This is a genomic window from Clostridium amazonense, from assembly GCF_056431285.1.
The window spans coordinates 1-57,671 of the sequence record NZ_JBWKMH010000025.1 but is presented as its reverse complement, the minus strand read 5'-3'; the positions used below and the strand labels follow the sequence as shown (position 1 = coordinate 57,671).

Annotated in this window: 44 protein-coding genes and 3 CRISPR repeat arrays (1 of these 47 running past the window's edge); of the genes, 36 read left to right on the top strand and 8 right to left on the bottom strand. The window is 26.7% G+C overall.

Going from position 1 to position 57,671, the window contains the following annotated elements; translation table 11 throughout:
* The 15 genes from AC07E4_RS11305 to AC07E4_RS11235 form a co-directional block, all read left to right on the top strand.
* On the top strand, positions 1 to 1,502 hold the 3' portion of the coding sequence (locus AC07E4_RS11305) for a Cas10/Cmr2 second palm domain-containing protein (protein WP_478216439.1). The gene continues 265 nt to the left of window position 1, outside the view; 1,502 of the gene's 1,767 nt are visible here — the last part of the coding sequence; its start codon lies beyond the left edge, outside the window; it ends in the stop codon at positions 1,500 to 1,502.
* Positions 1,502 to 3,271 carry an RAMP superfamily CRISPR-associated protein gene (locus tag AC07E4_RS11300; RefSeq protein ID WP_478216438.1) on the top strand — a complete coding sequence of 590 codons (1,770 nt, stop codon included), beginning with the start codon at positions 1,502 to 1,504 and terminating at the stop codon, positions 3,269 to 3,271. Before AC07E4_RS11305 ends, AC07E4_RS11300 begins: the two co-directional genes overlap by 1 nt.
* Before the next feature lie 2 nt (positions 3,272 to 3,273).
* Positions 3,274 to 3,717, top strand: a complete 444-nt coding sequence (locus AC07E4_RS11295; RefSeq protein WP_478216437.1) for a hypothetical protein — start codon at positions 3,274 to 3,276, stop codon at positions 3,715 to 3,717.
* On the top strand, positions 3,718 to 4,527 hold the full coding sequence (csx7, locus tag AC07E4_RS11290; RefSeq protein ID WP_478216436.1) for a type III CRISPR-associated RAMP protein Csx7: 810 nt from the start codon (positions 3,718 to 3,720) through the stop codon (positions 4,525 to 4,527).
* Positions 4,520 to 5,317, top strand: coding sequence for a type III CRISPR-associated RAMP protein Csx7 (gene csx7 / locus AC07E4_RS11285; protein WP_478216435.1), 798 nt, complete (start codon positions 4,520 to 4,522; stop codon positions 5,315 to 5,317). The genes csx7 (AC07E4_RS11290) and csx7 (AC07E4_RS11285) overlap by 8 nt, the downstream gene beginning before the upstream one ends.
* Positions 5,304 to 6,182 (top strand): RAMP superfamily CRISPR-associated protein, encoded by an 879-nt coding sequence (locus AC07E4_RS11280; protein WP_478216434.1) that lies wholly within the window; start codon positions 5,304 to 5,306, stop codon positions 6,180 to 6,182. The genes csx7 (AC07E4_RS11285) and AC07E4_RS11280 overlap by 14 nt, the downstream gene beginning before the upstream one ends.
* Positions 6,183 to 6,196: 14 nt before the next feature.
* Positions 6,197 to 6,664, top strand: coding sequence for a hypothetical protein (locus AC07E4_RS11275; RefSeq protein ID WP_478216433.1), 468 nt, complete (start codon positions 6,197 to 6,199; stop codon positions 6,662 to 6,664).
* 109 nt (positions 6,665 to 6,773) lie between these two features.
* Positions 6,774 to 7,580, top strand: a complete 807-nt coding sequence (locus AC07E4_RS11270; RefSeq protein WP_478216432.1) for an NARF domain-containing protein — start codon at positions 6,774 to 6,776, stop codon at positions 7,578 to 7,580.
* Between the two features lie 215 nt (positions 7,581 to 7,795).
* Positions 7,796 to 8,350: a CRISPR direct-repeat array (repeat unit 30 nt).
* A 2,066-nt stretch (positions 8,351 to 10,416) separates the two neighbouring features.
* A CRISPR array of direct repeats spans positions 10,417 to 10,776; the repeat unit is 30 nt.
* Between the two features lie 422 nt (positions 10,777 to 11,198).
* Positions 11,199 to 11,488: direct repeats of the CRISPR family, unit length 30 nt; unit sequence GTTTAACAACAACATAAGATGTATTGAAAT.
* A 180-nt stretch (positions 11,489 to 11,668) separates the two neighbouring features.
* A complete protein-coding gene (locus AC07E4_RS11265) occupies positions 11,669 to 12,619 on the top strand; it encodes a phosphotransferase (protein ID WP_478216431.1) in 951 nt (316 codons plus the stop codon).
* A 293-nt stretch (positions 12,620 to 12,912) separates the two neighbouring features.
* Positions 12,913 to 13,182, top strand: coding sequence for a hypothetical protein (locus tag AC07E4_RS11260; RefSeq protein ID WP_478216430.1), 270 nt, complete (start codon positions 12,913 to 12,915; stop codon positions 13,180 to 13,182).
* 101 nt (positions 13,183 to 13,283) lie between these two features.
* Positions 13,284 to 14,246, top strand: coding sequence for an alpha/beta hydrolase (locus AC07E4_RS11255; RefSeq protein ID WP_478216429.1), 963 nt, complete (start codon positions 13,284 to 13,286; stop codon positions 14,244 to 14,246).
* Between the two features lie 974 nt (positions 14,247 to 15,220).
* Positions 15,221 to 15,868, top strand: a complete 648-nt coding sequence (locus AC07E4_RS11250) for a hypothetical protein (protein ID WP_478216428.1) — start codon at positions 15,221 to 15,223, stop codon at positions 15,866 to 15,868.
* Positions 15,869 to 16,432: 564 nt separating this feature from the next.
* On the top strand, positions 16,433 to 16,927 hold the full coding sequence (locus AC07E4_RS11245; RefSeq protein WP_430829532.1) for an NADH-quinone oxidoreductase subunit NuoE family protein: 495 nt from the start codon (positions 16,433 to 16,435) through the stop codon (positions 16,925 to 16,927).
* A complete protein-coding gene (locus AC07E4_RS11240; RefSeq protein ID WP_478216427.1) occupies positions 16,917 to 18,797 on the top strand; it encodes an NADH-ubiquinone oxidoreductase-F iron-sulfur binding region domain-containing protein in 1,881 nt (626 codons plus the stop codon). The genes AC07E4_RS11245 and AC07E4_RS11240 overlap by 11 nt, the downstream gene beginning before the upstream one ends.
* Positions 18,798 to 18,819: 22 nt before the next feature.
* On the top strand, positions 18,820 to 20,523 hold the full coding sequence (locus AC07E4_RS11235) for a [FeFe] hydrogenase, group A (RefSeq protein ID WP_034438936.1): 1,704 nt from the start codon (positions 18,820 to 18,822) through the stop codon (positions 20,521 to 20,523).
* 814 nt (positions 20,524 to 21,337) lie between these two features.
* Here AC07E4_RS11235 and AC07E4_RS11230 read toward each other — a convergent pair.
* Together AC07E4_RS11230 and AC07E4_RS11225 are read right to left on the bottom strand one after the other, a co-directional pair.
* Positions 21,338 to 21,679 (bottom strand): DUF5412 family protein, encoded by a 342-nt coding sequence (locus AC07E4_RS11230; RefSeq protein WP_430829424.1) that lies wholly within the window; start codon positions 21,677 to 21,679, stop codon positions 21,338 to 21,340.
* Between the two features lie 463 nt (positions 21,680 to 22,142).
* Positions 22,143 to 22,313 (bottom strand): DUF6019 family protein, encoded by a 171-nt coding sequence (locus tag AC07E4_RS11225; RefSeq protein ID WP_187372120.1) that lies wholly within the window; start codon positions 22,311 to 22,313, stop codon positions 22,143 to 22,145.
* A 1,215-nt stretch (positions 22,314 to 23,528) separates the two neighbouring features.
* Between AC07E4_RS11225 and AC07E4_RS11220 the strand changes: the two genes are divergently transcribed.
* From AC07E4_RS11220 to AC07E4_RS11190, 7 genes are all read left to right on the top strand, one after another.
* Positions 23,529 to 23,663, top strand: a complete 135-nt coding sequence (locus AC07E4_RS11220; protein WP_278245484.1) for a hypothetical protein — start codon at positions 23,529 to 23,531, stop codon at positions 23,661 to 23,663.
* Positions 23,664 to 24,372: 709 nt separating this feature from the next.
* Positions 24,373 to 26,067 carry a ribosomal protection-like ABC-F family protein gene (abc-f, locus tag AC07E4_RS11215; protein ID WP_478216426.1) on the top strand — a complete coding sequence of 565 codons (1,695 nt, stop codon included), beginning with the start codon at positions 24,373 to 24,375 and terminating at the stop codon, positions 26,065 to 26,067.
* A gap of 168 nt (positions 26,068 to 26,235) precedes the next feature.
* The gene (msrB, locus tag AC07E4_RS11210) at positions 26,236 to 27,192 is read left to right on the top strand and encodes a peptide-methionine (R)-S-oxide reductase MsrB (protein ID WP_478216425.1); all 957 of its coding nucleotides are present in this window, start codon (positions 26,236 to 26,238) and stop codon (positions 27,190 to 27,192) included.
* A gap of 365 nt (positions 27,193 to 27,557) precedes the next feature.
* Positions 27,558 to 29,474, top strand: coding sequence for an ABC-F family ATP-binding cassette domain-containing protein (locus tag AC07E4_RS11205; protein ID WP_034438928.1), 1,917 nt, complete (start codon positions 27,558 to 27,560; stop codon positions 29,472 to 29,474).
* 1,113 nt (positions 29,475 to 30,587) lie between these two features.
* Complete coding sequence (locus AC07E4_RS11200) at positions 30,588 to 30,929, top strand: DUF2500 domain-containing protein (RefSeq protein WP_478216424.1); 342 nt, start codon at positions 30,588 to 30,590, stop codon at positions 30,927 to 30,929.
* Between the two features lie 474 nt (positions 30,930 to 31,403).
* The gene (locus AC07E4_RS11195; protein WP_034438924.1) at positions 31,404 to 33,032 is read left to right on the top strand and encodes a Na/Pi cotransporter family protein; all 1,629 of its coding nucleotides are present in this window, start codon (positions 31,404 to 31,406) and stop codon (positions 33,030 to 33,032) included.
* 485 nt (positions 33,033 to 33,517) lie between these two features.
* Positions 33,518 to 33,997 (top strand): flavodoxin domain-containing protein, encoded by a 480-nt coding sequence (locus AC07E4_RS11190; RefSeq protein WP_430829418.1) that lies wholly within the window; start codon positions 33,518 to 33,520, stop codon positions 33,995 to 33,997.
* A gap of 64 nt (positions 33,998 to 34,061) precedes the next feature.
* Here AC07E4_RS11190 and AC07E4_RS11185 read toward each other — a convergent pair whose 3' ends face one another.
* Positions 34,062 to 35,858 (bottom strand): ABC transporter ATP-binding protein, encoded by a 1,797-nt coding sequence (locus AC07E4_RS11185; protein ID WP_478216423.1) that lies wholly within the window; start codon positions 35,856 to 35,858, stop codon positions 34,062 to 34,064.
* Positions 35,848 to 37,653, bottom strand: a complete 1,806-nt coding sequence (locus tag AC07E4_RS11180) for an ABC transporter ATP-binding protein (protein WP_478216422.1) — start codon at positions 37,651 to 37,653, stop codon at positions 35,848 to 35,850. The genes AC07E4_RS11185 and AC07E4_RS11180 overlap by 11 nt, the downstream gene beginning before the upstream one ends.
* A 334-nt stretch (positions 37,654 to 37,987) precedes the next feature.
* Between AC07E4_RS11180 and AC07E4_RS11175 the strand changes: the two genes are divergently transcribed.
* Positions 37,988 to 38,482, top strand: a complete 495-nt coding sequence (locus tag AC07E4_RS11175; RefSeq protein WP_430829417.1) for a hypothetical protein — start codon at positions 37,988 to 37,990, stop codon at positions 38,480 to 38,482.
* 109 nt (positions 38,483 to 38,591) lie between these two features.
* Here the strand turns inward: AC07E4_RS11175 and bsh are convergent, their stop codons facing one another.
* Positions 38,592 to 39,581, bottom strand: a complete 990-nt coding sequence (bsh, locus tag AC07E4_RS11170) for a choloylglycine hydrolase (protein ID WP_034438917.1) — start codon at positions 39,579 to 39,581, stop codon at positions 38,592 to 38,594.
* 118 nt (positions 39,582 to 39,699) lie between these two features.
* Between bsh and AC07E4_RS11165 the strand changes: the two genes are divergently transcribed.
* Both AC07E4_RS11165 and AC07E4_RS11160 read left to right on the top strand, forming a co-directional pair.
* Positions 39,700 to 40,602 carry a LysR family transcriptional regulator gene (locus AC07E4_RS11165; RefSeq protein ID WP_478216421.1) on the top strand — a complete coding sequence of 301 codons (903 nt, stop codon included), beginning with the start codon at positions 39,700 to 39,702 and terminating at the stop codon, positions 40,600 to 40,602.
* 665 nt (positions 40,603 to 41,267) lie between these two features.
* Positions 41,268 to 42,101, top strand: a complete 834-nt coding sequence (locus AC07E4_RS11160) for a deoxyribonuclease IV (protein WP_430829415.1) — start codon at positions 41,268 to 41,270, stop codon at positions 42,099 to 42,101.
* A 53-nt stretch (positions 42,102 to 42,154) separates the two neighbouring features.
* Here AC07E4_RS11160 and AC07E4_RS11155 read toward each other — a convergent pair whose 3' ends face one another.
* A complete protein-coding gene (locus AC07E4_RS11155) occupies positions 42,155 to 43,852 on the bottom strand; it encodes a methyl-accepting chemotaxis protein (protein ID WP_478216420.1) in 1,698 nt (565 codons plus the stop codon).
* 340 nt (positions 43,853 to 44,192) lie between these two features.
* Here AC07E4_RS11155 and AC07E4_RS11150 point away from each other — a divergent pair, with 340 nt between their 5' ends.
* Genes AC07E4_RS11150 through queC form a run of 3 tightly spaced genes read left to right on the top strand, consistent with a single transcriptional unit; the run spans position 44,193 to position 45,831 of the window.
* Positions 44,193 to 44,678, top strand: a complete 486-nt coding sequence (locus AC07E4_RS11150; RefSeq protein WP_478216419.1) for a QueT transporter family protein — start codon at positions 44,193 to 44,195, stop codon at positions 44,676 to 44,678.
* A gap of 2 nt (positions 44,679 to 44,680) precedes the next feature.
* A complete protein-coding gene (gene queF / locus AC07E4_RS11145) occupies positions 44,681 to 45,163 on the top strand; it encodes a preQ(1) synthase (protein WP_478216418.1) in 483 nt (160 codons plus the stop codon).
* A gap of 8 nt (positions 45,164 to 45,171) precedes the next feature.
* On the top strand, positions 45,172 to 45,831 hold the full coding sequence (queC, locus tag AC07E4_RS11140; protein ID WP_478216481.1) for a 7-cyano-7-deazaguanine synthase QueC: 660 nt from the start codon (positions 45,172 to 45,174) through the stop codon (positions 45,829 to 45,831).
* 58 nt (positions 45,832 to 45,889) lie between these two features.
* Here the strand turns inward: queC and AC07E4_RS11135 are convergent, their stop codons facing one another.
* On the bottom strand, positions 45,890 to 47,089 hold the full coding sequence (locus AC07E4_RS11135) for an AI-2E family transporter (RefSeq protein ID WP_034438905.1): 1,200 nt from the start codon (positions 47,087 to 47,089) through the stop codon (positions 45,890 to 45,892).
* A 271-nt stretch (positions 47,090 to 47,360) separates the two neighbouring features.
* Between AC07E4_RS11135 and AC07E4_RS11130 the strand changes: the two genes are divergently transcribed.
* The 8 genes from AC07E4_RS11130 to AC07E4_RS11095 all read left to right on the top strand — a co-directional run bounded on the left by AC07E4_RS11130 (position 47,361) and on the right by AC07E4_RS11095 (position 56,753).
* Complete coding sequence (locus AC07E4_RS11130; protein WP_478216417.1) at positions 47,361 to 47,885, top strand: ECF transporter S component; 525 nt, start codon at positions 47,361 to 47,363, stop codon at positions 47,883 to 47,885.
* A gap of 633 nt (positions 47,886 to 48,518) precedes the next feature.
* Complete coding sequence (locus AC07E4_RS11125) at positions 48,519 to 49,091, top strand: hypothetical protein (protein WP_478216416.1); 573 nt, start codon at positions 48,519 to 48,521, stop codon at positions 49,089 to 49,091.
* A 761-nt stretch (positions 49,092 to 49,852) separates the two neighbouring features.
* Positions 49,853 to 50,302 (top strand): GNAT family N-acetyltransferase, encoded by a 450-nt coding sequence (locus AC07E4_RS11120; protein ID WP_430829411.1) that lies wholly within the window; start codon positions 49,853 to 49,855, stop codon positions 50,300 to 50,302.
* 157 nt (positions 50,303 to 50,459) lie between these two features.
* On the top strand, positions 50,460 to 51,080 hold the full coding sequence (locus AC07E4_RS11115; protein ID WP_040330939.1) for an HD domain-containing protein: 621 nt from the start codon (positions 50,460 to 50,462) through the stop codon (positions 51,078 to 51,080).
* Positions 51,081 to 51,724: 644 nt separating this feature from the next.
* On the top strand, positions 51,725 to 52,888 hold the full coding sequence (locus AC07E4_RS11110; RefSeq protein ID WP_430829409.1) for an MFS transporter: 1,164 nt from the start codon (positions 51,725 to 51,727) through the stop codon (positions 52,886 to 52,888).
* 204 nt (positions 52,889 to 53,092) lie between these two features.
* Entirely contained in the window at positions 53,093 to 53,803 is a 711-nt protein-coding gene (locus tag AC07E4_RS11105) for an HAD-IA family hydrolase (protein ID WP_034439760.1), read from the top strand.
* A gap of 248 nt (positions 53,804 to 54,051) precedes the next feature.
* Positions 54,052 to 55,476 carry a TldD/PmbA family protein gene (locus AC07E4_RS11100; RefSeq protein ID WP_478216415.1) on the top strand — a complete coding sequence of 475 codons (1,425 nt, stop codon included), beginning with the start codon at positions 54,052 to 54,054 and terminating at the stop codon, positions 55,474 to 55,476.
* A complete protein-coding gene (locus tag AC07E4_RS11095; protein WP_478216414.1) occupies positions 55,476 to 56,753 on the top strand; it encodes a metallopeptidase TldD-related protein in 1,278 nt (425 codons plus the stop codon). The genes AC07E4_RS11100 and AC07E4_RS11095 overlap by 1 nt, the downstream gene beginning before the upstream one ends.
* Positions 56,754 to 57,400: 647 nt before the next feature.
* Here AC07E4_RS11095 and AC07E4_RS11090 read toward each other — a convergent pair.
* The coding region (locus AC07E4_RS11090) for an integrase core domain-containing protein (RefSeq protein ID WP_478216413.1) at positions 57,401 to 57,671 on the bottom strand (271 nt) is incomplete at its 5' end.

Sequence of the window (57,671 nt, the reverse complement as noted above, 5' to 3'; positions counted from 1 at the left end):
AAATTGATGTAGTTAAGGGTTCAATTTATAAGGTAAAAAAATATTTTTTGGAGAATAACAATCTAAAAGATATTAGAGGAGGAAGTATTTTAGTAGATTACTTAAATAAAGAACATATTTCAAATACTATGTCTGAAAATGGTTTTTCGGATGATAATATAATATATTGTGGTGGAGGTAATATATTTATTGTTGTACCTAGCGGTGAAGGAAATAGAGTTTGCGAAATTTTAGAAAATAGTATCACAAGAATTGGTTTAACAGTAATGAATGCATTTGAATATATTTCATGTAAATTTAACGAATTTGCTTTTGATTTTTCCAATATTATGAAAAATGTCAATGATAAATTAACAGAAAGAGCAAAGATGAAAATATATGAAATTAACCCATATCCTCAAAATAATTTATATAAATGTGAAAAAATAACCATTAAAGATAAAAATATAGATATAGAATTCAATCCAAATGAAGATAAAAACTTAAAAAATACTATATGTAAATTATGTGATATTAGAGATGCAAAATATGTAATTAAAGAAGGTAACGAAAAAGTTTATGTATGTCCATCATGTTTTAGAAAGCATGAAGTTGGAAGACATAAAAATATTTTTTATGAGAAATATAAAGATGTAGTAAATAAAAGGAAAGAAACAAGTAGCAATGTTACATGTTGTGAAGATAAAATAAAATCAATTGATGATATAGATAATGAAGTTGGGGTTATTTATGGTGATGGTAACAATATGGGAAATATAGTTCATCATATAAATAATGTTTTTGAAATGATGTATTTTAGTAGACATCTAGATGAAATAACTAATGAGTGTGTTTATAATGCGATATTTGATTCAATGGGACAAGAGGCTAAATTTGAAGTCATAGCTCTAGGTGGGGATGACATTTTTATTATTGTACCTGCAAAATATGCATTTAAAATAACTAGTAACATTATAACTAATTTCGATAGCAAATTTGATAATAAAATAACTATGTCAGTTGGATTAATTATTTCAAAAAGCAATACACCTATAGCCAGTTTATTTTCTTTAGCACAAAGCAAATTAAAAAGTGCTAAAAAGTTATTAAAAAGTAATGAAAAAATAAATGAAGGTAGTATAGATGTTTTAGAATTAATAGGAAGTATGAATATTAATATAGAAGATAAAGATAGATTATTTCCAATGACTAATTCAAATTTGAAAATATGTATGCAAGAAATTTCTAATTTGGAAGGGAGTAGTAGATTAAGAACTCAACTTTATAAAATGAAATTTGCAAAAGAAAAAATGGAAAAGGAAGAGTTTGAGTTATTTTACTATTATCAAAATAGTAAACAAAATAAAGATGAAATAAATATAGACAAGCTTTTAGACAATATTATTGTTAAATCAAAAGAGAAAAATAATGGAGATGTTATAAAAATTGATAGAGCTGAGCCTTATGAAATTAATTGGGATGAATTAATACTTTTATATGAAAGGGTATGTGATGGTAAATAATGAAAGCTAAAGTTTATAAAATTACAATACAAACATTGAGTTCATTTAATATATGTACAGGAGCTAAAAATAATGGATATATTAAAGAGTTATCTATTAGAAATTTTGATGGAAAACCATATATTCCAGGAAGCACTATTAAAGGGTTACTAAGAGATAATTATAGAAAATTTGAGGAAAATGATTCTATAGTAAATATAATATTTGGAAGTGAAGATAACCCTTCAAAAATAGTTGTAGAAGATATGATACTAAGTGAAAATGAATACAAAAGTTTAGTCAAATTTGGTAATGCAGTGGATAGGCATAGAAAAGTAGTTGTAGACAATGCATTATACTCTAAGGAAATTATAAGTGGGATATTTCAAGGCGAGATTAAAAGTTATATAGATGATGAGACTATAAATGACAACTTAGAGTTAGCTATAAAAATGATTAGAAGTTTAGGTTCAAGCAAAAGCAGTGGATTGGGGAAAATTGAAATTTGTGTAAGTAAAGAAGAGAAAGAAGAAAAAGAGTTTGAAATACAATCTAAAGGGAGATTTATGTTAGATTTTCAATCACCAGTTCTGATTGGTAAACACAGAAAAAATTCAAATTTTATAGAATGTGATGATGTAATAAAAGGTAGTGTAGTAAGAGCAGCTTTTGCAAAAAAAATTTTAGAAAATTGCCCTGAACGAGAAGAAAGCTATAAGGATGGTAAAAAAAATTGGGTTTTTTATAGGAATAAACCTAGTTGTGTTAAATGTAATTTGAAAAAGACATGTATGGATTTTTCAAAAATGAAATTTTCATATTTTTATCCAAAAGAAACGGAAGCTATACCACTTAGCCAAAAAATATGCAAAAAAAATGAAGAACATGGATATATAAATGATCTTATAGAGAATAGTAATGTGGGATGTAAAAAGTGTAGAGAAGAAAATCTAGAAAAACTTTCAAGAGTTGAATTTAAAAGTGGATTAAGATATAAAAATGATAAAAAACCTTATGATAGTGATTTGAAAAAATGTATATTAACAAAAAATTCTATTAATCCATATACAAAAACAGCTGAAGATGGAATGTTATATAGTGTTCAAGTAATATCATCAACACATATAGAAAATGGAGAAAATAAAATTCAATATGAAGGTAAAATTCATGGAATTCATGAAGATGAAATTAAATATTTTTCTAGTTTGAGAGTTGGAGGAGATACGACAGTTGGACTTGGAAAATGTTCTCTTGTAAGTTTAGAAGAAAATTCAAAAGAAATAGATATAACAGAGTCAATTGAAAAATTTTCTACAAGATTTAAAATGAAAAAATTTGGAAAGTCAAATGAAAAGAAAAATTATATAGCAATAAAGCTAACTAGTGATTGTAAATTAAATTTTGATTTTAAAGGTGAATATATAAAAACAGAAGATTTAAAAAAGCTTTGGAAAAAAACACTATTGGATAATATTAAATACAATAATAACTTAGAGGATTTGGAGATAGAGAAAATTTATACAGAGTTGAATATATATAGGGGATATGATAATTCATTAAGTACTAAAAATAAAAGAGAAGAGGCATTTGTATTAGCATCAAAAGGAACTGTAATTTTATTTTGTAGTGAAGAAAAAAGCATTACAGAATTAATTAAAGTTTTTAAAGAAATAGAGGGATTTGGAGAAGAACAAGAAAATGGATTTGGAGAAGAACAAGAAAATGGATTTGGAGAAGAACAAGAAAATGGATTTGGAGAATTTGAAATATTTTATGAAGGGATTGAGTAAACATGTCAGAAAACTATAAAAAAGAATTAATTTCTATGGTTGATGAATTAAGCTTAGACACAGAGTTTTGGGAAGAAATGAAGAATGCTAGAAATTCAGGAAAAGAAGGGAAATTAGGCTCTACAAATATAAGAAGTTTAGCAAGTATATGTACAAATGCTGATTGTTATGAAGAAGTTAAATTATATATTGAGTATAAAATAGGTAAAGGAAATGGATGGAATGAAATAATTAAAGTAAAGGGTGACTTTAAAAATAAAAAAATGTTTGGACGAGCTGTAATTGACCATTTAGAAAATATATATGAAATGTGTAATAAAGATGATAGTGAGACATTAAAACAAAGTGCATTGTATTTCGGATATATGTTTTGGAGAAAAGTTGCAATTGAAAAAGGTGATTATAGCTATAAGCAAAAACTACAAAATAGAAATGGGAGGGATTAGATGTACTTGTTAGATAAATTTGAAAATAAATATATTATAAAAGGTGTTTTAAGAGCAGAATCACCTATTCACATAGGGGCAGGAGATAATGATTTTACAGCACATTCAGTAGATAATGCAGTTATACGTGATGAAAATGGAAATCCATATATACCGGGAAGTTCATTAAAAGGTGTAATTAGAACTTTTATAGAGAGAATTATAAATGCGGAAATTTTTAATGAAAATGAGTGTAAATATACAGCTTGTGATATATTTAATGATCCATGCATTTCAAAAGTAACATATAATGAAGTTAAAAGTCAGAGTCTTGATAGAAGAGAATTAGCTTTAAAAGTTTATGAAAAAGAATGTGATGTTTGCAAGCTTTTTGGAAGTAATTATTTTGCATCTAAAATACATATTGATGACGCAAAATTAAAAATATCAGATAAAAAAGTACGTACAGAAATACGAGATGGAGTTGCTATTGATAGGGATACACTTACAGCGGCTAATACAGCAAAATATACATTTGAGTGTGTATGTTCTGGAACTGAATTTGAATTTGAAATGAGTATAGATAATTTAGATGAAAAAGATGAAAAAAATAAAGATTATGAAGAATTGTTACAAAGTATAATTACATTTCTTGAAAGTGGGGATATGTTAATAGGAGGAAAAACATCATCAGGCTTAGGAAGTATAAAATTAATAAATACATCAGTTTATAAAATAGAAAAGTCAACAGCAAAGGAATATTTTTTAAATGGATTAAATGAATTAAAGAAATCTTGGCTTTATGATTTGGAGGCGAAAAAATATGTTTAAGACATTAAAAAGTGAAGCTATTTTAACTTTTGATATAGTTACTGAAAGTCCTTTGTATATTCAATCAGGACAAGATGATTCATTAGATCCTTCTGCAGTTGATGGAAAGTATATAACTATTTTTAGAAATGAAAGATATGAACCATTTATACCAGGTACAAGTTTAAAAGGAGCTTTTAGATGTAGAGCAGAAAGACTTTTAAGACAGTATGGTGCATGTGATATTGTTAATAGAAAGGAATGTGTACCCAAAAATAAAGAAACACCTAAAACAGGAAAAGAGAGGTATGAAAAAAGTTGTCCAGTTTGTAGATTATTTGGATCTAAGGTTTTAAAGAGTAGGATTACATTTAGTGATGCATATGTTGAAGGAGAATATAAAGTTGGTCAAAGAACTTGTGTAGCTATAGATAGAATAACAGGTGCAAGCAAGCAAAGTGCTCTTTATGATATGGAATATATAGAAAAAGGAACTTTTAAGGAAAAGATAGTAATTCAAAATTTTGAATCATATCAAATTAATTTAATAATTTCTTTAATAAAGGAAATGAATGAGGGATTTTTAACATTGGGTGGACTTACATCTAAAGGATTTGGTTGTATAAAAGGTGAAAATTTAAAGTTGACATTAAAATATTATAATAAGGAAGACTTAACTAAAAAAGGTTATGAAAAGAAAAGTTATTATAATACTAAGACAATTGAAGGTGAAGATGCAATATTTGAGTTAGTTAAGGATAAACCTTTTAATAGCAATGGAAGTGTTGGTGATATGTATGAAACCATATAGTTTTATTCCATTTCTAAAAACAAATTGTTACAAAGGTGACAAAACTAAATCTATTCTAACTGGAAAAATTGAATTAACCATAGAAGTACTTAATGCAATTCATGTTTCAAAAGGAGTTTATTACATGAATGAATCTAATGTATTATATGATGAGTTTTTTAAAATAGAAGAAAAATATGCTATACCAGGTACTAGTATAAAAGGGATGGTTAGATTTATAGCTGAAGTTGTTTCAAATAGCTGTATATCAGTTAATAATAAAATACAAAAGAATTTGCCTCAATATAAGTTTAAATCTTGTAAAGTAAAAAATAGCAAGTCTGATTGTTGTATGGTATGTAATATTTTTGGAACTATGGGTAAGAGTGGTAAGATAAAGTTTTCTAATTTTATTTATGAAAGTGGTAGTGGAGAAATTAGTATAATTGGATTACCAGAACTAAAAGGTCCACATATAGATAAAGAACATATATATTTAAATAAAAACAATGAATTTAATGGATACAAAATTTATAATCATGGTATAACATCAATTTTAAAGAGTGGTGATTATCAATGCGAATGTTTAAAAGAAGGAGCAAAATTTAATGGTACAATTTTATATGAGAATTTAGATGAACAAGAATTGGAGTTACTGTGTTATGCTTTAGGTTTGGCTGGTGACTTTAATCATAAGGTAGGATATGGAAAGCCTGCCTATTATGGTTCAGTAAAAGTATCATCAAGTGATCAATTATATATAGATTATGCAAAAAACTATATGAAAAATTCTTCACAAGAAATAAAAAATAATATTTTATTATTAGAAAAAAATTATAGCTATGAAAATGCTAAAAAACATCCTGATTATGAAGAATCATACTAAAGGTGGTGTTAAATTTGGAATTAAATAGAAAGAAGTATCTTTTATCATTAGCAGATTCAATAGGAAAAGATATAAATTCACATAATTGTGGTAATTATGTTCCTAAGGTATTAAATGCAATAGAAATAGGAAAAAAATATAATGATAAGAAAAAATTTAAAGTAGCACTTGAAAACATGAAAAAAACAAGTTTTGGAGGAAATTCACAAAAAATAGGCTATTCAAATTTTGTAGACAATATAATCACTAAAAAAGAATATGATGTTGAAAATCTTTCGTTTGAAGAATTAGAATTTGTATTTTCATGGGTCAGAAGAATAGTATTTATAAAATCTAAAGATAGTAATAATAGAAAAGAATATAAAAAAAGCAACAAAAATAGAAATTTTTATAAAGATAAAGATAAATCTAATCATCAAATTGATAATAGAATTAATGATAATCCATTTGCTGTATTATCTAATTTGAAATTTGATGAATAAAATAAATATTTATAATGAATCTAGTACAGAAGTTATACACGGAAAGTACAATTTCTGTACTTGTATTTTAAAATTACAAAAATACATATAAAGAAAGGTTTATATTAAAATGAAAAAAAGATATAAAATTTTAATTTTTGTATCATTATTTTATATAATTGTAGGACAAAAGATTTATGCAGTTCAGAACAATAATGTTGCAACAATGTCAAAAGAAGAAATAATGGAAAAATATTATGAATTAAAAAAGGATAATCAAGAATTGATAGATAAGTATAATGAATTAAATGGTGAATGGTCTGAAAAAAAGGAAAGTGCATTTAGATTTATTACTATTGGAAGCTCACTATTACTATTATACTCTATGGGAATAACTATATATGTAAGAAAGCATATTAAAGATAAAATTGAGGATTTATCTAAAAATAAAATTGATAGTATTATTATAAAAGAAATTGATGAACGTATATCTAAACAATGTAAAAAAGATATGGGACACATAGAAAATATGATTAAGGATTGTAAAATAGAAGAAAAATTAATGAAAGAAAAAAATATATTAGTTATATCTGAAAATGATGAAAAAGAAAAATTGGCAAAAGAACTGTTGAAATGCTTTTTTAAAGTAAAGAATGTTAGATTGAGTAATCATACTTGTGGAATTGATAAATATGATGTGGTAATATTTAATGAAATTAATGGAGATGAAAAAAAGGATACTTTAAACAATATAATAACAGAAAATAAAAATAAAGACGCAGTGTATTTCTACTTCAATACAAATAGAAAGCAGTTGTTTGACAGTTCACAACCCACTCAAACTAATTTTGCTAATAGTGTGTCTACTTTTTATGGAAATTTAATTGATTTGATAAAATATCAGCACTATATTTTATTAAATGAAAAAAGCAATTAAATTTTATAAATGTATTATAACAAGAAAACAATTAAGTATTTTACCAGCAAAAAATAAAAATATAATTGCTATAGCCTTAGATAATACAATATTTAAGGCTATTTTTACACTCTAATAATTAAAAACTAAAAATCGCTGGTAAAAAATTAATGAGTCCTAGTAAAATCAACGCTTTAGAGGTATAATAGAAAAAGAAGAATGGCTATTTTGCTATGGTTTAACAACAACATAGGATGTATTGAAATTTAAATTCTAATGTTCTATCTTTTATTTTTTTATATTGTTTAACAACAACATAGGATGTATTGAAATTAAGTTAATAATACTGGTGCATTCAATGGTCTTGATGTTTAACAACAACATAGGATGTATTGAAATACTGATAGCATATGTTTAAAGTTGATTTCTTTAATGTTTAACAACAACATAGGATGTATTGAAATAAGTGTGAGCAAATTCATTTGTTTTATCTAAAATATAGTTTAACAACAACATAGGATGTATTGAAATGGTATGTTTATCTCCCTATTATTAAATACTTTACTTGTTTAATAACAACATAAGATGTATTGAAATAGCTTGTAGGAGTAAAAGGCAGAAGTGTTGTAATAGTTTAATAACAACATAAGATGTATTGAAATTTAGATATACCCCCTAATTTGTTTTTCATTTCTCTGTTTAATAACAACATGAGATGTATTGAAATATTCTAGGTGTTCTTGTAGAATTGACTATATATTGTTTAATAACAACATAAGATGTATTTAATTTTGAAAAATACGAGTGCCAATTTAAAATAAATAATGTCAAGCTTTGGTTATTAAGATTAATATCCTTTAAATGAGAGGAAACTAAAATAACTTAATTCAACTATGTGTAAAACTGCCCGTCCCTCTTGTTACGGATAATAAACATAGATATAACATATCTTTAATTTACCAGCGACAACTCAAAATAAAACTGTTATAACCTTAGAAATTAAAAGCTCTAAGGCTATTTTCTATGTATGTAAATAGAAAGAATAAAAATCGCTGGTAAAAAGTTAATGAATCCTAGCAATATGAATACTTTAGAGGTATAATAGAAAAAGAAGAATGGCTATTCTACTATGGTTTAATAACAACATAAGATGTATTGAAATAATAACAAGAAATTAAATGCATCAAACAATGTTGTTTGTTTAATAACAACATGAGATGTATTGAAATGTAATTTAATTGAACCATCTGGATTTTTAATAAACTCGTTTAATAACAACATGAGATGTATTGAAATTATTCTGATTTGATTAATTTTAATTCTATTTTATGTTTAATAACAACATGAGATGTATTGAAATAAAATATATCAAGACTTTGAAAGGGAAAAGGTTAGTTTAATAACAACATGAGATGTATTGAAATTTTGATTGCCTAACATTTTGAATTGTACCCTTTGAGTTTTTAATAGCAACATGAGATGTATTGAAATAGTGGTCTGCATTTCCCTTTTAAAAATACATGTGATGTTTAACAACAACATGGGATGTATTGAAATTCAAATAAATATGGTGCTAAATCTATAGATGTACAGTTTAATAACAACATAAGATGTATTGAAATAATTCCTTATAACTTACAATTTTCATTTCTACTTTAATTTAATAACAACATGAGATGTGTTTAATTTTTAGCTCATCATAAGAGGAGATTTAATTTTGGAAAATACCAGTGCCAATTTAAAATGCACAATGTCAGGGACTGGCTCTAGTTATTATGATTAATATCCTCTAAATAAGAGGAAACTAAAATAATTTAATTTAACCATATATAAAATTGCCTGTCCCTCTTGTTACGGATAATAAACATAGATATAAGATATCTTTAATTTACCAGCGACAACTAAAAATAAAACTGTAATAACCTTAGTAATTACAAGCTCTAAGGCTATTTTCTATGTATGTAAATAGAAAGAATAAAAATCGCTGGTAAAAAGTTAATGAATCCTAGCAATATGAATACTTTAGAGGTATAATAGAAAAAGAAGAATGGCTATTTTGCTATGGTTTAACAACAACATAGGATGTATTGAAATATAAATTTAGGATTTACATTTAATGGTGTATATTCGTTTAACAACAACATAGTATGTATTGAAATCCTAATCGCTCAGGATCAATAGCCTTACATGAAAGTTTAACAACAACATAGGATGTATTGAAATTCAGCTTTTAACATATCATAGCTTACTGTATGATCGTTTAACAACATAGGATGTATTGAAATGTACAAATATATAATTTTGCCAAATGACAAGGTGGAAGTTTAACAACAACATAAGGTGTATTGAAATAAAGTAACATGACTAGCAGAATCTATATCTGTAATAAATTTAACAACAGCATAAGATGTATTGAAATGCTAATAGAAACAGAAAGTCAAGTTATTAATTTAGTTTAATAACAACATAAGATGTGCTTAATTTTTAGCTCATCATAAGATAAGATTTAATTTTGAAAAATACCAGTGTCAATTTAAAATACACAATGTCAGGGACTGGCTCTGGTTATTTGCTTAATATCCTTTAAATAAGAGGAAACTAAAATAATTTAATTTAACCATATATAAAATTGCATGTCCCTCTTGTTACGGATAATAAACATAGATATAACATATTTTTACCTTACCAGCGACAACTAAAAATAAAACTGGTATAACCTTAGTAATTACAAGCTCTAAGGTTATTTTTTATATAGGTAAATAAAAAAACTAAAAATCGCTGGTAAAAAAGTAATGAATCCTAGCAATATGAATACTTTAGAGGTATAATAGAAAAAGAAAAATGGCTATTTTACTATGGTTTAATAACAACATGAGATGTATTGAAATAAGTCTTTTGGATAAACTATATATGCCTTACCATTAGTTTAATAACAACATGAGATGTATTGAAATGTTAATAATACACCAAATATAACTACACCAGTAAAGTTTAATAACAACATGAGATGTATTGAAATTTGAATGTTGCTGAAAAATCTGTTCTTTCCCACCATGTTTAATAACAACATGAGATGTATTGAAATATGAATAAAACTAAAAAGAAAAAAGAAACAACATATGTTTAATAACAACATAAGATGTATTGAAATGTTCATAAAATTAACTAAACTATTTATAGCCACTTTGTTTAACAACAACATAGGATGTATTGAAATTCTCTAGCATATACAATGCCACGTATGCTTGTTTCGTTTAACAACATGAAATATATTGATCCCTATAATAATATCTCATCAAAATACCTATGACAATTTAAAAGACACAATGTCAGGGACTGGCTCTGATTATTAGGCTTAATATCCTTTAAATAAGAGGAAACTAAAATAATTTAATTTAACCATATATAAAATTGCCTGTCCCTCTTGTTACGGATAATAAACATAGATATAATATATTTTTACTTTACCAGCGACAACTAAAAATAAAACTGGTATAACCTTAGAAATTACAAGCTCTAAGGCTATTTTCTATGTATGTAAATAGAAAAACTAAAAATCGCTGGTAAAAAATTAATACAATCTAGTAAAACCAACACTTTAGAGGTATAATAGAAAAAGAAGAATGGCTATATTACTGTGGTTTAACAACAACATAAGATGTATTGAAATCATCCTAATTGTAGGTCAACTACTATTCCCTATGTGTTTAACAACAACATAAGATGTATTGAAATGGTTCTAGTATAACTAATAGTGACATTAGTATTCGTTTAACAACAACATAAGATGTATTGAAATTTTGCGGGCTTATCCCAAAGGCACTTGCTATCTGGTTTAACAACAACATAAGATGTATTGAAATTCTGTTTTAAATTCGCTTATCTCTGTTTCTAATGCCGTTTAATAACAACATGGGATGTATTTAAATATATGAAAAGTTAAATATGATAATAATTTATAACCTTAAGAATTGCAAGCTCTAAGGTTATTTTTATTTTTAAATAATTAAAATAAAGATATTTTAAAAAGTAATAAAATTAATATATGGTATAAAAAGTAAAATAGTATATTATAAAATTGTAGAGATAATTTTATGGGGGGATAGTTTATGGATAAGTTGATTGAGGAGAAGGCAAGGAGATGTTTTGGAAAAGATGTGTCTTTAAGAAGTTTAAGTAGGCTTTTAGGTGGAGCACAGAAGCATGTTTATTTAGGGATTTTAGATGATGGATTTAAGTTTGTTGTTTATGTGTGGGATAAGAGCACTAGTTATTTTTCAGATTGTGAAAATGAAATTGATGATGTATTTTTGTCTAGCAGTGCTTTGATGTTTAAACTAAATAATAAGTTAATGGTTGAGCATGGGATAAAGACACCAAGGTTATATTATATGGATGAAGGTTTTGAAGAGCCAGTTTATGCATTGGTGGAGTATATTGATGGTGTTGATTTTGATTATGTGCTAGAGAAACAACCGGAGAGGGCAAATGTAGTTTTAAAATCTTTAAAGAGAAATCTTGATGCTTTACATGAAATTAAAAGTAGTAAAGTAGGGCAATTGAATAATTTTTTAGGAGAAGATTTTGATCCTATTGAATATTGTTATTGTGTGGCTTTGGAAAATGTGGATTATCTTGTAGAGGTTGATGAAGAAAATGCAAGTTCATATTTACAACTAAAAATAATATTAGAGAATTTAATGAAAAATATAGAAAGAAGATGTGATTTTAGGTTTATTCATTCAGAGTTAGGTCCTAATCATGTAATGATAGATGGTGAGGATAATGTATATATGATAGATATAGAGGGAGCAAGGTTTTTTGATTTGGAATATGAGGAAAGCTTTTTGAAGATTAGATTTACTGATAATTATAAATATTTAAAGAGTGATAATTTAGACGAAAATAGAATGAAGTTTTATCATATATTCCATTGTTTTGGAAATTTATCTGGGGCTTATGAACTTTTAGCTAAGAATTATTATGATAAAGATGATGTTTTAGGAATGATAAGTTATTTTAGGAATGCTATAAAAGAACTTTGCATACAAAATAAATAAGTATGCAGGAAGTTTCTATTTTAAATTCATTATGAAAAAATAAATAGTATTTCAGAAATTCCTAAAATAGTTAAAAGAATCTTATGATAGATAAAAAAGTAGCATAGGGAATATGTGAAAATATTATAGATAGGCTTTTAATGGTCTATCTATTGTTTTATAAAGAAATAAATTTTTATAGATTTTATGACAGAAAAAATTATGAATATTAAAATAAATTTCAATAAAGTATAATATTCACATAAAATAAAATTGTATGTGAAGAATTTATGGTTTGAATAGGGGGATGTGTTATGTCAGGTACTTCAATTGCAGTGACATTAGTTATAATGTTTTTGATAATTATGAAGCTTGCTAAGTGTTTGAATAAGTATAAGGACAAGAGCGAGTTAAGGTTTATATGTGTTTTTTGTTTTTTAACTGGTTTAGTTTTGAGGTCATTTATAATAAGAGAATTTGGTTGGTTAGATTTGGTTCTTTATATAGTTGCTTTGTGTTTTGATTTTTATGGAGTTGTTACAGGTGTTCAAGCTATAAAAAGAGCAAATATAAAAGAACCATAGTAATAGAAGGAATTTAATTATTTCATTTACTTGTACTAATGCATTGGTTATAATTTGATTAATGGTAATAAATTGAATAAATTTAAATTAAAGGAGAATTTATGAGTTATAAAAATTTTTATGAATTTGAAGAACAGTATTCAATGATTTTTTCTGAAAAGAAGTATGATGAAGGTTTAAATATGCTTCTTCATGCAAATGAACTTTTGCCAAAAGATGAGTATGAAGAAAATTTATTTGAACTTATGATTGATGAGTCTAGAATATATACTCGTACCAATAATACTGAGAGCTGCATTAATCTTATAAAAAAAGCTCTTGAAAAGGGTTATTCATTTCCACTACATTGGTCAAATTTTAATTTACTAAGAAAACATCCTGAATATGAGTATCTTAATAATTTAAATAAAAAAATACTTGGACAAGCTAAAGAAAATTCTAAGTTTAAATATGAAGTGTACCTTCCCAAATCTTATGATTCAACAAAAAAATATCCATTATTCTTTTGTTTACATGGTGATGGGTTTCATTGCAATATGAAAGAAGCTAGATGGTGGTGGAAACCTGATGTACTTTTAGAAAAAGGATACATAGTTGTATATCCGCAATCATCACAAATGTATTTTCATAATAGCTTTGGTTGGCTTAGTGATCCAGAGTTATCAAGAAAAGAATTAAAAAATTGCTATGAAGAGTTATTATTAGATTATTCTATTGATGAAACTTGTGTAATAATTGGAGGATTTTCTGGTGGGGCAACTACTTCTATTGATATTGCATTTGAAAATGCTATACCAGTGAAAGGAGTTATTGCATTATGTCCTGGTGATTATTTAGATAAAATAACACTTGAAGACACAAATAAATTAGAAGAAAGAAAAACAAAAATAGTTATATTTGAAGGAGAAAATTCAATTGATCCAGTTGTTAACCATGTTTTAAGATTATTTAATGAAGTTGGGATTTCATATGAGTACCATATTAATAAAGGAATTGGTCATGAATATCCTAGTGATTTAGATGAAAAAACATTAAAGGCTATGGAATTTATAGTTGGTAAATAGGTTTGAAGAAATCAATATAACACATTAATAATAAGTATATTTTTATATTTAAAGAAGACTTTTAGCTTTTATAGCTGGAGGTCTTTAATTTTGTGTTTAATTAGAAATTTTGTTGATTGGTATATCTAAAGATGAAACAAATAAAACTCATTAAGGATACATTCCTGTATCAAAGACCGCCAAGACTGAAGTCTCAGCTACGAGGAAAATAGAGGTTGAATTGAAAGTCCAAAACTTTGTAGGCGAGAATTCATTCTTGCAAAGCGTTATTTTAATATATTATTTTAAGAATGAGATGCCCAATCAAAGACCGCCAAGACTGAAGTCTCAGCTACGAGAAAAACAGAGAGTGGATTGAAAGCCCCAACCTTTGTAGGCGAGAATTCATTCTTGTGTAACGTCATTTAAATATATTATTCTAATTTTACATCCATATAAGAATCCGCCAAGGTTAAAACCTCAGCTACGAAGAAGAAAGGGTGAAGGAGAAATAATTGAATTAAATAATATATTTTATCATTTTCAATTTTCAATTAATAAGTAGGCGAGGTTTTAACCTTGCAAACAGTTATTTTAAGAATGAGATGCTATGTCAAAGACCGCCAAGACTAAAGTCTCAGCTACGAGGAAAACAGAGGTTGAATTGAAAGTCCTAAAGTTTGTAGGAGAAGTTTTAATGTTGCATGATGTTATTTTTTATTTTTGTAAGAATTTAATTGGATGTGGCAATAATTAATATAAATGAGTTATGTTTATAAAAATTTAGGTGAGTTTTAAGAGTATGTTTAGTTTTGTTATAAATATAGAATTTTGTAAAATTTTGAGTTATAGTTATGATATAGAATTATAGGTTATATAGTTTTTATTTATATTTTTAATGTGTGATTTTATTAATTGAGATAATTAAGTATATGGTTAAACATAATTTTACTTTGGAGATTTGACAATGTGATGTTTTTAAGGGAGAGATGTTTATGATAGGTAATAAGTTTGCTAGGGTTTTGGTTTGGTTGGTGAATATATTATTTGTAATAGTTATTTTTATTTTTTCGACTTATGGTATTTTGATAAAAATTTTAACATCTTTATTAGTAGTTGTAATTAATGATTATTTAATGGGTAATGTTATAAAATCTATCAATGCAGAACTTAAAAAGATGAAACTTAAGAATTTCCATTATTTAAGTATAAATCCTAAATTACAAATAGTTATAATTATAAGTAGTTTAATTACTGGTTGGATTATAGCAGGTATTCTTATATTAGGATTAGATTATGAAAGAATGAATTTGCCATTGTTTATATGTTTATCTATACTGGTTTTAGTTGTTTTTACAGATAGGCTTTATGGACCTAAACTTTCAATATATAAAAGTAAGAATGAAGTTAAATACACACTTGAGCATGGAGATAGAAGTGGTACGAGTGTTTTTGGACGAAGAGTTGGTAGTTACGAAGATGGTATTGTTTTAGATGAACTTATTATAAAAAGTGACGATATATTGACAACACAAGTTAATAATGAAGGTTTTTTAATAAAGCTTAGTGAGAATAAAAGTGTAATGATTATTGATAAAAAAGCACAAACATACTTGGAAAATTCAATAAATAGATTTAGATAAGAGAGCAGAAATGCTCTCATTTTTATTGTATATATTTAAGGCAACAAGTTTACACTTTAAAAAGTTTCAAAAATTTATTGGAGTGTAAAAAAATCGATAAATGTTGAAAGAAATGATACAAATAATAATTTAAATTTGATATATAAGTAATTTATGTATAAATTTATATATACAATAGAAAAAGAAACTAAATAAAAATGGATGTATTTAACATATATCTAATTGACTTTAAGTCTCATTTAAGTTTTAGAAGTATATGTTTTGAAAAATTCAATAAATATATATAAAGTTTTAATATTTTGTATATTTTATATTTCATTGTAATAAGAATAAATATAAAAAAACTATATCTTTTTAATAAAAGTTTATTTAAAAATTACCTTATATAATGGTATATAGGAACTCATACATTAAAATTTAACTATAAAATTTTACAATATAAGGTAGAAAATATGAAAAAATATTAATAAAAAGTTTCCTTTTTAGTAATAGTTTTTTTATTCAAATTGACTTTTGGGTGATATATAATTAAATTAAACCAAAAATACCATATAAAGGATGGGGATGGTCATGTTAAATGAGCAAGAAATAAAAGAAGTAGAGGATATACTAGAAGAATACAACTATAATAAAGCCTCTATTATTGCTATTATGCAAGATATTCAAAAGAAATATCGTTATTTACCAGAAGAAGTGTTATGTTATATTGCGAAAAAATTAAAAATTAGTGATGCAAAAGTTTATAGTGTGGCAACATTCTATGAAAATTTTTCATTACAACCTAAAGGAAAGTATATTATTAAAATTTGTGACGGAACTGCTTGTCACGTAAGAAAGTCAATTCCTATATTAGAGGAGTTTAGAAATATATTAGGACTTTCAGAAAGTAAAACTACAACAGATGATATGATTTTCACTATTGAGACTGTATCTTGTTTAGGTGCATGTGGACTAGCTCCAGTTTGTACTGTAAATGATGTTGTGCATCCAAGTATGACTAAAGACAAAGTAAGAACTTTAATAAATGAATTAAAGGAGGATGCAAAAAGTGAGAATTAATAGTAGAGAAGAGTTAAATGAGCTTAGTAAAAAATATAAAAAAGCTTTAGATATGCAGCATAAACAAATATTAATTTGTGCTGGAACTGGTTGTGTTGCTGGTGGTTCTTTAAATATTTATGCAAGACTTAAAGAACTTATAAAGGAAAGAGGACTTAAACTTGATGTTATATTAGAAGAAGAGCCACATGGCGAGAGTATAGGATTAAAGAAGAGTGGATGTCATGGATTTTGTGAAATGGGACCACTTCTTAGAATAGAACCAGAAGGATGGTTATATATAAAAGTTAAAGTAGAAGATTGTGAAGAGATTCTTGAAAAAAGTATAATTGGGGAAGAAGTAATAGAACGTTTAATTTATAAAGATGATGTAAAGAGTTATAGCAAACAAGAAGAGATTCCTTTTTATAAACAACAAAAACGTGTAGCATTAGAACATTGTGGTCATATTAATGCAGAATCAATTAAGGAATATATAGCAGTTGGTGGTTATAGTGCTGCAGCTAAGGCACTTTTTGATATGACTTCAGAAGAGATTGTAAAGGAAATTTCTGAGGCAGGACTTAGAGGTAGAGGAGGCGGTGGTTTCCCTACAGGTAAAAAATGGTCTCAAGTTTTAAGTCAAACTGAACCTGAGAAATATATTGTTTGTAATGGTGATGAAGGTGACCCAGGTGCATTTATGGATAGAAGTATGATGGAAGGTGATCCTCATAGAGTAATTGAAGGTATGATTATAGCTGGTGCTGCTACTAAAGCTAACAATGGTTATATATATGTTCGTGCAGAGTATCCACTTGCAGTTAAAAGACTTAGAATAGCTATAGATATGGCTAGAGAAAGAGGTCTTTTAGGAAAAAATATTTTAGGTTCTGGTTTTGATTTTGATATACATATAAATCAAGGCTCAGGAGCATTTGTATGTGGAGAGGGTAGTGCCCTTACAGCATCTATTGAAGGTAATAGAGGTATGCCAAGAGTTAAACCACCTAGAACAGTAGAACAGGGATTATTTTCAAAACCTACTGTATTAAATAACGTAGAAACATTTTGTAATGTTCCTTTCATTATTAATAGAGGTGCTGATTGGTATAAAACTTTTGGTGTTGAAAACAATTATGGAACCAAAGCTTTTGCACTTACAGGTAATGTAAAACATACAGGTCTTATAGAAGTTCCTATGGGAACACCTTTAAGAAAAGTAATTTTTGATATAGGTGGGGGAGTTAAAGAAGGAAACTTTAAAGCAGTTCAAATAGGTGGTCCATCTGGTGGATGTTTATGTGTAAATGAAGGACATCTAGATTTAGATTTAGATTTTGATTCTTTAAAGAAAGTTGGAGCAATGATTGGTAGTGGTGGACTAGTTGTTATGAATGACAGAAGTTGTATGGTTGAAGTTGCTCGTTTCTTTATGAACTTTACTCAAAATGAATCTTGTGGAAAATGTGTTCCATGTAGAGAAGGTACAAAGAGAATGCTTGAAATTTTAACTGATATAGTTGAAGGCAGGGGCACAATGGAGCATATTGAACTTTTAGAAGAATTATCTGAAACTATTTCAGCTACTGCTCTTTGTGGACTTGGAAAGAGTGCATCACTTCCAGTTAAGAGTACTTTAAAATATTTTAGAGATGAGTATATAGCTCACGTTGTAGATAAGAAGTGTCCAGGTGGTGTATGTAAGGCATTGATGTCTTATAAAATAGATGAAAATAAATGCAAGGGATGCTCTAAGTGTGCAAGATTATGTCCAGCAGGAGCAATAACTGGTGAGATAAAGAAACCTTATACCATCGATAATTCAAAGTGTATAAAATGTGGTGCTTGTATGGAAGGTTGTTCATTCAAGGCTATAGATTTAGTTTAATTTAGAAGGGATGGTAGAAAGTATGTCTAAGTATATGATTATTGACGGCAATAGAGTAGAGTTTGATAAAGAAAAGAATATTTTAGATGTAGTTAGAAAATCTGGCATAGATTTACCTACATTTTGTTATTATTCAGAATTGTCTATCTATGGTGCTTGTAGAATGTGTGTTGTTGAAGATGAGAGAGGCGGAATTATAGCTTCTTGCTCTACACCACCTAAGGATAAAATGTCTATTAAAACTAATACTCCAAAAATAAATCAACACAGAAAAATGATTTTGGAACTTTTATTAGCATCTCACTGTAGAGATTGTACAATATGTGAGAAGAATGGAAAATGTAAACTTCAAGAATTAGCGTTAAGATTTGGTGTTAAAAAGATTAGATTTAAAGATACACATAAATTACAAAAATTAGATACATCATCAAGAGCAATAATACGCGATCCAAACAAATGTATTTTATGTGGAGACTGCGTTAGAGTTTGTAATGAAGTGCAAAATGTTGGAGCTATAGATTTTGCATATCGTGGACCTAAGATGGAAGTAAGTCCTGCATTTGAAAGAAAACTTTCTGAAACTGATTGTGTAAGTTGCGGACAATGTGCAGCAGTTTGTCCAACTGGAGCGATTATTGTAAGAAGTGATGCTGCAAGTGTTTGGGAAGCTATTTATAATAAAAAACAAAGAGTAGTAGTACAAATTGCACCAGCAGTACGTGTTGCTTTAGGTGAAGAGTTTGGAATAAAGCATGGCGAAAATGTTATGAATAAGATAGTAGCTGCTATGAGAAGAATTGGTTTTGATGAAATTTATGATACATCTTTAACTGCTGACACAACTATTATAGAAGAAACAAAGGAATTTTTAGAAAAGTTAGAATCTGGTGACAATAGTTATCCATTATTTACATCTTGTTGTCCAGCTTGGGTAAGATATGTGGAAACAAAACATCCAGAGCTTATGAAGTATGTATCTTCTTGTAAATCACCTATGCAAATGTTTGGTAGCATAGTTAAAGAATATTTTAAAGAAAGAGATGAAAAAGAAGGAAAGGAAACTATTTCTGTTGCAGTTATGCCATGTACAGCTAAAAAATCAGAAGCTGCTAGAGAAGAATTTGTAAGAAATGGCATTAGAGATATAGATTATGTAATTACAACAACAGAATTATGTAGAATGATTACTGAACTTGGAATCAAATTTGATGAAATAGAAGCAGAAGCTCCAGATATGCCGTTTTCTGTACACTCAGGAGCTGGTGTTATATTTGGAACTACCGGTGGAGTTACAGAAGCAGTTATACGTGGAGTTGTTGAAGATAAGAGCATGAAAGCACTTAAAAATATAGAGTTTATAGGAGTTCGTGGAATGGATGGTATAAAAGCTCTAGAACTTCCTATGGGAGATAAAACACTTCGTATAGGTGTAGTTAGTGGTCTTAACAATGCAGAACAATTAATTGAAAGAATTGAAAGTGGAGAAGAACACTTTGATTTTGTTGAAGTTATGGCTTGCCCAGGAGGATGCATAGCTGGAGCAGGACAACCATTTAGCTTTAGTAAAGTTAAAGAAGAAAGAATGAAAGGACTTTACAAAGACGATAAAGTTACAGAAATAAAGAGAAGTCAAGAAAATCCAATGATTACTTCACTATACAATGGACTTTTAAAAGACAGAAGTCATGAACTACTACATGTTCATTATGGAAAATGCAATAAATAAATTCTTTTATCAATTTTCATTTTCTCTTCGTAGCCGAGGTTTCAACCTTGGCGAACTTTGATATGGACTTGAAATTAGAGGTAATATATGTAAAATGACGGTATGCAAGAATAAATTCTCTGCTATAAACATTGGGACTTTTAATTTTATTTCTAGTTTCTTCGTAGCTGAGACTTCAGTCTTGGCGGATTTATGATATGGATGTAAAATTAGAAGTAATACATTAAAATGACGTTAAGCAAGGTTAAAACCTCGCCTACGAAAGTTGGCTTTTGATTTGATATCCTTGGTAGCCGAGGTTTCAACCTTGGTGGTTTTTGATACGGGAAGATATCCTTGCTAATATTTATTGCTCTAGATTTAAAAATACCAATGAACAAGAGGGACAGACATATTATATGCTAATTGCCTTTTTATAATGAATATCCCTTTTAAAAGAGATATTTATCAAGACAAGTAGAGTCAGTCCCAAACAGATTGTAAATTGAAAAGTAATATGAATAACGTTATGTAAGAATAAATTCTCGCCTATAAACATTGGGTCTTTTAAGTTTATTTATAGTTTCTTTGTAGCCGAGACTTTAGTCTTGGCGGATTTATGATATGGATGTAAAATTAGAAGTAATACATTAAAATGACGGTAAGCAAGGTTAAAACCTCGCCTACGAAAGTTGGCTTTTGATTTGATATCCTTTGTAGCTGAGACTTCAGTCTTGGCGGACTTTGATGTGGATGTAAAATTAGAAATAAATATGTAAATTATAAAAAGCTAAGTCAAATTAAGATTGTTTTGACTTAGCTTTTTCATTGAGTTTTAATCTTCTAATGTAATTGTTTTGCTGTTTATTTTAACTTTAGATTCACTTAACCAATTGACAATTGCATCATCTTCGTTAGAAACATGATATATGTTTTTAGGTTCCATGGATTTATTAGTGTTGTCTGTTAAATCACAGCTTATGATAGGTGGATTAAAATTGTCTTCTATAATATAATTAATTATTGTATATTTTCCAGTAGGTGATGTAGACTCACTAATATAAGTAGTTCTAGGAATATTGGTCATATTACTATTTAAGTTTTTTACAAGTCCGTAAGTAATAATAGAAATTATAAAAACTATTAAAAACGGAACATATTTTTTTATATTTTTCATTAAGTTCTCTCCTTATAATTTATTTATCATAAAGTATGCTCTTTTTATCCTTAGATTTAATTACAATAAATAAAAATAGAATAATTAAAAAGGCAAGATTATTAAAAATATTACATATTGAAGAAACATAATTTCCTACTAAATTGTGTTCATCAATGTAAATACCATAATTAAAATCACTCAAATTCGAAATAAAAATAAAGAAAAATGAATTTAAAATGAATAAATAACTTGGAATTTTATTTGAACTTTTGGATTTTATCATATAAATTAAATGCAATAAAAAAATAAAAGAACATATATAAATATAAATTTCAAAGTTATAAAGCATAAATATCCTCCCAATACTTTATAAAAGTATACCATTTTCTAAAAATAGATATATATTAAACTGTTATTTTAAAACTTTATGGTTTATATTATTAAACATACATAGTGCTATTTTAGTTTATAATTAGGAATTTTAAATTTTATCTTCAGACTCTAGAGATTCTTCATTCTCAGAGAACTTGTTTTCAGCAATATCTTTATAGGCCTCTTTAATTCCATTTTTAACAGACCATTTAATAACAAAATACAATGCAATTAAAACAATAATGGCAGTACCACTACTAACACCTAATTCATCCCACATAAATATCCCCCTCTAAAATATATCCTATTTATTGTAAATTAATTATAACATACTTTATGAAAATGTATTATTCAATCCTTTAAATATATTATCTTAAATATTTAAAAAAGCATAAAAATAACGTTAAGCAAGAATGAATTCTCACCTACAAAAGTTGGGGTTTTTAATTAGATATCCAACGTAGCCGAGGTTTCAAACTTGGTGTTTTTTTATTTTCTCTTCGTAGCTGAGACTACATTCTTGGCGGACTTCGATATGGATGTAAATTTAGAAGTAATATATGTAAAATGACGTTAAGCAAGAATAAATTCTCGCCTACAAAAGTTGGGCTTTCAATTAAACTTGCTTTTATTCGTAGCTGAGACTTCAGTCTTGGCAGAGTTTGATATGGAGGTAAAATTAGGAGTAATATATGTAAAATAACGTTAAGTAAGAATAAATTCTCGATTATGATAGTTGGGGTTTTTGATTTGATATCCAACGTAGCCGAGGTTTTAACCTTGGTGTTTTTTTATTTTCTTTTCGTAGCTGAGACTTCAGTCTTGGCGGACTTCGATATGGATGTAATTTTAGAAGTAATATATGTAAAATGACGTTAAGCAAGAATAAGTTCTCGCCTACAAAAGTTGGGTTTTCAATTTGATCTCATTTGTAGCCAAGGTTTCAACCTTGGTGGACTATGATATGGAGGTAAAATTAGAAGCAATATATGTAAAATGACGTTAAGCAAGAATGAATTCTCGCCTACAGAAGTTTGGATTTCAATTAAACTTGCTTTTATTCGTAGTCGAGACTTCAGTCTTGGAGGACTTTGATATGGATGTAAAATTAGAAGTAATATATAAAAGACATTAAGCAAGAATGAATTCTCGCCTATAAGAGTTGGGTTTTCAATTTGATTTCCTTTGTAGCTGAGACTTCAGTCTTGGCGGACTTCGATATGGATTTGAATTTAGGAGTAATATATGTAAAATGACGTTAAGCAAGAATGAATTCTCGCCTACAAAAGTTTGGCTTTCAATTAAACTTGCTTTTATTCGTAGCTGAGACTTTAGTCTTGGCAGATTTTTATATGGATGTATTAAATTATAATATGGAAAGTGTAAGGCGTATAATGATTTTATTTTAAATTGAGGTTTAGGGATTTAAAAATGTATATAATTTTAATGTATATGGGAACAATATTATAAAATTAAATGAAAGGAGGAATAGGAAATGGAAGATTATAAAAAGAATTATAAAGTTGCAGATGTAGGTAGTGTAGAGCAAGAAGCAATTAACAAATGTGAAAAATTTGTAAAAGAAGAAACTGGCAAAGATTTTGTTATGATTGCATGGGAAAAGAAATAATTAGTAATATGTTTTAAAAATCCACACAAAGTTGTCATTAAAAGGGAATTAGCACTTAAATATGTGCTAATTTTCTTTATGTTATTAACTTTTAGACTTGAATGTGTTATAATAAAAGAAAAATATTTAATTTTAGAAAAGGAGAAAGTGATGCGTATTTTAGTTTTAGCTTAATTAATTTTAAAAATTTGTTTAAAAATTTAAGGGCAGTACCCTTTTATTTGTGTGCGAACAAATATAGCTAAAACATCAGATACAGTTGCTTTTATTTTTTATAATGATATATGAAACAAGTTATATATTTGTAGTTTTAAAATTTAAAATATATTTAAGTAAAGAAAGCCATATATTTTTTTAGCTAAAATTTTGGTTCTAAATTATAATATATTTTAAAGGTAATTTAAGACTTTAACCATTTATATAAGTCATTATAAATTAACACTTTTCATTGGATTTGCAATAAACAACTGTAAATGAAATTTTCATTTGCAGTTTTATTTTTTATATTTTTATTTTTAGATATTAAAAGCGAAGTGAGTAATATCCACAATCATTGTTAACTGTTGATTTATTACATATATAAATATAGTAATAAACTATAACATGGCTAGTATTTTTTTATCAAATAATACTGTTATGGTTAATATTATGAATAAAATTTAAAAGGTGTTTTTAGTTAAAGGTACTGCATAAAAGGAAAGGTGATTTTATGTCAGTCATATTAGAGTGTAGAAATATAAAAAAGAATTTTGGAGAATTTGATATATTAAAAAATATTAATTTAGATATATTTACTGGAGATAGGATAGGGATAGTTGGAGACAATGGAGTAGGAAAGACAACGTTAGTTAAAATAATAAAAGGAATTTATCCTTTAGATGGTGGAAATTTAAATTGGCATATGAAAAATATGAATATAGGCTATTTAAATCAATCAAGTTATGATGAAGAACTTTTTAATAAAAGTGTGGTTATTAAAAAAGAGTTTTTAAAAATATGTAGTGAGCTTGGAATTAGTAATGCAGAAAATTTACTAAATGAAGATAGAATAAGAAGTCTTAGTGGAGGGGAAAAAACTAAATTATCACTTGCATATTTGTTTTCAAAAAATTACGATATGTTAATTTTAGATGAACCAACTAATAATCTAGATTATGATGGAATAGAGTATTTAATAAAGAGAATAAGTTATTATAAAAATACTATTTTAATAATTTCACATGATAGGTATTTTTTAGATAAAACAACTAATAAAACAATTGAAATAGAAGATGGCATATGTAAAGAGTATAAAGGTAACTACTCTTTTTATAGGGATGAGAAGAAACGAATATATATAAATACATTGCATAGATATAGAGAACAAGAGAAATATAAAAAAAATATAGAAAATCAAATAGAAACTTTAAAATCTTGGTCAGAAAAAGCTCATAGAGACTCTACTAAAAAGGCAAGTACAATTGGAGGGAAAAAGGGCGTTAAAGAATATTTTAGAGTTAAAGCAAAGAAAAAAGATATACAAGTTAAGTCTAGAATAAAAAAACTTCAGAAAATAGAAGTAGAAGGAGTAAAGAAGCCAAAGAAAGAAAAGAGTATAAACTTTAATGTTAACAATGGAGAAAACAAGGGAACATTAATATTAAAAGCAAAAAATATTAGTAAATCTTTTAATGGCAAAGTCTTATTTAAAAATAGCTCTTTTTATATTAAAAGAGGAGAAAAAATAGCTTTGATTGGGAAAAATGGATGTGGTAAAACCACATTAATAAAAGCCATTTTAAGAGAAATTCAAGTGGATGGTGAAATAAATTTAAATCCTAATGCAAAAATTGGTTATATGAGTCAAGAAATCCCAGAACTTAAAGAAGCTAAGAAGATTATAGAATTATTTTCTTATAAATCTAGAGAGGAAGAAGGGATTTTAAGAAGAGAACTTTTCCAAATGGGTTTTACTACAGATGATTTAAGTAAAAATTTAAGTTCTTTAAGTCATGGTGAAAGGATGAAAATTAAACTCCTTCTTATGATTAAAAATAATTGTGAAGTTTTAATATTAGATGAACCTACTAATCATATAGACTTGCATGTTAGAGAAGAACTTGAAGATGCATTAGATAAATATAGTGGAACTATAATATTGGTAACACATGATAGATACATGCTTACAAAAATTTCATCAAAATTGTTAGTATTTGAAAATAATACAATAAATAGATACGAATATACTTTTGATGAATATATAAATAAAAAAAATCAAGATAAATCTAAAGAAAATGAAATGATTTTAAAAAATAGGTTAAGCTATGTATTAGGAAAGCTTTGTAATGTACAAAAAGAAAGTGAAGAATATATGACTTTAGATGAAGAATATAAAAATATACTTTGGGAGTTAAAAAAGATTTAAATTTTAATATTTAATTTAAAGTATTATTTTAATTGTTAATTTAAATTTGGTTCCAAATATGATAATGGATATAAAATGTAACTTAATCATTGTCATTTGATAAGCATGTTATTTTCAATTTGGAACCTTACACTTACAATGCTTAATAATAAATGTGAGGTGATATATATGGGTAAAGTGAAGAAAGCTATTTTTGCAGGTGGGTGTTTTTGGTGCATGGTAAAACCCTTTGATAAATGTCATGGAGTTTTAAAAGTTGAAGTTGGATATACTGGTGGACATAAGAAAAATCCAACATATGAAGAGGTTTTAAGAGAAAATACTGGTCATTATGAAGGGGTTAGAGTAACTTATGATGAAGATGAAATAAGCTACTATGATTTAGTTGATATATTTTTTAGAAATATAGATCCAACTGATGTAGGGGGACAGTTTAATGATAGAGGGGAAAGCTATAAAACAGCTATTTTCTATATTGATAATGAACAAAAAGAAATTGCAACCAAATACAAAGATGATTTAGAAAAAAGTAAAAAGTTCAAAACACCAATTGCAACAGAAATAAAAGAAGCTAATGATTTTTATGTTGGCGAGGAGTATCACCAAGATTATTATAAAAAACAACCATTAAAATATAAGTTGTATTATAAAGGCTCAGGAAGAGAGGCTTTTATAGAAGATACTTGGAATAATTGTAGCTGTAATAAAGAAGAACTTAAAGAGAAACTTACTAAAATGCAGTATTATGTAACACAAGAAAATGGTACAGAACCACCTCATGATAATGAGTATTTTGATAATTTTGAAGAAGGAATATATGTTGATATTATAAGTGGAAAACCATTATTCTCTTCAAAAGATAAATTTGACGCAGGATGTGGTTGGCCTTCTTTTTCACGTGCTATAAATGATGGGCATATTAGAGAAAAACATGATTTTTCACACGATATGTTTAGAATAGAAGTTAGAAGCACTCATAGCAATTCACATTTAGGTCATGTTTTTGAAGATGGACCAAAAGATAAAGGTGGTCTTAGATATTGTATTAACTCAGCAGCACTTAGGTTTGTGCCTAAACACAAAATGCAAGAAGAAGGATATAGTCTAGATTTATTAGAAAAATAATATAAAACTCCAATTAAAGATTAAACTCTTTTAATTGGAGTTTTTTTATTATTTTAAAAATATATTCCCGTATCAAGAACTTTTAAGACTAAAGTCTCAGCTACGAGAAAAACAGAGGTTGAATTGAAATTCCCAAAGTTTGTAGAGGTTTTAACCTTCCAAAGTGTTATTTTAATATATTATTTTGAAATGTTCAGCTAGGAAGGGGAGAAGAATTTTAAAATTCATTGTTGTTTGTGCAAAAATATTATATATACTATAATATAAGGATATGATGTATAATTTGATTTTAAAAATATATAAATAATCGCATGTAGAAAACGTGCTTTATTCTTAGATAAATATAAAATAAAGGATGGTAACATATGAATTTAATTACTTTAGATAATATAACGAAAAGCTATAGTGATAAGGTTTTATTAGATGATATAAAATTAACAATTTCTAGCGAAGATAAAATAGGTATTATAGGAGTTAATGGTGCTGGAAAATCAACACTTTTAAAAATTGTTGCAGGTATTGAGTCTTACGACAATGGAAATGTTGTAAAAATGAATGGACTTAGAATTGAATATTTAACTCAAGAAGTTTTTTATGATGATGAAGACAATGTTTTAGATTTAGTTTTTAAAGGATCTTCAGAAGTTATGAAGGTTTTAAGAGAGTATGAAGAGGTACTTTATAAATTAGAAAAAGATAGTATGAATGAAAATCTTCAAAAAAGGCTTACAACACTTCAAAGTAAAATGGATGCTTTAAATGGATGGCAAATAGAAAGTGATGCTAAGAGAATTCTTACAAAACTTAAAATAAATGATTTTAATGAAAAAGTTAAAAACTTATCTGGTGGTCAAAGAAAAAGAATTGCACTCGCTAGTAGTTTAATTGCAAAGTGTGACCTTTTAATCTTAGACGAGCCTACAAATCATATGGATAATGAAGCAATTGAATGGCTTGAAAATGAATTAAAGGTTCGTAAGTGTGCATTACTTATGATTACACACGATAGATACTTTTTAGATAGAGTTGTAAATAAAATATTTGAAATTGAAAAAGGAAATTTATATACATACGATGGAAACTATTCTATGTTCGTAGAAAAAAGAATAGAGCGTATGGAAATGCAACAAAGCTTAGAAAGAAAAAGACAAAACCTATATAGAAGAGAACTTGAATGGGTAAAAAGAGGGGCAAAGGCTAGAAGTACAAAACAAAAGGCAAGACTTGATAGATTTGAAGAAATTAAAAATGGAAAAATTGAAGTTAATGATGAAAAAGTTAATATAAGTACAGGAAGCAGTAGACTTGGTAAGAAAATTATAGAAGTAGATAATATAAGTAAAAGCTTTGGGGATAAACATTTAATAAAAGATTTTAGTTATATAGCTACTAAAGAAGATAGAGTGGGTATAATAGGAAATAACGGAATGGGAAAATCTACACTTTTAAATATGTTAAGTAACAAGTTAGAGGCAGATAGTGGAGAAATATCTTTTGGAGAAACAGTGAAACTTGGGTATTTTTCGCAAGAAAATGAGGAAATGGATTATGATTTAAGAGCTATAGACTACATAAAAGAAAGTGCAGAATTTGTAGTTACTAACGATGGAACAAGTATTTCTGCATCTCAAATGCTTGAAAGATTTTTGTTTGAAGGACCAAGTCAATATACACCTATAAATAAATTATCAGGTGGAGAAAGAAGAAGACTATATCTTTTAAAAATACTTATGGAAAGTCCCAATGTATTATTTCTAGATGAGCCTACAAACGATCTAGATATAGATACTTTAAATATATTAGAGGAATATTTAGAAGAATTTAATGGAGCAGTTATAACGGTTTCCCATGATAGATATTTCTTAGATAGAATAGCTAATAAAATATTCTCATTTAGAGGTAATGGTGAGATAGTAGAAATTACAGGAAATTATAGTGACTACAAAGACTATCAAGAAAAGTTTTTAAAAGAAGTAGAAGAAGCTAAAAAAGAAGAAAAGCCTAAGGATAATGATTATAAAAATAAAAAAAGAGAGAAGACACTTAAATTTTCTTATAAAGAAATGAAAGAATATGAAGAAATAGATGATAAAATTGCAGCGAAAGAAGAAGAAATAGAAAATGTTGAGATAGAAATAGGGAAGAATGGAAGTAATTTTGTAAAACTACAAGAGTTATTAAATAGTCAAGAAACATTAAAAAGTGAACTAGATGAACTTATGGAAAGATGGGTTTATTTAAATGAACTTGCAGATAAAATAGAAGAACAAAAAAATAGTTAAAAAAGAAGCAACATAAATCAAATATTTTAGATTTATGTTGCTTTTCTTATTGTATTTGTGCTATTTGATTTATGTACTGTAGCTGAGACTTCAGTCTTGGCAGACTTTGATATGGATGTGAAATTAGGAGTAATATATGTAAAATGATGTTATGCAAGGTTAAAACCTCGCCTACGAGAGTTGGCTTTTGATTTGATATCCTTTGTAGCTGAGGTTTCAACCTTGGCGGACTTTGATATGGATTTGAATTTAGAAGTAATATATAAAATGAGGTTATGCAAGAATAAATTTTCGCCTACAAAAGTTGGTGCTTTCAATTAAACTTGCTTTTATTCGTAGCCGAGACTTCAGTCTTGGCAGACTTTGATATGGGAATATATACTTGCTAAATTTTACTGGATTCATCCTTAAATATACCAATCAACAAGAGGGACGGACATATTATAGGCTAATTACCTTTTTATAATTAACTATCCTTTTAAATAATATACTTATCTAAGCAAGTAAAGTCAGTCCCTAACAGAATAGAAATTGAAAAATAATATGTAAAAAGACGTTATGCAAGGTTAAAACCTCGCCTACGAGAGTTGGCTTTTGATTTGATATCCTTTGTAGCCGAGGTTTCAACCTTGGCGGACTTTGATATGGATTTGAAATTAGAAGTAATATATGTAAAATGGCATTATGCAAGGTTAAAACCTCGCCTACAAAAGTTGGGACTTTTAATTAAACTTGCTTTTATCGGTAGCTGAGACTTTAGTCTTGGTGGACTTTGATATAGATATAAATTTAGAAGTAATATATGTAAAATGACGTTATGCAAGAATAAATTCTCGCCTACAATTTTTAATTGAAAATGATACAAGGGGTTATTCATAATAAATTGTTTCATTAACTTTAATTTTTTCTTCGTAGCCAAGGTTTCAACCTTGGAGTTTTTTGATGCCATAATAAATTATATATTCTATTATTAAATTAGTTTACATAATTATAATTAAGAACATTAAATTTATTGTAAACAAAATTAAATATAAAATACATGAAGGTAATCAATATACATTTTGAATATGCTAATATAAAGAACTATGCTGATTAGCAAATGGAGGTAAATATATGATTATAGTTTTTCAAATTTTATTTTTTATAATTTTAGCAATTGTAATTATAAATGGAATTAGACAATATGTAAAAAACGAAAATTCGCCAGTTATATCTATCAAAGCACAACTTATAAATAGAAAAAAAGATGTTAGTATGACTATGGATGCAAATAATGTTATGCATCATAATGAAACATTTAAACTTGAATTTAAGCTTGATACGGGTAGTGAAGTTAACTTTGTTGTTAATAGAAGAATATTTTATGAACTTGAAGAGTTTGAATGGGGCATTTTAACTTTTCAAGGAACTAGATTTTTAAGATTTCAGTGGAATGATAGAACTGTAGAAAAATAAAAAGAATATCAAAAAATATAAAAACTTTTCAATTAACTTTTTACCAGAATAACAATATATTTCAAATGTTTAATAAATAGAAAAAATTATAAGTAATACTACAAATTGTGAAAGATTTGAATTTTTTTAAATAATGAAAACCATTGACAGTATATAATTAGAATGATAAATTGTAAATTGGTATAGATTGAAAAAAAAGCTATTTATAAAATAAATTAATAAAGGGGGATGGTCTTTAAAAAAGATCTAAAAAATAATATATTATAGTAAAAAATGATGGAAACATCAAGTTTTATAGGGTACCAAAGTCGTATTAAATGAATATTTTGAGCATTGGTCGCCTAAAAAGATGAATACACCGTTAAAAGAATAAACTATATATGCAATTATTTTGTTAGTTAATGGTATTTAATGGTTGGTGATAAATAGTTATGGTGTATAAATAATATAAAGCGAGAGGATTAATAATTTTTTATGAGTAACTTTGAAATTTTTACAGGTATTTTTGGAGGATTAGGTTTATTTCTGTATGGAATGAAACTAATGGGTGATGGACTTGAGAATGTAGCAGGTGAAGGTCTAAAGGGTATTTTAGAAAAAATAACAAGTAATAGACTAATGGGAGTATTTGTAGGTACTATAGTAACTGCTATTATTCAAAGTTCTAGTGCGACTACTGTTATGGTTGTTAGTTTTGTTAATGCAGGACTTATGTCTTTAACTCAAGCTACAGGCGTAATATTAGGATCTAATATAGGTACAACTATAACTGCTCAAATGGTTAGTTTTAAACTAGAAGTTGTAGCACCTATATTTATTGGCGTAGGTGCTATACTTATGATGGCGGCTAAAAAGAAAAAAACAAAAGAATTAGCAGTAATTTCTGTAGGATTTGGTATATTATTTATGGGGATGGGAATGATGTCATCTTCAATGGAGCCAATTTCAGAATTACAATCTTTTAAAAATTTTATTTTGGTTGTAGGTACTAATCCATTATTAGGTGTATTTGTAGGAGTTGTAATGACAGCGGTACTGCAAAGTTCATCAGCAACAACAGCAATTTTAGTAGCACTTGCTACAGCGGGAACTATAGATATGAAAGTTGCATTCCCAATGGTTCTAGGCTGTAACATAGGAACATGTGTAACTGCAATAATAGCATCATTAACAGCTAATAGAACTGCAAAAAAAGCAGCATTAATACATTTATTATTCAAGATTTTTGGAACAATATTATTCTTACCATTTGTATCACAAGTTGTAAAAATAGTAGCACATATGACTCCTGATAATTTAGGAAGACAAGTAGCAAATGCACACACTATATTTAATATTGTTATAACAGTTGTAATGCTTCCAGTATCAACATATGTGGTTAAACTAGTAGATCGTATGTTGCCAGAAAAGGATGATGAAATAGAAATTCAAGGAGCAATCTATTTAGATAAAAATCTTCTAGAAACTCCAGTAGTTGCTAGTGCTCAAGTTGTTAAAGAAACTATAAGAATGGCGAAAAAAGCTAAGGAAAACTTTGAATTGGCCATGAATACTTTCTTTAATGATAAAGAAGAAAATATTGAAAAGATTTATGAAAATGAAAATACAATAAATATTTTAGAAAAAGATATAACAGAATATTTAGTAGAGCTTTCAGAACAGAATTTACCAGAAGAAAATGCTAAATTGGTAAGTCAAATATATCATACTATAAATGACTTAGAAAGAATAGGTGACCATTCAGAAAACATAGCAGAACTTGCTTTAGAGAAATGTAATAAGAAAATTGAAATGTCAGAAGATGCAATAGATGAAGTGAAGGAAATGTTTGAAACTACATTAAGAGCATTGGATTTAGCAATAGAAAATTATGAAAACCATGAAAGCATAAATGAGAATATAGCAGAAGAAATGGAAGAAAAAATAGATGAGCTAGAAGTTAAATTTAGAGAGAATAATATTAAAAGATTAAGCTCTAAAATGTGTTTAGCTGATTCAGGTGTTATGTTCTTTGATTTACTATCAAACATTGAAAGAATAGGAGATCATGCTAATAACATAGCAACAATAAAAGCTGGTAAGAAACATAAAGCATATGCATAATTTAATACATAAATGAAATAGAAAAACAGCTTTTAAATTTTAAAGCTGTTTTTTATTATAAACAAAGTTCAACATTGGAAAATCATATATGAATAAAACACGGACAAGATTAAAGTCCCAAATTTTGTAGGTGAGAATTCATTCTTGCATAACGTCATTTTCAATCTTTAATTTTCAATTAATAAGTAGGCGAGGTTTCAACCTTGCAAAGTGTTATTTTGAATTTTAATTTCGTATCAAAGACCACCAAGACTAAAGTCTCAGCTACGAAGGAGAAAAAATTGAATTAAATAATATTATAAATCATTTTCAATTCTCAACTTTCAATTAATAATTAGGCCAGATTTCAACCTTGCAAAGTGTTATAATAAATGTATAAGTAATAAACATAATCAGGTGTTTACAATATAGAATAATTAATATAATATGTATTTATATGTAAATTAGAAAAATTATAGAGAGTCTATATAGAGGAGTGGTTTTTTATGAAAACAGCTATAGTTTACGGAAGTAATTATGGAACTAGTGAAAAAGTAGCAAATATGATTAAAGATAAAATAAATGGCGAAGTAGAAGTTGTAAATGTAATGGAATGGAAATTACTTAATCTAAAAGAAATAGATAAAGTTGTAATTGGAACAGGTATAAAAGCAGGACAAGCACCTAAGACATTAAAGGATTGGATAGAAAAGAATTTGAGCTATTTAAAAGATAAGAAGTTATATTTTTATATGTGTGCAGGAATGGAAGACGAAAAGAAATTAGAACAGCAATGGAATGCTAATTTCCCTAAAGAATTATTAGATAAAGTCTTATATAAAAGTTACTGTGGTTATGAATATGATTTTGACAAGATGAACTTTTTTGAAAAAACTATAATAAAAATGCTAACTAAAAAGAAAGAAAGTGAATCTAAAATAAAAAAAGAAGAAATAGAAAAATTAGTTGTAGAAATAAATAAATAATAAATAAATAATAAAAAAATAAATGATAAAATCTTAAAAATATAAGATTTTACCATTTATTTTTTTATATATAATATTGTGCTTGTGATTCCCACATTTCTCTATACAGCTTACAATTAGATATTAACTCTTTATGAGTTCCAATATCTTCAATTTCACCATTATTCATAACAACAATTCTATTTGCAAACTTAACGGAGCCAAGTCTATGCGTTACAATTATAGCAGTTTTATCTTTAGATATTTTTGAAAAATCTGTATAAATTTTATTTTCTTCTATAGGATCAATACTAGCAGTAGGCTCATCTAAGATTATAACTTCATGAGATTTATAAAATCCACGAGCTATAGAAACCTTTTGCCATTGACCAATAGAAATATCAGTGCCATTAAATTCGGGTGAAAGTATAGTATTATATCCATAGGGAAATAATTTAGGATTTAAATTAATTCCAGCATCATTGAGCGCTAAATCTACTTTATCAAGAATTTTACAATTTGAATTTAAATCACTTATTGTAATATTTTCTTTTAAAGTAAGTTTATATTTTTGAAACTTTTGAAAAACACTAGATACTCCTTGAAATAGTGATTTTGAGTTAAAATCTGTTGTACATTTATTATTATGAGTTACAGTTCCAGTTTTAGGCAAATATAATCCTGCAATTAATCGAGTTAAAGTAGATTTGCCAGAGCCATTTTCACCAACAATAGCAATAGTTTCACCTTCTTTAATAGTAAGGTTAATATTATTTAAAGCATTTTTTTCAGCATTGGGATATGAAAAAGTTACATTTTTAAAAGTAATATCACCATGATGAATTCTTTTTTCTTCAGTATTTTTAGTGAATCTTTCTGGAAGTGCTAAAAATCTTAAGTAATTTTGAATTTTACCAAAGTTTTCAGCATAATATGAAAGTCTACCTAAGATAATATCCTCCATCATATTAAACATGTTATCTATAGAAGAGAATACAGCTACAAAAGCACCTATAGTAATTTCTTTTTTTATTAATGCAGAAAAAAGCATAAATAAGATGCCTAAATAACCACAAAGCGATAATAAATTCATTAAAAATTCTAATATATTAATTTTAAAGTTATATATCCATTTAAGTTTGTTTAAAGAAGAAATACTATCTTTAAGTAAATTCATAAAATAAGGACATGCCCCTAGTAGTCTTGTTTCTTTTAAGTACTCCCTTGATGTTAAACAATCTTCATAGTATTTTGCCTTTCTTCTAAGAGGAGCTGAATTATCTTCTAATTTTGCAAAAACTTTGATTCTAAATATTTGACTTATAAAAACTGGTACAAATACAAGAATTAAAGATAATGATAAAATAGGTTTTAAATTAAAAAGATATATTGCCATAAATAAAAAATATGGTAAATAAAAAAGTCCAACATCTAATATAGTATTGATAAAATTTATTGCATATCTTATTCCAGTATAAGATTTATTTATATCATCTAAAGTATAAGAATTTTCAAAACAAATAGGGTCTAATCTAGCAATTTTCAAATTAACAATACGGGATAGCTTTCCAAAACTTCTTGAATCATAAGACTCTGCAATGAAATTTGCAAAAGCACTAGCAAGTTCTTCAAAGATCTTTACAGAAAATAAAAGAAACAAAGCTAGGATAACAGTTTTTAAACTACATTTATTCAGTGTGAAATCTGTTATTTTATCAAAAAGTATTTGAAGACAAATAGTAAATGTAGCAAATAAAACACCATTTAGAGCAAATAAAACATAAGTTAATATAAATAATCTAGGTGAAACAAAAAAGGTTTGAGGAAGTATAGTACGTACCATTTTCCAAAGAGATATATTTTTACAATCTTTATTCATCATACCAACTCCTTTGTGCTTCAAACATTTTTGAGTAAATTCCTTCTTTTGAAATTAAATAATCATGGGAACCTTTTTCTATAATAGTTCCATTATTAAGAACTAATATTTCATCTGCAATTCGAGCAGCGCCTAATCTATGGGTAATTAACATTGTTAGTTTTTCTTTGCTAGCTTTATTATAGAGAGAATAAAGTTTACTTTCTGTAATTGGATCAAGAGAAGCAGTTGGCTCATCAAGTATACAAACAGGTGAAGAACTAATTAGTGAACGAGCAATTGCTATTCTTTGCCATTGGCCAGAAGATAAGTCAACATCGTCTTCAGTGAGTTTTCCAAGATTAGTATTAACTCCATTTGGTAAATTATCTATAAAATCAAGTAATTCTACATTTTTAAGCACAGTGTTTAATAAAGATTTCTCATCATATTCTTTCAAAGATTGTCCCATTTTACCTAAAATAATATTATCTTTAATAGAAAGAGCATATTTAGCAAAATCCTGATATACTACAGAAAAATAAGCATTTAATTCACTTTGAGAATAAAGTCTTAAATTTTTATTATTGATAAAAATTTCACCTTCATAATTATCATAAAGTCCAGTAAGTAATTTTGTTATGGTAGTTTTACCAGCACCATTTTTCCCTACAAAAGCATATTGTCTATTACTTTCTAATTTCATAGAGAGATTAGAAAGTATTTTATTATGACTTCCAGGATAGCTAAAAGATACATTTTTAAATTCTATGCTATCTAAAGCAGTATTTAAAATTTTATTATCTTTAAATTTATAAGAACTAGGTAATTCTTCTAAATATGAAAACTTAGTTAAATCTTTTAGATATAATTTATTTTTTGTATATTCTTGCATAACCATAGTTAGTTCCCAAGACATATGTTTCACTAGATTAAATGAAGCAGTTACTAAGCTCATATACATGCCAGCACTCATTTTATTATCTTTTATTGGTATTAACAGTACTAAAGCAATTAACATAGATAAAAGAGCAGTTGTCATACTTAAAATTTTAGTTTTAATAAAAATTTTTTTATCAGCATTAAATTCTATTTTTCTAGCAGTTTCATACTCTTCAAACCAAAATTTATCAATTTCTTCTGAATAGTTAAATAAAGCTCTTTCATTTTCACTTTCTCTTGATGAAAGTATATCTTTTAAATATTCTGCCTTTCTTTTATATTTTTGAACCTCTTCAAAAGCCTCATAAGTAACTTTACCGTTTTTAGAAGCAATCAAAAATAATGGCAGTATAATTAGTATAACAACTATTCCAATCCACCATATATGAAATGCTATAATTAACACAAGACTTACAATTTTAAGCAAATATTCCATTATATCAAATAAATTATTAAATCCATTTAAGATTTTTTCAGGAGAATCATTACAAACTCTAGAAATAAGTTCCCAAGTAGAATTACTTTCTACATGTTTATATGATAGAGAACTTCGTTTTTTTGTTAAAGATAAAGTAATTTTTTCGTTTACTTTTATACTCAATTTTAATTTCGATAATGAAATTAAAGTAGAGCATAGAAATGAAAGTGCAACTAACAAAGCTATTAATATAAGATTAGGATAAATTCTTTTAATGTTACCATTTTTAAAAATATCAATAGCTTTGTTAGTAAATTTTGATATAGCTAGCACTTGAAAACTAGGAATTAATGCACTTAAAACTTTGAAAAATATTATTGAAAGTGTCATTAGTGAATCAACTTTAAAAGGTATTTTTATGTAATCAATTACTTTATAAGTATTATTTTTAAATTCCATTGTGTCACCTCATTTTTGCAATATAAGACTTAATACATTATAGGGTTTTAAGCTCATTTAAAAAATTATTAATTCCAAGATTTTTGCATTCTTAAGAGTGAGACTAACTCGAAAGCTTCTTAAAACAGACATTTTTTTAAGTAATGTAGTTAAAGTTTAAAAATAGTTTTAAATTTGAGCTTGTTTACCCATAGAATATTAGAAAAAAATAAAAGAAAATGATATACTAAATATAGAAAATAATGTAATTACATAATTATACTATAAAGTAAAAAATATTAATATAAATTATTTTGTTTTATGGATTTTAATGTTAATTTAAGGGGGAGTAGTGGTGAATAGAGGAGGTAAAGTATTATTAATTGTTATAATACTTGTAATAACGATAAGTTTATTCATTAATTCATATAAAAGCAGTTCTGCATACATATGTTCTGATAAATATTTGAGTAGTAAAAATGAAGAAGAGAGAAGTGTTAAATCTACAAACAATAATAAAAATGACTATAATTATTGCAGTTTTGAGTTTGAAAAGTTTACTGGAAAGTGGACAATCATGGAGTTTAAATCAGGTAAAAATAATTATATTAGTATAGAGGATAATAGTAATATAGAAAATGGAACTTTCGGTATTGTAGTATTAGATTCTAATTATAATGTGATTAAGAAAAAAATAGATTTTAAAGAAAATAGCAATATAAGTTTTAAAACATCAAAAGATGAAAAGTATTCAATTAGACTTGTTGGGAAAAATGCTAGTGGAGTGGTAGATATAAAAGTAAATGCTAAAGATATAGTAGATATTGAACATAAAGAGTTTTTCTCATAATTAATAAAAAGGTATGCTACTTTAATTTGTAGTTCATACCTTTTTTAGTTTAAGTTTTATATAGGTTTCAATTTAACACTTTAGTTTATACAATTATTAATAAATAATCTTAATTTAAATTATTTATACATTGAGAATTGCAGTTTGGAAATACTTTTACTTTGTCTGAGTCTAAATTTTCATTAAATAGGTGAACAGCAGATATTTGGCGATTTTCATAATTGTGATAATAATAAGAACCAGATTCACTACACATTGCAGATGTATAAATTGTATAGTCTACAGAGTCATCTTGTTTTATTACTGCACCTTTTGGAATATTACATTCAGATAATATATGAAAGGCAGCTGTTACACCATCAGTTTCTGTTTTTACATTTAAGATATTGTTTTTTAAATAACTTGCTCTAACAAATCTAGATGGTGGAGTAAAATCACCAGGTAATCCAAAAGTACCAGAACCTTGACCAAATGGACTTAAGTCTAAATCTTGCCATTTAGTAGGTGAAAGTTGTTTAGGATTAAGTCCTATATATTGGCGTAAGTTATTTAAATGCCATTCTAAATTTGGGCTGTTTGTCATTACCCCAATAGGATTATCTATAATTTGCAAGCCATTAATTGTTTTTTCAATAACTATACACTTAGATGATTTATCACATAAAATCCAATGTAAAGGTGGAGTTACACCTAATACAGATATATTTTTAGATAATATTTCTACATTGGACATATTGGCTTTTACATCATTTATATCAGCAAATTGAGATAGTAAATATACAACTAAATCATAGGCTACAATATTTGTTTTATTTTCGCTAAGTCCATTTTCAAAGTCGGCAAATCCAGGAAAATACAGAGTTGCACATGTTAATCCTTTTTCATTTACACCATCTGCAAGTACAGGATGATTATCTACTAACATTCCCATACCAACTGAAGCATATTTGACTTTTAAAGGCTTTTTATCTATATCACTAATAAAATTATAGTTTCTAGGTATTAAATGAACTTCTTCATTTAGTTTTATTGCAAAATCCATTGTTCTAGCAAGAATGTTATATCCGTTTTCAGTTTTAAGAGTTAAACTAGTACACATTTATTTACACTTCCTTTGTTAATTTATTATATTTAAATTTTACAACTATGATATAATTAAGTAAAAATAAAGTTACTTAACATATAGTTAAGTACAACTTAATACAAAGAGGTAAGTTATGAATTTTGAACAACTTGAAATTATAACAACATTATCAGAAGAAAAAAGTTTTTCAAAAACTGCTAATAAACTTCATTTAACCACTTCAGCTATTAGTCAAGCAGTTTCTTCACTTGAAAATGAATTAAAAATAAAAATATTTGAAAGATCAAAGCAGGGAAGTTTTCCAACAATACAAGGACAGTATATAATTAGAAATGCATATATGATTTTAGAAAGAAAAAAAGATATATATGCATATTGTGATAAGAAATTTCAAAGTCCTAAAGTTAAGTTAAGAATTGGATGTATTCCAGGAATTAATTCTCCGCTTATTAAGTCACTTCAAAAGTTGAAAAATGAATATCCATTTATTGAAAGCACAATAATTGAGCAAAATACTGAAGAGTTATTAATTTTATTGCAACAAGAAAAATTAGATTTTGCATTGATTGCATTTTCTGATAATATTAAGAATCACAATTTAAATTATGAAATTACTAAGATTATAGATGGAAAATTTTATTTTTTAGTTAATCAAAACTCTCCAATTGCTAGTTTTGATATTTTAGATTATGAAAATATTATTAACCAACCGTTAGCTATTTATAATGATAAATTTTTACTAAATTATTTGAGTCATATTGAAAATGAAACTCAAAAGTCTGCTAATGTTTTGTTTCAAACAAATAATTTTAGTTCTATAATAAATTCAGTAGAACAAAATATGGCAATTTCGTTTGGTCCATCTTATGCAATTATGAATGATTCTTATGATAAAAGAAATAATATAAAAACTATGAAAGTAGTGAATGATAATAATACACTTAGTCCAGCACTTTGGTTTTTGAAAATTAAGAATAAATCGCTTAATGAAATGGGTGAAGAGTTATTTAAAAATTTTAATGAAGAAATAAAATAATAATAAAAGCTTTTAAATAATAAAAATTATCCATTGCAAAGTTTTATATAACTGTAGTATCATTTAGATATATAAGTTTGAACTATTGTACAAGAATTAATAATTAACAATAAAACTAAAGCCTCAGTTTTTTAAATCAATTTCTATAATAATTTGAAGAGCAATTTAGTTAAAACATATAAAGTAATAGTTATATAGGGTTCCAAGCTGAAAAATGAAATTATTGAAATAATAAATGAGAATAGTAGTATTCCAAGAAACAGTAATTATTTAAAACGTTATTCATAAAAATCTCAAAGAAACTTTAATGAATTTGCTATTTTATTTCCAAGACTAAACGGCTGAATCGACGTCCTGTCTAGGCAGTCGCTGAACCCGTCCTTGGGTTCAGGTCTTGAAAATAAAACACAAATTAATAAGAGTTTCTAAATCAATTTTTAAAGAAATACTAATTTAAATAATTCCTGTTTCTTGATGAAAGAAAAAAGCTTTTCAATTGATAAATTTGTTATTTTGAATTTGAACTTGTAACCCTATACTTACTATTAAAACTATGTTTATTAAGAATATTATAATGGGGAATTTATTCTCCAAGATGAATTTTTTATGGTTATATATTATTTTTAATTAGGCTTTTAGAATAAACAAGAGAGGAAGATAGATATATGTTAAATATAGGATGTCATTTGTCAACTAGTAAGGGTTTTAAAAATATGGGAAAGGAAGCAGTTCAAATTGGAGCTAATACTTTTCAATTTTTTACTCGTAATCCTAGAGGTGGAAAGGCAAAAGATATAGACGAGAAGGATGTTAAAGAGTTTTTAGAAATAGCAAAAGAAAATAATTTTGGAGTGATTCTTGCTCATGCACCATATACTTTAAATGCTTGTTCTAAAGAGGAAGATACTCGAAAATTTGCAATGGAAATGATGGCAGATGATTTGGTGAGAATGGAATATGTACCTAATAATCTATATAATTTTCATCCAGGTAGTCATGTTAAACAAGGTGTAGAAGTTGGAATTCAGTACATAGTAGATATGTTGAATTCTGTTTTAAAAGAAGAACAGACAACAACAGTTTTATTAGAAACAATGGCAGGAAAAGGAACGGAAATAGGAAGAAGTTTTGAAGAAATACAAGAGATAATAAGTAAAGTTGAATTAAAAGATCATATGGGTGTTTGTCTTGATACATGTCATGTATATGATGCTGGATATGATATAGTAAATAATTTAGATGGGGTTTTAGAAGAGTTTGATAGAATAATTGGACTTGATAAATTGAAAGCAATACATTTAAATGATAGTAAAAATCCTTTTGAAAGTCATAAAGATAGACATGAAAAAATAGGTGAAGGATCTTTAGGAATAGAAGCAATTAAAAATATAATTAATCATCCTAAATTACGCCATTTACCATTTTTCCTTGAAACGCCAAATGAACTTGATGGATACCAAAAAGAAATAGAATTATTAAGAGGATTATACAAGGAATAAAATTTAAATAAAAAACAGAGTATAAGGATTTTTATACTCTGTTTTTATGTACTTTATACTATAAAATTACTTACTGTATCATTAAGTGTATTACTACTAGTATTAACTTCATCAATAAGCTTTACTACAGAATGAGATTTTTCAGAAAGAAAATTCATTTTCTCAGCAATGCTATTAGTGCCATTAGCTGAAGAATTAGTAGAATCACTTATTTCATTTATAGATTGCACTATAGTTTCCATTGCAATCATTATGTTGTTAGACATTTCACTGAAATCTTTGGTCATGTTAAAAATCATAGTAGCATCATCATTATATTGTTCACCAGTTTTTACAATCATGTCATAATCGCTTATAACGTTAGCGTTTATAAAATCTATCATTTCTTTTGAAGTAGTTACTAAATTAGTAACGGTATCAACAATTAAATCATTAACAGCTCTAATTTCTGATACTGTATCTTTAGAGTCTATTGCAAGTTTTCTTATTTCTTCAGCAACTATGGAAAATCCTTTTCCAGCTTCACCAGCTCTTTGAGCTTCTATTGCTGCATTTAATGCCAATAAATTAGTTTGTGATGAAATTTTTAAGATAGCATCAGATAAAACATTTACTTTTTCAACTTGTTTAGCATTTTCAATAGCATTTAAAAGTTTGGTTTGAGTTTCTGTATTTATTTTTTCTACATTGATTTTAGAAGTAAGTGCTACATTTTTAAGTTCAGTTGCTCTAGATTTAATTATATTTGATTCATTTGAACCTTCTTTAGCTTTTTTAGCAATTAAATCTATATTGCTACTAACTTCAGAAGCTAATGCGCGTATTTCCTCTGTAGATGCAGCAGTTTCTTCCATTCCACCAGAAACTTCTTCGGTAATTGAATACACATTTTCAGTTAATAAGTTTAATTCATTTATAGTTGTATTTGCAGATTTTACTTTGTCTTCAACACTAAGTGATTCAGAGGTAATAGTTTTAATTATTTCTCTAAATGAATTTTGCATTAAATTAAAGCTTGAAGCAAGTCTGCCGATTTCATCATTACTAACAAAATCAATATGTTCAGTTAAATCACTGCTGTTATTTGACATATCATTTAATTTTAGCAATATCTTGTTTATAGGTATAAGTATATTTTTATTTATAAACATTGTTGAAAGTGCTGAAATAATAACTAATATAAATAGGTCTATTAAAATTAAGTTAGTGGTTTTACCAACAGACTTATTAATGTTATTTATACTTTTATCAATATTTTCACTTGATATAATCTTGAATTCATCAACTTTTTTATTAATGGTTTCAGCATTTGCATCAAAGTCTTCCATAAATTTATTACCTTTTGAAGGCCCATCAATAATATAAGCAGAGGCCATTATTTTTCCAGTTTCATAATAAGGCTCAAAACTTTTTTCAATATCATTAAGCATTGACTCACTTTTAGGGTTTAAATCTTTAAGTTCACTTAAAATAGTTTTTACATTATTGGCATAATCTTCAGCAATTTCGAAGCCATCATCAAAGCCTTCGGCAGCACGAGTTGCACTTATATCAGTAAGCCATTGTTGAACTTGAACAACACTTAATTTTAAATCATTTGCTTTTAGCATAGTAGTAAAATGTTTATCTTTCATTTCGTTTACGAGATTTAAGTTCGTTTTAGTATGGATAAACTGAATTCCCATAAATCCAATGAAAAATATTGACATTAAAAAAATTGGAAACAATATTTTTGTTTTTATACTTTTCATAAAAAATAGTCCTTTCTTAAAAGTGCATAAAATTTTTAAAAACATTAATATAAAACATAAACTTACAGAATATGCAATTTAATTATAACATGATAGTTATCTTATAAAAATCTATTTTGTAAAGTATTTCAAAGATATTTAATATATTTATGTAAAATCATATAATAATTCCTTGATTTTAGAAAAAATATAATTTATAATCAAGAAAGTAAAATAAATTAAATAAGACAGTTCGTTGACCATCCTGTCTCTAAACAAAACTAGGAGAGCATAAAAAAGTTTATTTATGTGTTTTAAGATGGAGCAATGCTCCATCTTTTATTTTTTTGGAGGTGATTTTATGGAAATAGATAATAGAAGTTTAAAAACCAAAAAGCTTACTACTTCAAGTATAGTAATAGCACTTTACGTAGTAATAATGTTTTTAACTCAAAGTTTTTCATTTGGTGCAGTACAAATTCGTATTGCTACAACATTGTATGCATTAGCTTATCTATGTCCATTCTTAGTTTTACCCCTTGGTCTTTCGAACGTCATATCTAATATTTTACTAGGTGGATTAGGTATATTTGATATTTTAGGTGGAGGATTAGTAGGTGTAATAACCTCAATTTTAATTTGCTTAATTAGAAAGTTTAAATTAAATATATGTTTTGTAGCAATTCCTATAATACTTATTCCAGGTCTTTTGGTGCCTATTTGGTTATCACAAATATTAATTGTGCCTTATAAGGTTTTAGCTATTAGTTTGTGCCTTGGACAAGTTGTTCCAGCTATTTTAGGTGTAATTTTAATAAAAATATTTAAAGGTAAGATTGGAGAATAATTATGCAGGAAAATTTAAAATTGAATTCATTAGGAAATAGAAATGTAAAGTATGATTTTTCATACACACCAGAAATTCTTGAAACCTTTGAAAATAAACATAAAGATAATGATTACTTTGTAAAGTTTAATTGTCCAGAGTTTACAAGTCTTTGTCCAATAACATCACAACCAGATTTTGCAACAATTTATATATCATATGTTCCAAATGAAAAAATGGTTGAAAGTAAATCTTTAAAATTATATTTATTTAGTTTTAGAAATCATGGAGATTTTCATGAAGATTGCATGAATATTATAATGAAAGATTTAATAAAGCTTATGGACCCTAAGTATATAGAAGTATTGGGAAAGTTTACACCAAGAGGAGGAATATCTATTGATCCTTATTGTAACTATGGTAAGAAAGGTACTAAATGGGAAGAGGTAGCTTTTAATAGACTTATAAGGCATGATATGTATCCAGAAAAGGTGGACAATAGATAATGAGTGTTATGAAAAATGAAGATGTTTTAGTTGTTCTTAGTGGAGGACAAGATAGTACTACTTGTCTATTTTGGTGTATGGAAAACTTTAAGAATGTAATAGCAATAGGATTTGATTATGGACAAAAACATAAATTAGAGCTCAAATGTGCTAGTGACATTTGCAAAGAGTATAATATTCATTATGATATTTTAGACATGTCATTATTAAATAGCCTTACATCAAATTCTTTAACAAGACAAGATATTAAAGTTGATGAAGTTAAAAATGATGAAAAAGTTCCTAACAGCTTTGTTGAGGGACGTAATATGATTTTTCTAAGTTTTGCAGCAATATATGCAAAAAATAAAGGATTAAGGCATATTGTTACTGGTGTTTCAGAAAGTGATTTTAGTGGATATCCAGATTGTAGAGATAGTTTTATAAAATCTTTAAACGTAACTTTAAATTTAGCTATGGATTATGAATTTATAATCCATACTCCATTGATGTGGCTTAATAAATGTGATACATGGAAACTTAGTCATGACTTAGGAGCATTTCAAATTATAAAGAATAAAACATTAACTTGTTATAATGGAATTATTGGAGAGGGATGTGGAAAATGTCCAGTATGTAAATTAAGAGCAAAAGGTCTAAATGAATTTTATACTAATTATAGCAAATAAAATAATATTATAAAATGAGGCTTTTATTTTATATAATAAAATAAAAGCCTCATTTAAATTAAGAAATAATATTCTTTTTATTTTTACGTTCAGTTTTTGTATATTTATCATACCAATCATTAAAAAGAACTTTTAATGATGCAGCTATTGGAACTGCAAGTAACATACCAAATAAACCACCAATATTACCACCTATCAAAATAGCCATCATTGTAAATACAGCATGTAATCCAACACTGTTTCCAACAATTTTTGGAGCTAAAAGGTTATTGTCTACTTGTTGTACTATTAGCATTGCAATAATTGCATAGAGAACTTTTATTGGTTTTCCACTAGCAAGTCCCATGATTCCAGCAAGAACAGTTCCAACTATAGGGCCAACATAAGGAATCATATTAGATATTCCCGCGATTAAACCTATGACAATGGCATAGTCTATGCCTGCAATAGCAAGTGCTATAGAAGAAAGTATTCCAACAAAACAAGCTTCTAATAATTGTCCACGAATATATTTACCAAATACATCATGAATAACTTTGAAAATATGAGTTATTTTACCACCTAAAATGCTATTTCCAAATATTAAGTAGTAAATTTTATTCCAAAGAGATAAAAAGTATTCATAATCTTTTAAAAGGTAGATACTAATTATAAAAGCAATAAAGAATGAAGCAATACTACTGCCAATAGACATAATTGAGGATGTCATATTTCCAAGATTGCTTGCAATGTATGTTTGTAAAGAATTAATTGCATTTATAATATGTGGTTCTAGATTATCTAAAAGTGGAATATTTAATCCTTCAATAGCTGTTTTTATGGATGTAGCTGATAATGAACTATTTCTTAAATACTGTGTAATCTCATCTATTATATTAGTTAATGTTGTATTATTTGATAATTGACCACCAATCATAAAATAAATACCCCAAATTAAAAGCATAATAATACCTACTATTAAAAGATAAGCACCTAAAATAGCCAATACACGCTTTGTTGACTCATTTTTAAATTTATGAAACTTATTTTTATCAAGAAATTTTTCAATTCCATTAGTAATAGGAAATAACAAGTATGCTATAACAATGGCTATTAATAATGGCTTAATTAAATTAATTAATTGAGCTAAAATAGCAAAAGTTGTTTTAAAAATAGTACCTATGTTGAATAGTAGTAAAAATGAAACATATATAACAATTGCTGTTAAAGTTATATATACACCATATTTAAACAATTTTTTATCAAATTCAACTTTCATATTTAAATCACCTTCTTTTAATTTGAATTTTATTTTAGTATATAAATAAGTTACAACTAGAATATGAATAAGTCAATATAAATTGAATTATTACAGAAAAAAATAAGGAAAAGTTGAAATTAATGTAATATAATGTATGTTTGACTAAATTAAACCAATATATTATTATGTATATAGATATTAAAAAAATGTAAATATGTACATAATAATTCAAAAATTAGGTTAAGGTTTGAATTGTTAGTAGAATTTGTTTGATTATGGGGGGAGTAATTTGAAAACAAAGAAAATTATATTAATGGGATTATTTACAGCACTGTGTTTTGTAGGTACTTGGGTACATATTCCAATACCTATAGGTGGTGGTATGTCTATGATTCATCTAGGAACTACAATGATATTTATAATAGCTATTCTTATTGGTAAAGAAGCAGCTATTCCAGCAGGTATTGGATGTGCACTATTTGATTTAATATCACCAGGATATTCACTTTGGGTAATTCCAACTCTTATTGTAAAAGGTCTTATGGGGTATGTAACAGGCAAAATAGCTTTTGCCAATGGTAATAATGGTAAAAGTTTAAGTTACAATATATTAGGATTTGTAGCAGGAGGAGTTGTTTCGCTACTAGGATATTTTGTATTTAACTGGGCTTTATTTAAAGGATGGCAAGGTGCTGTTGCAAGTTTGTTAACTTCGTCTATAACAACAGGTATAGGACTTGTAATTGCAATACCATTAGCTGTAGCAGTTAAAGCAGCAACAGCTAGATTTATAAATGATGCTTTTGTAGAATAAAATATATAACCACTTACAATATTAAGTTGTAGGTGGCTTTTTTTATAAAGAAAATCTCAAAGTTTGTAAGTGAATTTATAACCTTACATAAAGTTATTTTAATGTAATCTCACATCAACAACAAATCTTTGTAGGCGAGGTTTTAACCTTGCAAAATGTCATTTTAATATATTAATTTATAAGTTTACATTCGTATCAAAGACCGCCAAGACTAAAGTCTCAGCTACGAGGAAAACAGAAATAAAATTGAAAGTCCCAACCTTTGTAGGCGAGAATTCATTCTTGCGTAACGTCATTTTTAATCTTCAATTTTCAATTAATAAGTAGGCGAGGTTTCAACCTTGCAAAGTGTTATTCTAATATATTATTTTAAGAATGAGATGCCATGTCAAAGACCGCCAAGACTGAAGTCTCAGCTACGAAGGAAAACAGAGATTAAGTTGAAGGTCTCAAAGTTTGTAGGCGAGGTTTTAACCTTGCAAAGCGTTATTTAAATGAAATCAATAAATATGTATTTGATGATGAAATGAATATTAAAAATATATAAGAAAATAATATAAAAAGGATAAATTAATTTAACAAACAATCGATAATTGATATTATATAATAAACATTACAAGTAAGGAGCGTATTATGAATAATAAAATAACTTTAACATATGAAAATAGTGAGTTCGTTATATTAATAAATGACACAATAGTAACTAAAGGAAGAGATTTGGAAAAATCTTTAGAAAAATTTGAACAAGTAGTAAAAGATAATTCAACGGCTCAATCAAGAAGTTGGGATAGTATAGAAGAAAGTATACAAGAGTTAAAAAACTCTGAAATAGAAATTAATAGTGAATATAAAACACTAACATTTGGGGCAATGAAATATTTTTATGCTACAGGGAAAACATTTTACATATCTAAAGGAGAAATGGCAGAATTAAAAGGAGGATATAACTTATTTTATTATATAGTAAACTTAGTTTCATCAGGATTACTCGAAGACTATGAAAGGTTGTTAAAGTTCTGTAAAGACATTTTAATAAATAAATCATTATATAATATTTCAGAATCAAGCATTGTAGTATCTAATCCTGGGTTCAACTATGGATCTTGTGAATACAATTTTGTAACTAGAAAAATCAATAAAGGTGCATCTATTTCAAAAGGTAATTTAAATGATTTTATAAATTATGTATTAGAAATAATTAAATAAAAACCTAAAGCTGAGGAATAAACCTTAGCTTTTCTTTTTGTGTACCTCTTTAATACGTAAAAAATAAATGAAAATTGAATTGAAAGTCCCAACCTTTGTAGGCGAGAATTCATTCTTGAAAAACGTTATTTATATTACTTTTAAATTTGTAATCTGTTAGGGACTGACTTTACTTTCTTAGATAAGTATACTATTTAAAATGGTAGTAAATTATTAAAAGGTGATTGATTCATGAGATGTCCGTCCCTCTTGGTGATTAGTATATTTTAAAGGTGAAAGCAATAAAATTTAGCAAGGATACATTACCGCCAAGACTGAAGTCTCAGCTACGAAGAAACTAAGAATTGATATTGAAAGTCCCAACCTTTGTAGGCGAGGTTTCAACCTTGCAGAAAGTCTTTTAAATATATTATTTCTAAATTTACATTCATATCAAAGTCCGCCAAGGTTAAAACCTCAGCTACGAAGGGAATAGAAATTAAATTAAAAACCCCAACATTTGTAGGCGAGAATTCATTCTTGCAAAACGTCATTTAAATATATTATTTCTAAATTTGCATCCATATAAAAGACCGCCAAGACTAAAGTCTCAGCTACGAAGAAACTAAGAATTGATATTGAAAGTCCCAACAGTTGTAGGCGAGGTTTTAACCTTGCAAAACGTTATTTTAATATATTAATTATATTGACACAGTATTGAAGACGTCATATACTATTATGAAAAAGTTGGATAAATTTAGTTTGTGAAAGGATTATATTGTATGAAGATAGATATTAAAGATGTTAATAAAGAGAATTTAAAAGATATTTTAGAATTAAATGTAAATGAAAGTCAAAGTTCTTATATTGAAACAACTAGACAGTGTCTTAATGAGGCTGAAGAGTGTAATTCATATAGGCCAGTTGGACTTTATAGTGATGGTGTTTTAGTAGGTTTTGCAATGTATGGACTTTTTAAGGATGAAGGTAAAAACGGAAGAGTGTGGCTTGATAGACTTTTAATAGATAAAAAATATCAAGGAAAAGGATTAGGTCATATTATGCTTGAAGCCCTTATAAATCATTTAACACAAATATATAATTGTGATGAAATATTTTTAAGTTTATATGAAGATAATAAGTGTGCAATGCACATATATGAAAAATTTGGTTTTAAGTTTAATGGGGAATTAGATATAAACAATGAAAAAGTAATGGTTAAAAAATTATAATAAATATTAAATGTATGCTTTAAGTTATTAAGCATACATTTTAAATGAATATAGAAATTTATTTTGTGAATGAAATAATTAACTGAAAATTGACAAAATTTACAAAATTGGATATAATTATGAAGAAATAAAATTAAAACATAAGGAGTATTTTGTTATGCAAAATTTAAAGATTCCAACTATGGAAGAAGCCAAATTAATTTTAGATGAAGCATCTAAATTAAATCCAGGACCATGGGTAGAACATTCTTTAAATGTAGCCGAAGCAGCTAAAAGTATTGCAGATAATGATAAGGATTTAGATGGGGAAGTTGCTTATATATTAGGAATGATTCATGATATTGGAAGAAGATATGGAGTAACAAGCATGAGGCATACAATAGATGGTTATAACTTTTTTATAGAAAAAGGATATGATTTAGCAGCTAGAATTTCTATAACACATTCATTTACATATAAAAATATTAATTCTATATGTGGAGAGTGGGATTGTTCAGATGAAGAACTAAGTTTTGTAGAATCTTACATTAATGGTATAGAATTTGATTCATATGATAAGTTAATTCAATTATGTGATGCAGTAGCACTTCCAAATGGATGTTGTTTAATGGAAAAAAGAATTGTTGATGTAGTTATGAGGTATGGTTTTAATGAATTTACTCTTGATAAGTGGAAAGCTAGTTTTGAAATACAAAAATATTTTGAAGACAGAATAGGAAAATCTATTTATGATGTTATACCTAATGTTAAAGAATTTACATTTAAGATGGATATATAGGGAAACAAGTTGAAACTTTAAGTTATTCATGTTTCAGTTGAGAAAGAGAAATTTAAAGTGTTATACAAAATTAACAATTAACGATGAACAATTAACAATGAAGGATAAAACTGAAGTATCAGTTTTTAAAATCAATTTTTATGATAATTTGCTAAGCAAATTAGTTGAAAACAATATAAAAACGTAGTGAGTAATATCAACTATAACTTTTCACTCTTAACTCTTACTTGGTTCCAAATATAAATATAGAAATAGACTGTAGGATTAGTACTATCATTTGAGAAAGACATTACTTTAAATTTGAACTTGGAACCCTATATAACATATTAATAGTTAATTTATCATTTGGACCTAAAAGAAAAATAGAGATTAAAATATAAATTTTAAAGAAAGGAAGATTAAGCCATGTGCAAATTAAATTTTAAAAAAGGTTTTACTCCAAAATGTGGCGCATCTAATGGAAAGGGTGCAATTTCATATGTTTATGGGAGGAGTATGTCCTTTTTTATATGAATTTGCAGGTTTAATAATTAATATATTGCAGTTTATATAGGAATTTAGAAGAACATAGCAACTCCTAAGATTTTATCGTTTTGATAAAATTTTTTTTTATTAAAAAATATATAAATTAGGAGTGAAAGTAAATGAGAAGTATAGAAAAGAATATTAAGGTAGATATATTATATAGAATTTTTAGTAATTTAGATTTTACATCAGCTATTTGGGTATTATATTTATCAAGTAAGGGTATATCATTAGTTAAAATTGGGATATTAGAATCAATATTTCATATAACTAGCTTTATATGTGAAACGCCAACAGGAGCTATAGCAGATTTATTAGGAAGAAGAAACACATTAGTTATGGGAAGATTAATGGCTTTTATATCCAGTATAATTATGCTAGTTTCAAATTCATTTTTAGGATTTGCTTTAGGTTTTGTATTTTCAGCATTATCTTTTAATTTGAATTCAGGTTCAGAAGAAGCTCTTATATATGATACTTTAAAAGAATTAGGAAAAGAAAAGGAATATTCAAGTATAATTAGTAAATTGAATGTGGTAATAGAGGTAGCTTCAGGTATTGCTGTTTTTATAGGCGGGGTTTTATCAGAAAAAAGTTTTGTGATAAGTTATGTAATAGCAGCACTTATTAGTTTGACAGCGCTAAATGTAGCCTTACTTTTTAAGGAGCCAAAATATAAATGTGATGAGAAAGTGAATATAAAGAAGCATTTTAAAGAAAGTTATTTTATTATAAAAGATGATTCTAAAATTAAATTTATATTATTTTTTTTCCCACTAGTAGATACTTTTACAGCAATGCTATACTTTTATGGACAAAAGTTTTTTGAAGTAAAAGGATTTAGTATAACAGTTATAGCTATTATTTTTGTTATAAAAAGCATATGTAGTACTTTAGGTAATCTTATGTTTGTTAAAATTAAAAAAATACTTAAAGCAAGAACTATATTTATTATGATTTCTTGTATATCAACTTGTTTAATACTAGTGGGATTTTTAGATAATAAATTTAGTGTGATATTATTTGTGATTGTAGGTTTTTTTGATGCAATATTATATGTGATAAGTTCTACTTTGTTGAATAAAGAAATACCTTCGGAGCAAAGAGCAACATTAATATCAGTAGATAGTATGAGTTATTCAGCTTTTATGATTATATTATTTCCTTTAGCAGGATACTTAGGAGAAAAAATAAGTTTAAGTAATATTTTCATAATTCTAGGCATAGTTTTATTTGTGATTAATATCATAAATATAAATAATATAAATAAGTTTAAAATATAAAAAGGGTAATATCTCTAGTATCATTTGAACTTAGAAAGAGCAATTTAAAGTGTTGTACAAAAATGAACAATTAACCATCACTTATAATTGCTAACTGTTAATTGGTTCCAAACATGATAATAGAATAAAATGTAAGGCCAGTAGTATCATTTGATAAAGTTATTATTTTGAATTTGCGTTTGGAACACTATATAGGAGGGGAATATGGGAAAGGTAAAAGCAATTTTAATAGATTCTGGAAAGGTACTCAATGGGCCTGTGACTGGGGAATGGTTTGTAACACCTAATTTTTTTGAATATGTAGATAAAAAGAAAGTTGAAAAATTAAATATTGAACAAATTAATAAGGCTTTTCAGTTAGCAGGTGACTATATTTCAAAGCAAGATTTTATAGTTACAGAGGAAGAAGAGTATAGACATTTTTTGAAATATTACAATATATTTTTTGACACTGTTAAAGAATTAAATGTATCAAAAGAAAATATAGAAAATGTAACAAAAGATTTAGTTTACAATTATGACAAGTATAGATTTTATGATGATGTTATAGAAGTTATTCCTACATTGCATAAGAACTATAAGTTAGCTGTGGTTTCAGATGCATGGCCATCTCTTTTAAATGTATTTAAAAAGGCTGATATGACAAAATATTTTTCAGCTATTGTTATTTCATCATTTCAAGGTGTTACAAAACCTAATGATTTAATGTACACTACTGCACTTAAAGAACTTAGTGTAGAGCCTAATGAAGCTATATTTATTGATGATAGTCTAAAAAACTGTAAGGGTGCAGAAAAGTTAGGAATTAGAAGCATATTAATATGTAGAGATAAAGAGGATTACTTAGATAATAAGAATAAATTAAAAGATATAGACGTAATAAATAATTTTAAGGAACTATTAGAGATTATATAAATTTAAAGGCTATGCATTTATAAGTGCATAGCCTTTAAATTATGATTAGAAGTTTAAAAAAAGTTAATGAAATATATTTGTATATTTACAAAAAATAAACATATTAGATTTTTACAAGCATTATAATATAGAGTGATAAAACTATTATGAAAACAAATTAGAATTAAAGATGTTTTTTTATTAAAGAGTTTATAAAATAATAAGAAAATTATTTTAAGTTCTAAGTTATAGAATGAGGAGGGGGAAATATGGAGATACAGTTTAGTGAATTTTTAAAAAAATCGAAACCATATTTAAAAGAATTAATCAATGAATTAGATAAAGATTTTAAATATGTTTCAGTATTAGCTACAGACTCAAAGGGGAAGGAATATTTAGTATCTAATAGTGAGATACATATAGATAAAGTAATGGTGGCAGAAAGAGGTTTTGTAGTAAGAGTATATAATGGAATTAATTATTCGGAATATTCATTTAATTACATCGATGATAAAAATGTAGGAAAAATTGTATTAGACATAAAGAATAAATTTAAAAATTTTAGTGATAAAATTGAAAATGATTTAGAATTAATAGAGTACGATGTAATAAAAGAAGAACCTATAAATAAAAAAGAGCAGAAACCAGTAGAGATTTCACCACAAAGCTTAGGTGATGAAAAGATAATAAAAAGATTAACTGAAATTAACAATAAAGGCATGAGCCTTTCAGATAAAATAATACAATTTAAGTCAATATATCAATATGCTCAAATAAACAAAATATTTTTATCTAAGAAAAAAGATTTAGAAGAAAGCTACATGTGGAGCAATGGAATGTTAATATGTATGACATCAGAAGGTGAAAATACAAAAGTTATATATGATTCATTTTCAGGATTAAAAGGAGCAGAGTTGTTAGATGAAATTGAAAATGGTGTAGAAATTTTAGTTGAAAATGGATTAGCATTATTAAAATCAGAACCAATAAAACCAGGAGAATATGATGTTATCTGTTCACCTGCTATTTCAGGGTTAATTGCACATGAAGCTTTTGGACATGGTGTGGAAATGGACATGTTCTTAAAAGATAGAGCTAAATCTAAGTATTATATGAATAAAGAAATAGCTTCAGAACTTGTAACAATGCATGATGGAGCATTAGGAGTAAATGAGACTGCTTCATATGTATTTGACGATGAGGGTAATTTGGCAAATGATACAATAATAATTGATAAAGGAATATTTAAGAGAGGTCTTTGTGATACTTTAAGTGCATCTAAATTAAATGTTATACCTGCTAATGGAAGAAGAGAAAGCTATGAAAGAAAGGCATATTCAAGAATGACTAATACTTACTTTGAATCTGGTAAGGATAAACTTACTGATATGATAAAATCTATAGATTATGGATTTTTAATAGAAGGCAGTGGAAGTGGAATGGAAGATCCTAAAAACTGGGGCATTCAATGTATTGCTATTATGGCAAAAGAGATAAAGCATGGAGAATTAACAGGAAAAATATATTCACCAGTTATAATGACTGGTTATGTACCAGACTTATTGAAGTCAATATCTATGGTGTCTGAAAATGTTTCATTAGAGGGTGCAGGCTTTTGTGGTAAGGGTTCAAAAGAATGGGTTAAGGTATCTTGTGGAGGACCTTATATAAAAACGAAAGTGAGGTTAGGCTAATGGTTGAGAAAATTTTGAGTGCTTTAAAAAAATTAGAAGCAGAGATTTATAAGATAAATATTACTAAGATAAAAAGTGAAGAATTGTTTTTTATAAGAAAAAAATTAGATATGAATAGAAAAAAAGATGTAACAAAATACGAGGTTACACTTTATAAGGATTTTAAGGAAAATGAAATTAAGTTTAGAGGAGAATCTACAGTTGATATTTATCCAACTATGAATGATGAAGAAATTTTAGAAGATTTAAAGGGTGGTCTATATGCAGCAGGTTTTGTTAAGAATGAATATTATCCATTACCTAAGAGTGAAGGGGCAAACACTATAGATAAATCCTATTTGAATAAAGATTTAAATTTAGAAGAAACAGCATTAAAAGTTCAAAATGCTTTATATAAATATGACCACTATGATAATGGTGGCATAAATTCTACAGAAATATTTGTGCAAAAAATAGAAAATAGAATAATAAATTCAGAAGGAATAGATGTGTCTTTTTCAAAACTTGGTTTAGAAATAGAGTATGTTGTAGATTGGACAGAAAATGGAGAAGAAGTAGAAATATATAATAAAGACAATTATGATGAATTAAATGAAAATACTATAGCAGAAAGTGTAAGAGAAGCAATAGAAGTTGTTAAGTCTAGAGCAAAAGCAAAAAGTTCAGTAAAAACAGGAAAATATGATGTTATACTAAACAAAGAGGCAGTACAAACTTTTTTTGAATATTATCAGTATAAAGCTAATGCTAGGTCTATATATACAAAAGGATCAAAATTTAAAATTGGAGACAGTATTCAAGGAGTAAATATAATTGAAGATAAGATAAACGTAAGTCTTGAAGGAACTAACCCTTATGATAATGATGGAGTAATGTTAAATAGAACTAATATTATAGAGGATGGAATATTAAAGAGTTATTATGGTAATTTTAGATATTCTAGTTACTTGAAGACTAAGGCAACTGGAAATTTAAACAAATTAGTAGTTAATAGTGGAAATACAACAATTGCAGAAATGAAAAAAGAGCCACATCTAGATTTATTAGCATTTTCAGCTTTTGATATGGATCTATCACTTGGAAACTTCTGTGGTGAAATAAGACTTGGATTTTACTATGATGGTGAAAATACAATTCCAATAACAGGAGGATCTATATCTGGAAATGTTAAAGATGCTCAAGGAAATATGATATTATCAAAGGAAATATTTGAAACAAGTAAATTTGTAGGACCTAAGTCAATAAAACTTAAAGGTGTTACTGTAGCAGGTAATTAAGCTAGGGCTGTATCAAAAATATTTTTGTTAAAATATAGGGTTCCAAGTTAAAAAATGAAATTACTCAAATATTAAATGAGAATAATGTTAGTAAAGGAAACAGGAATTATTTAAAACGTTATTCATAAAAATTTCAAAGAAACTCTAATAAATTAGCCATTTTATTTCCAAGACTAAACGGCTGAATCGACGTCCTGTCTAGGCAGTCGCTGAACCCGTCCTTGGGTTCAGGTCTTGAAAATAAAACACAAATTAATAAGAGTTTCTAAATCAATTTTAAAAGAAATACTTATTTAAATAATTCCTGTTCCTTGATGAAAGAAAAAAGTTTTCAGATTGATAAATGTATTATTTGAAATTGGAACCCTATAGTATATTGAAATCCAAACTAGAAAAAGGCTATTGGTATTTAAAGTTTACCGATAGCCTTATATTTTTCATTAATTTAATAATATAGTTTATAATTTTAAATTAAACTTATTAATTAATCTATTAACTAAGTTATTTTGATACAACCCTTTATTATATAGTCTAACTTTACATTCATATTAAAGACCGCCAAGATTAAAATCTCAGCTACGAAGGTGAAGCAATTAAATTAAATAATATAATTTATCATTTTCGGATTGGCCCCACAAAAGTAGACTCTAAATGCTAATTACTAGCTTATTCTTAAAATTACTATTTTTTAGATTATAGAACTCATTTGGGGTTCTATAATCAACTGAAGAATGTATTCTTTTAAAGTTATAGTTATCTACGTATTTTTCAATAGTGTTAATTGCATCTTTAAAATTTTTAAACAGCCTGCCGGCAAGGCATTCTTGTTGTAAATATCTATGGTATGACTCTATATGAGCATTGTAATTAGGACTATGAACAGGTATTCTTTCATGTATTACATTCTCTTGAACACAC

What these genes read in the sequence shown, in the direction of transcription:
- AC07E4_RS11300 (WP_478216438.1), top strand. Translation starts at nt 1,502, where the DNA reads ATGAAAGCTAAAGTTTATAAAATTACAATACAAACATTGAGTTCATTT.
- AC07E4_RS11295 (WP_478216437.1), top strand. Translation starts at nt 3,274, where the DNA reads ATGTCAGAAAACTATAAAAAAGAATTAATTTCTATGGTTGATGAATTA.
- csx7 (WP_478216436.1), top strand. Translation starts at nt 3,718, where the DNA reads ATGTACTTGTTAGATAAATTTGAAAATAAATATATTATAAAAGGTGTT.
- csx7 (WP_478216435.1), top strand. Translation starts at nt 4,520, where the DNA reads ATGTTTAAGACATTAAAAAGTGAAGCTATTTTAACTTTTGATATAGTT.
- AC07E4_RS11280 (WP_478216434.1), top strand. Translation starts at nt 5,304, where the DNA reads ATGAAACCATATAGTTTTATTCCATTTCTAAAAACAAATTGTTACAAA.
- AC07E4_RS11270 (WP_478216432.1), top strand. Translation starts at nt 6,774, where the DNA reads ATGAAAAAAAGATATAAAATTTTAATTTTTGTATCATTATTTTATATA.
- AC07E4_RS11265 (WP_478216431.1), top strand. Translation starts at nt 11,669, where the DNA reads ATGGATAAGTTGATTGAGGAGAAGGCAAGGAGATGTTTTGGAAAAGAT.
- AC07E4_RS11260 (WP_478216430.1), top strand. Translation starts at nt 12,913, where the DNA reads ATGTCAGGTACTTCAATTGCAGTGACATTAGTTATAATGTTTTTGATA.
- AC07E4_RS11255 (WP_478216429.1), top strand. Translation starts at nt 13,284, where the DNA reads ATGAGTTATAAAAATTTTTATGAATTTGAAGAACAGTATTCAATGATT.
- AC07E4_RS11250 (WP_478216428.1), top strand. Translation starts at nt 15,221, where the DNA reads ATGATAGGTAATAAGTTTGCTAGGGTTTTGGTTTGGTTGGTGAATATA.
- AC07E4_RS11245 (WP_430829532.1), top strand. Translation starts at nt 16,433, where the DNA reads ATGGTCATGTTAAATGAGCAAGAAATAAAAGAAGTAGAGGATATACTA.
- AC07E4_RS11235 (WP_034438936.1), top strand. Translation starts at nt 18,820, where the DNA reads ATGTCTAAGTATATGATTATTGACGGCAATAGAGTAGAGTTTGATAAA.
- AC07E4_RS11230 (WP_430829424.1), bottom strand. Translation starts at nt 21,679, where the DNA reads ATGAAAAATATAAAAAAATATGTTCCGTTTTTAATAGTTTTTATAATT.
- AC07E4_RS11225 (WP_187372120.1), bottom strand. Translation starts at nt 22,313, where the DNA reads ATGTGGGATGAATTAGGTGTTAGTAGTGGTACTGCCATTATTGTTTTA.
- AC07E4_RS11220 (WP_278245484.1), top strand. Translation starts at nt 23,529, where the DNA reads ATGGAAGATTATAAAAAGAATTATAAAGTTGCAGATGTAGGTAGTGTA.
- abc-f (WP_478216426.1), top strand. Translation starts at nt 24,373, where the DNA reads ATGTCAGTCATATTAGAGTGTAGAAATATAAAAAAGAATTTTGGAGAA.
- msrB (WP_478216425.1), top strand. Translation starts at nt 26,236, where the DNA reads ATGGGTAAAGTGAAGAAAGCTATTTTTGCAGGTGGGTGTTTTTGGTGC.
- AC07E4_RS11205 (WP_034438928.1), top strand. Translation starts at nt 27,558, where the DNA reads ATGAATTTAATTACTTTAGATAATATAACGAAAAGCTATAGTGATAAG.
- AC07E4_RS11200 (WP_478216424.1), top strand. Translation starts at nt 30,588, where the DNA reads ATGATTATAGTTTTTCAAATTTTATTTTTTATAATTTTAGCAATTGTA.
- AC07E4_RS11195 (WP_034438924.1), top strand. Translation starts at nt 31,404, where the DNA reads ATGAGTAACTTTGAAATTTTTACAGGTATTTTTGGAGGATTAGGTTTA.
- AC07E4_RS11190 (WP_430829418.1), top strand. Translation starts at nt 33,518, where the DNA reads ATGAAAACAGCTATAGTTTACGGAAGTAATTATGGAACTAGTGAAAAA.
- AC07E4_RS11185 (WP_478216423.1), bottom strand. Translation starts at nt 35,858, where the DNA reads ATGATGAATAAAGATTGTAAAAATATATCTCTTTGGAAAATGGTACGT.
- AC07E4_RS11180 (WP_478216422.1), bottom strand. Translation starts at nt 37,653, where the DNA reads ATGGAATTTAAAAATAATACTTATAAAGTAATTGATTACATAAAAATA.
- bsh (WP_034438917.1), bottom strand. Translation starts at nt 39,581, where the DNA reads ATGTGTACTAGTTTAACTCTTAAAACTGAAAACGGATATAACATTCTT.
- AC07E4_RS11165 (WP_478216421.1), top strand. Translation starts at nt 39,700, where the DNA reads ATGAATTTTGAACAACTTGAAATTATAACAACATTATCAGAAGAAAAA.
- AC07E4_RS11160 (WP_430829415.1), top strand. Translation starts at nt 41,268, where the DNA reads ATGTTAAATATAGGATGTCATTTGTCAACTAGTAAGGGTTTTAAAAAT.
- AC07E4_RS11155 (WP_478216420.1), bottom strand. Translation starts at nt 43,852, where the DNA reads ATGAAAAGTATAAAAACAAAAATATTGTTTCCAATTTTTTTAATGTCA.
- AC07E4_RS11150 (WP_478216419.1), top strand. Translation starts at nt 44,193, where the DNA reads ATGGAAATAGATAATAGAAGTTTAAAAACCAAAAAGCTTACTACTTCA.
- queF (WP_478216418.1), top strand. Translation starts at nt 44,681, where the DNA reads ATGCAGGAAAATTTAAAATTGAATTCATTAGGAAATAGAAATGTAAAG.
- queC (WP_478216481.1), top strand. Translation starts at nt 45,172, where the DNA reads ATGAAAAATGAAGATGTTTTAGTTGTTCTTAGTGGAGGACAAGATAGT.
- AC07E4_RS11135 (WP_034438905.1), bottom strand. Translation starts at nt 47,089, where the DNA reads ATGAAAGTTGAATTTGATAAAAAATTGTTTAAATATGGTGTATATATA.
- AC07E4_RS11125 (WP_478216416.1), top strand. Translation starts at nt 48,519, where the DNA reads ATGAATAATAAAATAACTTTAACATATGAAAATAGTGAGTTCGTTATA.
- AC07E4_RS11120 (WP_430829411.1), top strand. Translation starts at nt 49,853, where the DNA reads ATGAAGATAGATATTAAAGATGTTAATAAAGAGAATTTAAAAGATATT.
- AC07E4_RS11115 (WP_040330939.1), top strand. Translation starts at nt 50,460, where the DNA reads ATGCAAAATTTAAAGATTCCAACTATGGAAGAAGCCAAATTAATTTTA.
- AC07E4_RS11110 (WP_430829409.1), top strand. Translation starts at nt 51,725, where the DNA reads ATGAGAAGTATAGAAAAGAATATTAAGGTAGATATATTATATAGAATT.
- AC07E4_RS11105 (WP_034439760.1), top strand. Translation starts at nt 53,093, where the DNA reads ATGGGAAAGGTAAAAGCAATTTTAATAGATTCTGGAAAGGTACTCAAT.
- AC07E4_RS11100 (WP_478216415.1), top strand. Translation starts at nt 54,052, where the DNA reads ATGGAGATACAGTTTAGTGAATTTTTAAAAAAATCGAAACCATATTTA.
- AC07E4_RS11095 (WP_478216414.1), top strand. Translation starts at nt 55,476, where the DNA reads ATGGTTGAGAAAATTTTGAGTGCTTTAAAAAAATTAGAAGCAGAGATT.